The 53,883-nt window shown below is 60.2% G+C and carries 48 protein-coding genes and 4 pseudogenes; 34 read left to right on the top strand and 18 right to left on the bottom strand.

Going from position 1 to position 53,883, the window contains the following annotated elements; all coding sequences use genetic code 11:
- Window positions 1–207: 207 nt before the first annotated feature.
- Together AO277_RS13040 and aptA are read right to left on the bottom strand one after the other, a co-directional pair.
- Window positions 208–1,701, bottom strand: a complete 1,494-nt coding sequence (locus AO277_RS13040) for a CoA-acylating methylmalonate-semialdehyde dehydrogenase (protein WP_044317531.1) — start codon at window positions 1,699–1,701, stop codon at window positions 208–210.
- Window positions 1,702–1,805: 104 nt separating this feature from the next.
- Window positions 1,806–3,152, bottom strand: coding sequence for an omega-aminotransferase AptA (gene aptA / locus AO277_RS13035; RefSeq protein ID WP_044317532.1), 1,347 nt, complete (start codon window positions 3,150–3,152; stop codon window positions 1,806–1,808).
- Window positions 3,153–3,263: 111 nt separating this feature from the next.
- On the opposite strand from aptA, the gene AO277_RS13030 reads away from it, so the two are divergent.
- The 9 genes and pseudogenes from AO277_RS13030 to AO277_RS12990 all read left to right on the top strand — a co-directional run bounded on the left by AO277_RS13030 (window position 3,264) and on the right by AO277_RS12990 (window position 13,675).
- On the top strand, window positions 3,264–4,184 hold the full coding sequence (locus AO277_RS13030) for a LysR family transcriptional regulator (RefSeq protein ID WP_044317533.1): 921 nt from the start codon (window positions 3,264–3,266) through the stop codon (window positions 4,182–4,184).
- A gap of 185 nt (window positions 4,185–4,369) precedes the next feature.
- Window positions 4,370–5,767 (top strand): uracil-xanthine permease family protein, encoded by a 1,398-nt coding sequence (locus AO277_RS13025; protein WP_044317534.1) that lies wholly within the window; start codon window positions 4,370–4,372, stop codon window positions 5,765–5,767.
- Between the two features lie 95 nt (window positions 5,768–5,862).
- A complete protein-coding gene (locus AO277_RS13020; RefSeq protein ID WP_002555510.1) occupies window positions 5,863–6,525 on the top strand; it encodes a TetR/AcrR family transcriptional regulator in 663 nt (220 codons plus the stop codon).
- A 10-nt stretch (window positions 6,526–6,535) separates the two neighbouring features.
- The gene (locus AO277_RS13015; protein WP_257214225.1) at window positions 6,536–7,150 is read left to right on the top strand and encodes an IMPACT family protein; all 615 of its coding nucleotides are present in this window, start codon (window positions 6,536–6,538) and stop codon (window positions 7,148–7,150) included.
- A 522-nt stretch (window positions 7,151–7,672) separates the two neighbouring features.
- On the top strand, window positions 7,673–9,226 hold the full coding sequence (locus AO277_RS13010; protein WP_044317536.1) for an ABC transporter ATP-binding protein: 1,554 nt from the start codon (window positions 7,673–7,675) through the stop codon (window positions 9,224–9,226).
- An 11-nt stretch (window positions 9,227–9,237) separates the two neighbouring features.
- Window positions 9,238–10,338, top strand: a complete 1,101-nt coding sequence (locus tag AO277_RS13005; protein WP_044317537.1) for an ABC transporter permease — start codon at window positions 9,238–9,240, stop codon at window positions 10,336–10,338.
- On the top strand, window positions 10,338–11,264 hold the full coding sequence (locus tag AO277_RS13000) for an ABC transporter permease (protein ID WP_044317538.1): 927 nt from the start codon (window positions 10,338–10,340) through the stop codon (window positions 11,262–11,264). The genes AO277_RS13005 and AO277_RS13000 overlap by 1 nt, the downstream gene beginning before the upstream one ends.
- 243 nt (window positions 11,265–11,507) lie before the next feature.
- Complete coding sequence (locus AO277_RS12995; RefSeq protein WP_044317539.1) at window positions 11,508–12,197, top strand: SDR family oxidoreductase; 690 nt, start codon at window positions 11,508–11,510, stop codon at window positions 12,195–12,197.
- Between the two features lie 123 nt (window positions 12,198–12,320).
- Window positions 12,321–13,675, top strand: a pseudogene (locus tag AO277_RS12990) (8-oxoguanine deaminase).
- A 111-nt stretch (window positions 13,676–13,786) separates the two neighbouring features.
- On the opposite strand, the gene AO277_RS12985 reads toward AO277_RS12990, so the two are convergent.
- A complete protein-coding gene (locus tag AO277_RS12985) occupies window positions 13,787–14,884 on the bottom strand; it encodes a calcium:cation antiporter (protein ID WP_044317540.1) in 1,098 nt (365 codons plus the stop codon).
- Window positions 14,885–15,129: 245 nt separating this feature from the next.
- On the opposite strand from AO277_RS12985, the gene AO277_RS12980 reads away from it, so the two are divergent.
- From AO277_RS12980 to AO277_RS12950, 7 genes and pseudogenes are all read left to right on the top strand, one after another.
- Window positions 15,130–16,050, top strand: coding sequence for a Fe(3+) dicitrate ABC transporter substrate-binding protein FecB (locus AO277_RS12980; RefSeq protein ID WP_044317561.1), 921 nt, complete (start codon window positions 15,130–15,132; stop codon window positions 16,048–16,050).
- Complete coding sequence (gene fecC, locus AO277_RS12975) at window positions 16,051–17,040, top strand: iron-dicitrate ABC transporter permease FecC (RefSeq protein ID WP_002555519.1); 990 nt, start codon at window positions 16,051–16,053, stop codon at window positions 17,038–17,040. It abuts the gene before it with no gap.
- Entirely contained in the window at window positions 17,037–18,005 is a 969-nt protein-coding gene (locus tag AO277_RS12970) for a FecCD family ABC transporter permease (RefSeq protein WP_044317541.1), read from the top strand. Before fecC ends, AO277_RS12970 begins: the two co-directional genes overlap by 4 nt.
- A gap of 4 nt (window positions 18,006–18,009) precedes the next feature.
- Entirely contained in the window at window positions 18,010–18,801 is a 792-nt protein-coding gene (gene fecE, locus AO277_RS12965) for a Fe(3+) dicitrate ABC transporter ATP-binding protein FecE (RefSeq protein WP_002555521.1), read from the top strand.
- A 283-nt stretch (window positions 18,802–19,084) separates the two neighbouring features.
- Complete coding sequence (locus AO277_RS12960) at window positions 19,085–20,179, top strand: BMP family ABC transporter substrate-binding protein (RefSeq protein ID WP_002555522.1); 1,095 nt, start codon at window positions 19,085–19,087, stop codon at window positions 20,177–20,179.
- 75 nt (window positions 20,180–20,254) lie between these two features.
- A pseudogene (locus AO277_RS12955) lies at window positions 20,255–21,219 on the top strand (2-oxoglutarate and iron-dependent oxygenase domain-containing protein).
- 78 nt (window positions 21,220–21,297) lie between these two features.
- Window positions 21,298–22,251 (top strand): adenosine deaminase, encoded by a 954-nt coding sequence (locus AO277_RS12950; RefSeq protein WP_002555524.1) that lies wholly within the window; start codon window positions 21,298–21,300, stop codon window positions 22,249–22,251.
- Between the two features lie 250 nt (window positions 22,252–22,501).
- Here AO277_RS12950 and AO277_RS12945 read toward each other — a convergent pair whose 3' ends face one another.
- Window positions 22,502–23,194, bottom strand: coding sequence for an ArsR/SmtB family transcription factor (locus AO277_RS12945; RefSeq protein WP_002555525.1), 693 nt, complete (start codon window positions 23,192–23,194; stop codon window positions 22,502–22,504).
- Between the two features lie 436 nt (window positions 23,195–23,630).
- Window positions 23,631–24,554 (bottom strand): transcription regulator VimR, encoded by a 924-nt coding sequence (gene vimR / locus AO277_RS12940; protein ID WP_044317542.1) that lies wholly within the window; start codon window positions 24,552–24,554, stop codon window positions 23,631–23,633.
- Window positions 24,555–24,666: 112 nt separating this feature from the next.
- Here vimR and AO277_RS12935 point away from each other — a divergent pair, with 112 nt between their 5' ends.
- Window positions 24,667–25,680 (top strand): zinc-binding alcohol dehydrogenase family protein, encoded by a 1,014-nt coding sequence (locus AO277_RS12935; protein WP_044317543.1) that lies wholly within the window; start codon window positions 24,667–24,669, stop codon window positions 25,678–25,680.
- Window positions 25,681–25,734: 54 nt separating this feature from the next.
- Here the strand turns inward: AO277_RS12935 and AO277_RS12930 are convergent.
- Together AO277_RS12930 and AO277_RS12925 are read right to left on the bottom strand one after the other, a co-directional pair.
- Window positions 25,735–26,938: pseudogene (locus tag AO277_RS12930) on the bottom strand (multidrug effflux MFS transporter).
- A 137-nt stretch (window positions 26,939–27,075) separates the two neighbouring features.
- The gene (locus AO277_RS12925; RefSeq protein WP_002555529.1) at window positions 27,076–27,273 is read right to left on the bottom strand and encodes a heavy-metal-associated domain-containing protein; all 198 of its coding nucleotides are present in this window, start codon (window positions 27,271–27,273) and stop codon (window positions 27,076–27,078) included.
- A 146-nt stretch (window positions 27,274–27,419) separates the two neighbouring features.
- Here AO277_RS12925 and AO277_RS12920 point away from each other — a divergent pair, with 146 nt between their 5' ends.
- The 3 genes from AO277_RS12920 to cueR all read left to right on the top strand — a co-directional run bounded on the left by AO277_RS12920 (window position 27,420) and on the right by cueR (window position 30,478).
- On the top strand, window positions 27,420–27,800 hold the full coding sequence (locus AO277_RS12920; protein ID WP_044317544.1) for a hypothetical protein: 381 nt from the start codon (window positions 27,420–27,422) through the stop codon (window positions 27,798–27,800).
- A 69-nt stretch (window positions 27,801–27,869) separates the two neighbouring features.
- A complete protein-coding gene (locus AO277_RS12915; RefSeq protein WP_044317545.1) occupies window positions 27,870–30,068 on the top strand; it encodes a heavy metal translocating P-type ATPase in 2,199 nt (732 codons plus the stop codon).
- The gene (gene cueR, locus AO277_RS12910) at window positions 30,065–30,478 is read left to right on the top strand and encodes a Cu(I)-responsive transcriptional regulator (protein ID WP_044317546.1); all 414 of its coding nucleotides are present in this window, start codon (window positions 30,065–30,067) and stop codon (window positions 30,476–30,478) included. The genes AO277_RS12915 and cueR overlap by 4 nt, the downstream gene beginning before the upstream one ends.
- 115 nt (window positions 30,479–30,593) lie before the next feature.
- On the opposite strand, the gene AO277_RS12905 is transcribed toward cueR, so the two are convergent.
- Complete coding sequence (locus AO277_RS12905) at window positions 30,594–31,490, bottom strand: PA4780 family RIO1-like protein kinase (protein WP_044317547.1); 897 nt, start codon at window positions 31,488–31,490, stop codon at window positions 30,594–30,596.
- Between the two features lie 244 nt (window positions 31,491–31,734).
- Complete coding sequence (locus AO277_RS12900; protein ID WP_002555534.1) at window positions 31,735–32,538, bottom strand: AraC family transcriptional regulator; 804 nt, start codon at window positions 32,536–32,538, stop codon at window positions 31,735–31,737.
- Window positions 32,539–32,623: 85 nt separating this feature from the next.
- Between AO277_RS12900 and AO277_RS12895 the strand changes: the two genes are divergently transcribed.
- Complete coding sequence (locus AO277_RS12895; protein ID WP_002555535.1) at window positions 32,624–33,652, top strand: bile acid:sodium symporter family protein; 1,029 nt, start codon at window positions 32,624–32,626, stop codon at window positions 33,650–33,652.
- A 6-nt stretch (window positions 33,653–33,658) separates the two neighbouring features.
- Here AO277_RS12895 and AO277_RS12890 read toward each other — a convergent pair whose 3' ends face one another.
- The 3 genes from AO277_RS12890 to AO277_RS12880 all read right to left on the bottom strand — a co-directional run bounded on the left by AO277_RS12890 (window position 33,659) and on the right by AO277_RS12880 (window position 36,881).
- A complete protein-coding gene (locus AO277_RS12890) occupies window positions 33,659–35,056 on the bottom strand; it encodes a DUF726 domain-containing protein (RefSeq protein ID WP_044317548.1) in 1,398 nt (465 codons plus the stop codon).
- Between the two features lie 32 nt (window positions 35,057–35,088).
- Complete coding sequence (locus tag AO277_RS12885) at window positions 35,089–35,367, bottom strand: hypothetical protein (protein WP_004643020.1); 279 nt, start codon at window positions 35,365–35,367, stop codon at window positions 35,089–35,091.
- A gap of 236 nt (window positions 35,368–35,603) precedes the next feature.
- On the bottom strand, window positions 35,604–36,881 hold the full coding sequence (locus AO277_RS12880; RefSeq protein WP_044317549.1) for an acetyl-CoA C-acetyltransferase: 1,278 nt from the start codon (window positions 36,879–36,881) through the stop codon (window positions 35,604–35,606).
- Between the two features lie 108 nt (window positions 36,882–36,989).
- Here AO277_RS12880 and AO277_RS12875 point away from each other — a divergent pair, with 108 nt between their 5' ends.
- From AO277_RS12875 to AO277_RS12850, 6 genes are all read left to right on the top strand, one after another.
- Window positions 36,990–38,345: a 3-oxoacyl-ACP reductase gene (locus AO277_RS12875; RefSeq protein ID WP_002555539.1), complete on the top strand. Its 1,356-nt coding sequence runs from the start codon at window positions 36,990–36,992 to the stop codon at window positions 38,343–38,345.
- A gap of 30 nt (window positions 38,346–38,375) precedes the next feature.
- On the top strand, window positions 38,376–39,233 hold the full coding sequence (locus AO277_RS12870; protein WP_044317550.1) for a MaoC family dehydratase: 858 nt from the start codon (window positions 38,376–38,378) through the stop codon (window positions 39,231–39,233).
- A 120-nt stretch (window positions 39,234–39,353) separates the two neighbouring features.
- Window positions 39,354–39,659 (top strand): MazG-like family protein, encoded by a 306-nt coding sequence (locus AO277_RS12865; protein WP_002555541.1) that lies wholly within the window; start codon window positions 39,354–39,356, stop codon window positions 39,657–39,659.
- Window positions 39,656–40,405 (top strand): methyltransferase domain-containing protein, encoded by a 750-nt coding sequence (locus tag AO277_RS12860; protein ID WP_005731171.1) that lies wholly within the window; start codon window positions 39,656–39,658, stop codon window positions 40,403–40,405. The genes AO277_RS12865 and AO277_RS12860 overlap by 4 nt, the downstream gene beginning before the upstream one ends.
- A gap of 19 nt (window positions 40,406–40,424) precedes the next feature.
- Window positions 40,425–41,063 carry a DUF4136 domain-containing protein gene (locus AO277_RS12855; protein ID WP_044317551.1) on the top strand — a complete coding sequence of 213 codons (639 nt, stop codon included), beginning with the start codon at window positions 40,425–40,427 and terminating at the stop codon, window positions 41,061–41,063.
- A gap of 18 nt (window positions 41,064–41,081) precedes the next feature.
- Complete coding sequence (locus AO277_RS12850; RefSeq protein ID WP_044317552.1) at window positions 41,082–41,648, top strand: DUF4136 domain-containing protein; 567 nt, start codon at window positions 41,082–41,084, stop codon at window positions 41,646–41,648.
- Between the two features lie 41 nt (window positions 41,649–41,689).
- Here the strand turns inward: AO277_RS12850 and AO277_RS12845 are convergent, their stop codons facing one another.
- Genes AO277_RS12845 through AO277_RS12835 form a run of 3 tightly spaced genes read right to left on the bottom strand, consistent with a single transcriptional unit; the run spans window position 41,690 to window position 43,369 of the window.
- Entirely contained in the window at window positions 41,690–42,280 is a 591-nt protein-coding gene (locus AO277_RS12845; protein ID WP_004666370.1) for an LON peptidase substrate-binding domain-containing protein, read from the bottom strand.
- A 13-nt stretch (window positions 42,281–42,293) separates the two neighbouring features.
- On the bottom strand, window positions 42,294–43,010 hold the full coding sequence (locus AO277_RS12840) for an LrgB family protein (RefSeq protein WP_044317553.1): 717 nt from the start codon (window positions 43,008–43,010) through the stop codon (window positions 42,294–42,296).
- A complete protein-coding gene (locus AO277_RS12835) occupies window positions 43,007–43,369 on the bottom strand; it encodes a CidA/LrgA family protein (protein ID WP_002555547.1) in 363 nt (120 codons plus the stop codon). The genes AO277_RS12840 and AO277_RS12835 overlap by 4 nt, the downstream gene beginning before the upstream one ends.
- A gap of 205 nt (window positions 43,370–43,574) precedes the next feature.
- Between AO277_RS12835 and AO277_RS12830 the strand changes: the two genes are divergently transcribed.
- The 3 genes from AO277_RS12830 (at window position 43,575) to AO277_RS12820 (ending at window position 46,568) form a co-directional block, all read left to right on the top strand.
- Window positions 43,575–44,030, top strand: a complete 456-nt coding sequence (locus AO277_RS12830; RefSeq protein ID WP_002555548.1) for a MaoC family dehydratase — start codon at window positions 43,575–43,577, stop codon at window positions 44,028–44,030.
- Window positions 44,031–44,170: 140 nt separating this feature from the next.
- Window positions 44,171–45,898, top strand: coding sequence for a C13 family peptidase (locus AO277_RS12825; protein ID WP_044317554.1), 1,728 nt, complete (start codon window positions 44,171–44,173; stop codon window positions 45,896–45,898).
- Between the two features lie 28 nt (window positions 45,899–45,926).
- A complete protein-coding gene (locus tag AO277_RS12820; RefSeq protein ID WP_031595959.1) occupies window positions 45,927–46,568 on the top strand; it encodes an oxidoreductase in 642 nt (213 codons plus the stop codon).
- 143 nt (window positions 46,569–46,711) lie between these two features.
- Here AO277_RS12820 and AO277_RS12815 read toward each other — a convergent pair whose 3' ends face one another.
- The 3 genes from AO277_RS12815 to mpl are packed head-to-tail and all read right to left on the bottom strand — an operon-like array spanning window position 46,712 to window position 48,964.
- Entirely contained in the window at window positions 46,712–46,996 is a 285-nt protein-coding gene (locus AO277_RS12815; RefSeq protein WP_002555551.1) for a YceK/YidQ family lipoprotein, read from the bottom strand.
- On the bottom strand, window positions 46,989–47,618 hold the full coding sequence (ubiX, locus tag AO277_RS12810) for a flavin prenyltransferase UbiX (RefSeq protein ID WP_044317555.1): 630 nt from the start codon (window positions 47,616–47,618) through the stop codon (window positions 46,989–46,991). Before ubiX ends, AO277_RS12815 begins: the two co-directional genes overlap by 8 nt.
- On the bottom strand, window positions 47,615–48,964 hold the full coding sequence (gene mpl / locus AO277_RS12805; protein WP_044317556.1) for a UDP-N-acetylmuramate:L-alanyl-gamma-D-glutamyl-meso-diaminopimelate ligase: 1,350 nt from the start codon (window positions 48,962–48,964) through the stop codon (window positions 47,615–47,617). Before mpl ends, ubiX begins: the two co-directional genes overlap by 4 nt.
- A gap of 225 nt (window positions 48,965–49,189) precedes the next feature.
- Between mpl and exaC the strand changes: the two genes are divergently transcribed.
- The 4 genes and pseudogenes from exaC (at window position 49,190) to AO277_RS12780 (ending at window position 53,820) form a co-directional block, all read left to right on the top strand.
- The gene (exaC, locus tag AO277_RS12795) at window positions 49,190–50,716 is read left to right on the top strand and encodes an acetaldehyde dehydrogenase ExaC (RefSeq protein ID WP_044317557.1); all 1,527 of its coding nucleotides are present in this window, start codon (window positions 49,190–49,192) and stop codon (window positions 50,714–50,716) included.
- 331 nt (window positions 50,717–51,047) lie between these two features.
- The gene (locus tag AO277_RS12790; RefSeq protein WP_044317558.1) at window positions 51,048–52,442 is read left to right on the top strand and encodes an ethanolamine ammonia-lyase subunit EutB; all 1,395 of its coding nucleotides are present in this window, start codon (window positions 51,048–51,050) and stop codon (window positions 52,440–52,442) included.
- A pseudogene (gene eutC, locus AO277_RS12785) lies at window positions 52,439–53,302 on the top strand (ethanolamine ammonia-lyase subunit EutC). Before AO277_RS12790 ends, eutC begins: the two are co-directional and overlap by 4 nt.
- 83 nt (window positions 53,303–53,385) lie before the next feature.
- Complete coding sequence (locus AO277_RS12780; RefSeq protein WP_044317559.1) at window positions 53,386–53,820, top strand: GNAT family N-acetyltransferase; 435 nt, start codon at window positions 53,386–53,388, stop codon at window positions 53,818–53,820.
- Window positions 53,821–53,883 lie beyond the last annotated feature (63 nt).

Genomic DNA, 53,883 nt, shown 5'->3' with positions numbered 1-53,883 from the left:
CCTCCTTCCTCGCTGACTCTTCACTTCAAACCCTTGTAAACCATTGATCTACAAGGCTTTTTCGTTTCCGTCTGCGCCGGAAGTGGCGCGAGTTATAGACAGATCACAGAGGCCGTCAACCGTTAATTTCAAAAATCTGCAATTCAACTGCTGAGCCCCAACAAACACGGGATATCCTCTTTAAAGACGATCTCCCGCTACGGGAATTTACAAGCTGGGGAATGCGAATTGCGACGCTTCATGGCTCGCACGTTGCGGCCAGCGCTGCGTAATCGCCTTGCGACGCGTATAGAAGCGCACACCATCGGGACCGTACGCATGCAAGTCGCCGAACAGGGAACGCTTCCAGCCACCAAAGCTGTGATAGGCAACCGGTACTGGCAGCGGAACGTTGACCCCGACCATTCCCACTTCAATCTCATCGCAGAACAACCGCGCAGCTTCGCCATCACGGGTAAAGATGCAGGTACCGTTGCCGTATTCATGGTCGTTGATCAGTTGCATGGCCTGTTCAAGGCTGTCCACGCGCACGATGCACAGCACCGGCCCGAAGATCTCTTCTTTATAGATGCGCATTTCTGGCGTTACGCGATCGAACAGACAGCCGCCCATGAAGAAGCCATGTTCGTGCCCGGCAACCTGGAGATTGCGACCGTCTACCACCAGAGTAGCGCCCGACTGCACACCATCTGCTATATAGCCGCCGACCTTGTCGCGATGCTGACCGGTAACCAGTGGCCCCATATCCAGGCCGCAAGTCGTACCTGCACCGATTTTCAGGCTCTGAATTTGCGGAACCAGTTTGGCCACCAACGCATCGGCGATCTGATCCCCGACGCATACCGCAACCGAAATAGCCATGCAGCGCTCACCGCAGGATCCATAGGCAGCGCCCATCAAGGCACTCACTGCGTTGTCCAGGTCGGCATCCGGCATCAGTACCGCATGGTTCTTGGCGCCACCGAGAGCCTGAACCCGCTTGCCACGCGCTGCGCCCTCTTTGTAGATGTACTCGGCAATCGGGGTCGAACCGACAAAGCTCAGCGCCTTGACCTCAGGCGCTTCGATCAGTGCATCGACGGCAACCTTGTCACCATGAACCACATTCAGCACACCCTTCGGCAGCCCGGCCTCGTGCAGCAGCTCGGCTATCAGCAGCGTGGAACTGGGATCGCGTTCGGAGGGTTTGAGGATGAAGCAATTGCCACACGCGATGGCCAGCGGGTACATCCACAGCGGCACTATGGCCGGGAAGTTGAACGGAGTGATACCGGCAACGATACCCAGCGGCTGGAAATCAGACCACGCATCGATGTTCGGCCCGACATTACGACTGTATTCACCCTTGAGCACTTCAGGCGCAGCGCAGGCGTACTCCACGTTTTCAATACCGCGCTTCAGCTCGCCCGCCGCATCTTCCAGGGTCTTGCCGTGCTCTTCACTGATCAACTGAGCAATGCGCGCTTCGTTCTGCTCCAGCAATTGCTTGAAGCGGAACATCACCTGAGCGCGCTTGGCTGGCGGTGTATTACGCCAGGCCGGAAACGCAGCCTTGGCCGAATCGATCGCCTTCTGGACCCTGTCCCGAGTGGCAAGCGCTACTGTGTGGATAACCTGGCCGGTCGACGGATTGAACACATCTGCGGTGCGGCCATCTTCAGAAATGAACTCGCCGTGGATCAGGTGTTGAATGCTGCTCATGGAAAACTCCGGATAATTGCATCGGGCGCGAATGGCTTCGCGGCCCATGCGACAAAAGCACCTATATAAAAGTACCTATATAAGAAGAGAGCCTGTCAGCGTGGTCAGTCGATCAGGTTCAGCGTTTCGCCGACGGCATCGAACAACCGGTCCAGGTCCTGCGCCTGACTGTTGAAGGTCGGGCCAAACTGCAAGGTGTCACCGCCAAAACGCACGTAGAACCCGGCTTTCCACAGTTTCATGCCTGCCTCGAAAGGCCGCACGATTGCATCGCCGTCACGAGGTGCGATCTGGATGGCGCCTGCAAGGCCGTAGTTGCGGATATCCACCACGTTTTTCGCGCCCTTGATACCGTGCAGCACGCTTTCAAAATGCGGAGCGATTTCTGCTGCCTGCTGTACCAGGTTTTCACGCTGCAACAACTCCAGCGCCGCGAGCCCGGCCGCGCAGGCCACCGGATGTGCCGAATAGGTATAGCCGTGGGGGAATTCGACGGCGTATTCCGGCGTTGGCTGATTCATGAAGGTCTGATAGATCTCGCTGCTGGCGATCACTGCGCCCATGGGGATCGCGCCATTGGTGATCTGCTTGGCGATACACATCAGGTCAGGCGTGACACCGAAACTGTCCGCACCAAACATCGAGCCTGTACGGCCGAAGCCGGTAATGACTTCGTCGAATATCAGCAGGATATTGTGCTGATCACAAATCTCGCGCAGACGCTTGAGATAGCCTTGCGGCGGAACGATCACGCCGGCAGAGCCCGCCATGGGTTCGACGATTACCGCCGCGATGTTCGACGCATCGTGCAGCTCGATCAGCTTGAGCATCTCGTCGGCCAGCGCAATACCGCCCGCTTCGGGCATCCCCTTCGAATAGGCGTTGCTGGCCAGCAGCGTGTGCGGCAGATGGTCGACATCCATCAACTGGCCGAACATCTTGCGGTTACCATTCACTCCGCCCAGGCTGGTGCCCGCCACGTTCACGCCGTGATAGCCACGCGCGCGCCCGATCATCTTGGTCTTGGTCGCCTGCCCCTTCAGCCGCCAGTAGGCACGCACCATCTTCACTGCCGTGTCCGCGCATTCGGAACCGGAGTTGGTATAAAAGACGTGATTGAGATTGCCCGGCGTCAGTTCGGTAATCTTTTCCGCCAACTGGAACGACAGCGGATGCCCGAACTGAAAGCCCGGCGAGTAATCCAGAATGCCCAGTTGCCGGGAAACAACTTCCTGAATTTCCTTGCGGGTGTGCCCGGCCCCGCATGTCCATAGCCCGGAAAGCCCATCGTAGATCTTGCGGCCCTTGTCGTCTGTCAGATAGCTACCGTGCGCAGCCACGACCATGCGCGGGTCACGCTGGAAATTTCGATTCGCCGTGTAAGGCATCCAGTGGGCATCAAGCTTCAACTGACTGGCTACAGGCACATCAGACGCTTCGAACATATTCATGGGGGCAAGCCTCGCAGGCGCTAAACGAACGGTCATTGCAGCCAAGGTGTCACGCGGCTAAAGTTCATAAAACCCGATTTTCATGATCTTTGGTTTTGTAAGGACTAAACAATGAGTGTCCGTCGCCCCGATCCACTGTCGCAGGTGAGCGATTTTGATATCCGCTTGCTGCGCATTTTCAAAAGTGTTGTTGAGGCAGGCGGTTTTTCCGCGGCCGAAAGCGTGCTCGGCATTGGCCGGTCGGCGATCAGTCAGCAAATGAGCGATCTGGAACAGCGTCTCGGCTTGCGGCTTTGCCAGCGAGGGCGGGCCGGTTTTTCACTGACCGACGAAGGACGTGAGGTTTATCAATCGTCGTTGCAACTGCTCAGCGCTCTGGAAAGTTTCAGAACTGAGGTCAACGGCCTGCATCAGAACCTGCGCGGCGAGTTGAACATCGGCCTGACCGACAACCTGGTCACCCTTCCCCACATGCGCATCACCCATGCACTGGCCCGCCTGAAAGAGCGTGGCCCGGGCGTGCACATCAATATCCGCATGATTGCTCCCGCCGAAGTCGAGCGAGGCGTATTGGACGGCGGCCTGCATGTCGGTGTCGTGCCACAGGCCAGCGCCCTACCCGGCCTTGAATATCACCCGTTATACAGTGAGCGTTCGCTGCTTTATTGCGCGGTGGGCCACCCGCTCTTCTACGCGGACAACTCAACGCTGGATGATGAACGCCTCGCACAGCAGGAAGCCATTGCTCCGACCTTTCGCCTGCCCAACGATATTCAGGAGCATTATCAGGCACTGACTTGCACCGCCAGTGCTTCGGACCGCGAGGGCATCGCGTTCCTGATTCTGACTGGACGCTACATTGGCTACCTGCCAGATCATTACGCCAACCCCTGGGTGCAGGAAGGTCGATTGCGCGCGCTGAAACCGGACTCAAAGTTCTACGACCTCAACCTGGTGACCGTTACCCGAAAAGGCAGACGCCCTCATTTGGTGCTGGAGAGCTTTCTGGAAACACTGGCCGCTACCCGATGACACACTCCTGCAGGACACCCTTCCAGTCAGCCAACGTTGCAGAGCGGCTCGAAAACGCTATCAGGCTGATATTTATTGAAATAGTTGGACTCAAATAAAAATAACCTGAGCAACTGGACAGTTTTTTGCAGTAATCCCGATAACGACACGCCAGTACATGGCAGTTCCCCGTCCGAGACCTCGCCATGCAGCCTGAAACACTCGACAACGATGACCTGATTTACGGCCTGAATGATCGCCCAAGACCTTTAACGGCCATATTGGCAGCGTTCCAGCATGTGCTCGCCAGCTTCGTCGGGATCATCACCCCGCCGTTGATCATCGGATCGACGCTCGGCCTGACTCAATACCTGCCGTATCTGATCAGCATGGCCCTGATGGTGTCGGGCACAGGTACTTTCATTCAGGCGCGCCGCCCGTTTGGTATCGGCGCAGGCATGATCTGCCTGCAAGGCACCAGCTTCGCTTTCCTGGGCGCGGTGTTGTCCGCGGGTTTTCTGGTCAAGCAACGCGGCGGCAGCCCAGAGGACATCATGGCGATGATCTTCGGCGTGTGCTTTTTCGGCGCGCTTGTGCAAATCGTGCTCAGTCGCTGTATTGGCCAGTTGCGACGTGTCATCACGCCGCTGGTGACCGGCATTGTCATCACGCTGATTGGTGTAAGCTTGATCAAGGTAGGTGTGACGGACCTGGGCGGCGGCTTCAACGCACCTGACTTCGGCGCGCCGTTGAACCTGGCGCTGGGCGCCTTCGTTCTGGCAGTGATCATCGTACTTAATCGTTCGAATACGCCTTGGGTGCGCTTGTCGGCGATCATCATCGGCCTGGCGGTCGGCAGTCTCGCCGCCTGGTTCAGCGGCAAGCTGATTCCACAGCCGATCCACGACCTGCCCTTGATCAGCGTGCCGGTGCCGTTCCGTTTTGGTTTCAGCTTTGACTGGACCGCTTTCCTGCCGGTCGCGCTGATTTATCTGATCAGCAGTATCGAAACGGTCGGCGACCTGACGGCCAATTGCATGCTCGCCCGCCAGCCGATCAGTGGCCCGAGCTACGTGGCGCGCCTCAAGGGTGGCGTGCTGGGTGACGGCGTGAGCTGCATGATTGCAGCAACGTTCAGTGCATTCCCCAACACCACCTTTGCGCAGAACAATGGTGTAATTCAGCTGACCGGCGTTGCCAGTCGCTATGCCGGACTGTACATCGGCGCGGTGCTGTTCGTGCTCGGGCTGTTCCCGCACATCGGTGCCATCGTCCAGCAGATTCCCAAACCGGTACTCGGCGGCGCAACGCTGGTGATGTTCGGCAGCGTCGCGGCAGCCGGTGTGCGCATTCTGGCCCAGTCTCCGCTGGACCGACGCAGCATGCTGATCATCGCCACGTCACTGGGTGTCGGTCTGGGTATCGCCGCGCAGCCTGCGCTGCTGCATCAGATGCCCAAACTGGTACAGAACCTGTTCGATTCGGCCATCACCAGCGGCGGCATCACAGCGATCGTCATGTGCCTGCTGATTCCGGAAGGAAAGGTCGCTGTGACCCGGAATGATTCACCGACGGAACCCAATCCCCTTGAACAACCACGATAGGCTTCCATAGCCGCACTTGCGCCGGTGCTTGCGAGATAATCGCCGGTGCGCTATCTGTTCATTAGTTGCGCCCTACGACCTGTCCGGAATTGCTCATGACCCTTGAAGTCCCCGCACACAGCGCTCACGTCACCAAGCCCGCAAGCCGTATTCGTCAGAAGAACGAACAAGCAATCATCCAGGCAGCCGAAGATGAATTTGCCCGCCACGGCTTCAAGGGCACCAGCATGAACACCATTGCGCTGAAAGCCGGGCTGCCCAAAGCCAACCTGCATTACTACTTCACCAACAAGCTGGGCCTGTATGTCGCGGTACTGAGCAACATCATTGATTTGTGGGACAGCACGTTCAACCACCTGAGCGTCGAAGATGATCCAGCTGAGGCACTGGCCCGCTACATTCGCGCCAAGATGGAGTTTTCGCGCCGCCAGCCTCAGGCTTCACGGATCTTCGCCATGGAGATCATCAGCGGTGGCGAATGCATGAGCGAGTATTTCAGCCAGGACTACCGCCTGTGGTTCCAGGGCCGGGCAGCGGTTTTTCAAGCCTGGATCGATGCAGGCAAGATGGACCCGGTCGACCCTGTACACCTGATCTTCCTGCTGTGGGGAAGCACCCAGCACTACGCTGATTTCGCCTCGCAGATCTGCCGAGTCACCGGTCGCTCCCGCCTGACCCGGCAAGACATGGATCAGGCCAGCAATAATCTGATCCGGATCATCCTCAAAGGTTGTGGGCTCACGCCGCCAGCCTTGTAGAATCGACGCCTTGACGTCAGCTGGATACACGCATGCCTTTACCCTGGTCGGCCCTTGCGAGTTTCGTGAAGAAATCCGCAAGAGCCGCTTCATGACCCTCGCCGCCCCCATCGCCAGCCCGGCCGACGCCCAGGCGTTCATCGAGCAGCACAGCGACCTCAACGCCACCCACAATTGCTGGGCCTGGAAGCTGGGTGGTCAGTATCGCAGCAACGATGACGGGGAACCGGGCGGTACTGCAGGCAGGCCAATCCTGGCAGCCATCGAGGCGCAGGAATTCGATCAAGTCGTGGTGCTGGTGATCCGCTGGTACGGCGGCATTCAACTGGGGACTGGCGGCCTGGCCCGCGCCTATGGCGGTGGTGCCAACAAATGTTTGCAGCAGGCCGAGCGTCTGCCGCTGATTCAGCGTTCGTCATTCCAGCTTGAATGCAGCTTCAGTGAACTGGCGCTGGTCAAGTTGCGTCTCGCGGAAGTCAACGGCCTGCTGGAAAGTGAAAACTTCACTGCCACTGGCGTGCAGATGGCAATCGCGATAGGCCCCGAGCATGCCGACACGCTGCAACGACAACTGGCTGATCTGAGTCGCGGCAGAATTGTTTTGCACAAGGCCACAACAGAGTAGGCAACGCGTCAGCAATTGCCCACATCTACTGTGCATCCGGCTGTGGATAAGCTGAGCACACTCCACTGCGGGCCTTGCCGGGCTTGCGTTTCAGGCGAATGATCGTTTTTTGAGCAATCGCCTGGCATGGATCCGTAAACGGTGCAAAAACAGTCTGTTAGCGCTCGTTAGTCCCTTTGGATGCTAACCACCGGCGTATTATTCTCCGCTGACGCGCTTGCGCACAGTATCTGTGGAAGAACCTGTGGATAACAGGTGCAAGGGTCGCGCATCCGTATAACGCACCTCGCTTGACGCCTGCTGTACATTTTTCACTCAAATCAAAGAGCCACCTTTGCCCCTCGCTCCGCCAGCGCGCCCCGAACTGGTGCCGAAATGATCGCGTCAGGTTGTCACTGCACGGCCATGAATGTCGAAAACACCTTACTCAACCTTGATTGAACGCACAGGACAGGAATCCTGACTCCTTGGCCAGGATTTTGCTTTATCCACAAGCGACCCACTTCTGCCTTCGAGCCTTTCATGTCAAACCACGCGATACCTGCGCGTCTACAACTGCGCCACATCACTAAACGGTATCCCGGCTGCCTGGCCAACGACGCTGTCGACCTGACGATTCAGCCCGGCGAGATTCATGCCCTGCTGGGAGAGAACGGTGCCGGCAAAAGCACGCTGATGAAGATCATCTATGGCGTGACGCAGCCCGACGCCGGGTCGATCATCTGGCAAGGCCAGGTGCAGACCATGCGCAGTCCGGCACAGGCAAGAAGCCTGGGGATCGGCATGGTGTTCCAGCATTTCTCGCTGTTCGAAACCCTCAGCGTCGCGCAAAACATCGCCCTGGCAATGGGCGCTGCGGCAGGCACGCCCAAACAACTGGAACCGCGCATTCGCGAGGTTTCGCAACGCTACGGCATGGCAGTGGAGCCCCAGCGCCTGGTCCATAGCCTGTCGATTGGCGAGCGGCAGAAAGTCGAAATCATTCGCTGCCTGATGCAGGACATTCGTCTGTTGATCCTCGACGAGCCCACCTCTGTGCTCACACCCCAGGAAGCGGAAGAGCTGTTCGTGACCCTCAGGCATCTGGCCGCAGAAGGCTGCAGCATTCTGTTTATCAGTCACAAGCTGGGCGAGGTTCGTGCCTTGTGTCACAGCGCAACCGTCCTGCGCAACGGTAAGGTATCCGGGCACTGTATCCCGGCTGAATGCTCTGATCTGGAGCTGGCGCGCTTGATGGTCGGTGATGCCGAAGGGTTGACCGCGCACTACGACAAAGTCAGCGGCAGCGAAGCCTTTCTGCGCGTCGACAAGCTGTCCTGGCACAACCCGGACCCGTTCGGTTGCTCACTGAAAGACCTGAGCCTGGAAGTACGCAGCGGCGAAATCGTCGGCATCGCGGGCGTTGCCGGCAATGGTCAGGATGAATTGCTGGCGCTGCTGAGTGGCGAACAGACCCTGCCTCATGCCCAGGCGACAACCCTGCGTTTCCAAGACACCCCGGTCGGCGACCTGCGCCCCGACGCCCGCCGCAAACACGGGCTGGCGTTCGTTCCGGCAGAGCGTCTGGGGCATGGCGCAGTACCGGAACTGAGCCTGGCCGACAACGCTCTGCTAACCGCTTTCCAGCAAGGACTGGTGAGCCACGGCTTGATCCAGCGCGGCAAGGTTCGCGCACTGGCCGACGAAATCATCCGTCGCTTTGCAGTCAAGACGCCGGACGCACAGGCCGCGGCGCGCAGCCTGTCGGGCGGCAACCTGCAGAAATTCATTCTCGGCCGGGAAATACTGCAAAACCCCAAACTGCTGATTGCCGCGCACCCGACCTGGGGCGTGGATGTCGGTGCTGCCGCAGCGATTCACCGGGCATTGATTGCCTTGCGTGACGCGGGGGCGGCCATTCTGGTGATTTCCGAAGACCTGGACGAGTTGTTCCAGATCAGCGACCGACTCGCCGCCCTGAGCGGCGGCCAGCTTTCCGACCTGATCCCCACTGAACAGACCAGCACCGTGCAAATCGGCGGCTGGATGGCGGGACAGTTCGATCATTCTCACACCCAGGCCCATACGGCGGGTTAACGGAGCAAAAGATGCTGCTTTCTCTGGAACCGCGCGGCCAGCAATCGCGCGCCATGTTGTGGTGTTCCCCTTTACTGGCTGCCGTCCTGACACTGGTCTGCGGCTCGCTGCTGTTCATCGGCCTGGGGCTCAACCCTTGGGTGACGCTGCACACCTTGCTGATCGCACCGGTCAGCGACTGGTATGGCGTGTCGGAATTGATGGTCAAAACCTTGCCGATTCTGCTCTGCGCGCTGGGCCTGGCGGTCGCCTATCAAGCGCGCATCTGGAACATCGGCGCAGAAGGCCAGCTGCTGCTCGGCGCGCTGGCAGGCAGTGCCGTAGCGGTAAATATCATTGAGATGGAAAGTCGCTGGGCCTTGGTCATGGTGCTGCTGGCCGGCACCCTGGTAGGCGCGGCCTGGGCGGGCGTGACCGCCTGGCTGCGCACGCGCTTCAATGCCAATGAGATCCTTACCAGCATCATGCTCAACTATATCGCCCTCAACTTGCTGCTGTACTTCGTGCACGGGCCGCTCAAAGACCCGGCGGGCATGAATTTCCCGGAGTCAGCGACTTTTGGCGACGCCAGCCGCCTGCCGCTGCTAATGGAAGATGGCCGCGCGCACATCGGCGTGTACTTCGCCCTGTTTGCGCTGGTCGCGGTGTGGGTGCTGCTGCAACGCAGTTTCGTCGGTTTTCAGATCAAGGTGCTGGGCCTGGACAAGCGTGCTGCCGGGTTTGTCGGCTTTCGAGAAAAACGCCTGGTCTGGCTCGCACTGTTGATCAGTGGCGAGCTGGCCGGGCTGGCCGGCGTATCGGAAGTGACCGGGCCGATCGGTCAACTGGTGCCGCAGGTCTCGCCAGGTTACGGCTATGCCGCGATCACCGTGGCCTTTCTCGGCCGCCTCAACCCCATCGGCATTCTGTTCTCCAGCCTGTTGATCGCCCTGCTGTATCTGGGCGGAGAAAGCGCGCAAATGACCTTGAACCTGCCCTTGGCAATCACGCAGTTGTTTCAGGGGATGATGCTGTTCTTCCTGCTGGCCTGTGATGTGCTGATTCTCTATCGCCCACGTTTGAAACTGCACTGGGCCAAGCGCCAGATGACAGCCGTCACAGGAGCCGCATGATGGATATCGACCTGCTGAGCAACATTTTCTATGCCATGGTCCGCTGCGGAACCCCCTTGCTGCTGGTGGCGCTGGGCGAACTGATCTGCGAAAAAAGCGGCGTCATCAACCTGGGTCAGGAAGGCATGATGCTGTTTGGCGCGGTGATCGGTTTCATCATCGCCCTGAGTACCGGCAATCTATGGCTGGGTGTGCTGCTGGCGATGCTTGCAGGCATGCTGCTGTCGGCACTGTTTGCCCTGGTGGCACTGGTGTTCAACGCCAATCAGGTCGCGACCGGGCTGGCGCTGACCATCTTCGGCGTTGGCCTTTCCAGCTTTGTCGGGGCCGCCTGGGTCGGCAAACCGTTGAGCGGTTTCGAACCGGTGGCCATCCCGCTGCTCAGTGACATTCCGCTGATCGGCCGCATGCTGTTTGCCCAGGACTTGCTGGTCTACCTGTCCTTTGCCTTGTTCGCTTTGGTCGCCTGGGCGCTGCTGAAAAGCCGCGTCGGGCTGATTATCCAGGCGGTCGGCGAAAATCCCGATGCGGCCAGCGCCATGGGCTTGCCAGTGTTGCGTGTACGCACGTTGGCCGTGCTGTTCGGCGGCGCAATGGCTGGGCTGGCCGGGGCCTACCTGTCGCTGGCCTACACACCGATGTGGGCGGAAAACATGAGCGCCGGACGCGGCTGGATAGCCTTGGCGCTGGTGGTGTTCGCCAGCTGGCGCGTGTGGCGTCTACTGCTCGGTGCGTACCTGTTCGGCCTCGCCAGCATCCTGCACCTGGTCGCGCAAGGCATCGGCCTGGCCATCCCGTCCAACCTGCTGGCGATGCTGCCTTATGTGGCCACCATCATCGTGCTTGTCCTGCTCTCCCGCGACGCCTTGCGCACCCGGCTGTATGCGCCGGTATCGCTGGGCCAGCCTTGGCGGGCGGGGCATTGAGGGAACTCGCGGCGCAGATGGTTGACGCAGAGCCTCATGAACGGCATTCCCACGCTGGAGCGTGCGGAACGATAATCCCGACTATCGTGCCAATGCTCAGTGTCAGACATCTACCTTGAACGTTTCCGGCTCACGGAGATTCCAACACTGCATAGGCAGTAGTACGCTGCGGGGTCGAAACTTTCGAGAGGTCCTGCTTGCGCTGCCATGGAGTCTGTCTCTCAATTTGCCAAGGAATCATTCATGACCACTACCAAGAAAACCGCCCTAATTATCGGTGCTTCGCGTGGCCTCGGGCTCGGGCTGGTGCAGCGCTTGACCGAACAGGGCTGGCACGTCACCGCCACCGTACGTGATCCGCAAAACGCTGAAAACCTGAAAGCGGTCGAGGGCGTGCGCATCGAAGCGGTGGATCTGGACGAACCTGCTTCGCTGGAAGTGCTGGTCCAGAAGCTGCGTGGCGAGGTGTTCGACGTGCTGTTCGTCAATGCCGGGATTACCGGTGCGCAACACCAGAGCGCGGCAAAGTCGACCGCCGCCGAGCTTGGGCAGTTGTTCCTGACCAACGCTGTAGCGCCGATTCGTCTGGCCGAGCGCTTCGTTGAGCAAATCCGTCCCGGCACGGGCGTCCTGGCGTTCATGAGTTCGTGGCTGGGCAGCGTCACTTGCCCGGACGGCGCAAACCTTGCGCTGTACAAGGCCAGCAAGGCTGCACTCAATTCGATGACCAATACCTTTGTCACCGAGCTGGGCGAGAACCGTCCTACCGTGCTGTCGATGCATCCGGGTTGGGTGAAGACCGACATGGGCGGCGAAAATGCCGCCATCGACGTCATGACCAGCACCACCGGGCTTGTCGAACAGCTCAATGCCTACGCAGGCAAGGGCGGCCATCACTTCATCGATTACCAGGGCAAGACGATTGCCTGGTAATCGGCTGCTCGACTAGAATCGCCGTCCTTCGCCGGGGCGCACCTGACCCCGGCGACCCTGGATCAGCAGCCAGGGCAACACTGAGCTGGCTAACCTGAACCTGTCTTTCAGAGGAGCCGGCCCATGCCTGCGATCCGTATCTGGTTGAAAAATCCCCTTGCCGTGTTTACTGCCAATGACCTGGACGCCCGTGGCGGTCTGGTGATCGAAGGCGGCGTCATCACTGAAGTGCTGGCCGCCGGGCAGCTCCCGTCAAAGCCCTGCACACAGACATTCGATGCCCGCGAGCATGTGCTGCTGCCGGGGCTGATCAACACGCACCATCACTTCTATCAAACCCTCACCCGCGCCTGGGCACCGGTGGTCAACCAGCCATTATTCCCGTGGCTGAAAACCCTGTACCCGGTGTGGGCGCGCCTGACGCCAGAGAAGCTCGCGGTCGCCAGCAAGGTGGCGCTGGCCGAGCTGTTACTGTCCGGGTGCACAACCGCTGCCGACCACCACTATCTGTTTCCCGACGGGCTTGAACACGCCATCGATGTTCAGGTGCAAAGCGTCCGCGAGTTGGGTATGCGCGCAATGTTGACGCGTGGTTCGATGAGCCTTGGCGAAGCGGATGGAGGCTTGCCGCCGCAGCAAACCTGCAGCAGGGTGAGGTGATTCTGGCCGACAGTCAGCGCCTGATCGAGACCTATCACGAGCGCGGCGATGGTGCGCAGATCCAGATCGCGCTGGCACCCTGCTCGCCGTTTTCGGTCACGCCGCAGATCATGTCCGAGAGTGCCGCCATGGCCGAAAAGCTCGACGTGCGCCTGCACACCCACCTGGCTGAAACCCTCGACGAAGAGGACTTCTGCCTGCAACGCTTCGGCCTGCGCACCGTGGATTATCTGGACAGTGTCGGCTGGTTGGGACCGCGTACCTGGCTGGCCCATGGCATCCACTTCAACCCCGACGAAATCGCCCGTCTCGGCGCAGCAGGCACCGGCGTCTGTCACTGCCCAAGCTCGAACATGCGCCTGGCTTCTGGCATCTGCCCGACGCTGGAGCTGATCGCTGCCGGCGCGCCGCTGGGGCTCGGGGTCGATGGTTCGGCGTCCAACGATGCATCGAACATGATCCTCGAAACCCGCCAGGCGCTTTACCTGCAACGCCTGCGCTACGGCGCCGAAAAAATCACTCCGCAGCTCGTGCTGGGCTGGGCCACCAAGGGGTCGGCGCAATTGCTGGGACGCACTGACCTCGGTGAACTGGCGGTGGGCAAACAGGCTGATCTGGCGTTGTTCAAGCTGGACGAACTGCGCTTTTCCGGCAGCCATGATCCGCTGTCAGCGCTGCTGCTGTGCGGCGCGGACCGTGCCGATCGGGTGATGATCGCAGGACAATGGCGAGTGATCGACGGCCAGGTCGAAGGCCTGGACATCAAGCAGTTGATTGCCGATCACAGCCAGGCCGCGCGGGAGTTGATTCGGGGCTGAACGTGCGGGGCGATAATCTCAACTATCGTGCGACGCTCCGCGTCGGCATGCCGTTCAGGACGCTCTGCGTCCTCTTGCGACGCAGAGCGTGGGAGCGATAGGCAATAGGCCCTAAAGCCCCAGACACGAGAGCATGATGAACGTCGCGAACAGCACGAAGTGGGTCATGCCTTCGATGGCGTTGGTTTCGCCGTCGTTGAGGTTGATGGCGGACACCAGCAGGGTGATGAAGATCATCACGGTCTGCACCGGCGTCATGGCCATCTGGAACGGCTGGCCGCTGTAAAGCGCCATCGCTTCCATGACCGGAACCGTCAGAATCACGGTGGACAACGATGCACCCAAAGCAATGTTGACCACTGACTGCATGCGGTTGGCGAGTGCCGCGCGCAGGGCGGTCAGAATCTCCGGTGCAGCGGAAATGGCGGCCACCAGAATGGCGGTCATCACTGGCGGTGCCCCCGTCCCTTCCAGGCCCAGGTCGACCGTCTTGGACATCACTTCAGCCAGCGCGCCAATCACCACCACACCGGTGACCAATGTGACAATTGAGCGGGTCAGGTTGACCGGCTCTGCATGCTGTTCAGCCTGATCCGAGCCCTGGCGCTTTTTCTTTTCCGGGTAGCTGTAGCTGAAAAAGTAGCTGTGCGGGCCGACCTGCATGCGCAGGAACAGCGTGTAGAGCAGAATCATCGCGCCAATGGTGAACGCCGAATAGATCTTCCAGTCGCCTTTGGGGATGGACTCGGGCACCACCATCGACACGCCCATGGCGGTGAGGATCATCACGCTATAGGTGCGCGCCGAGTCATCGTTATAGGACTGCTCGCCGTGCTTGATACCGCCCATCAGCGCGGCCAGGCCAAGGATGCCGTTGATGTCGAGCATGACCGCCGAGTAAATCGTGTCTCGCACCAGCGTCGGCGATGGTTCGTTGCTCATCATGATCGCCAGAATCACCACTTCGACCAGCACCGCCGAGAGCGTGAGGATCATCGTCCCGTAGGGATCACCGACCTTTTCCGCGAGCATTTCGGCGTGGTGCGCGACGCGCATCGAGGCGCAGACGATGAAGCCGACCAGCGCCAACCCGGAAACCAGTGCGACGACCTGTCCGTTGCCCAGCAGCACATGCTCCAGCGGATAGGCGACAAACATGGCAATGATTGCCAGCAGTAGAAACTTTTCTTGCTTGAGCAAAGCGCCCATTACTTTCTCCAAACCCTTGCGACAGATCGCCGCGGATAGTCATGAACGTGTCTGTCATTGAAGCCGTTCAGAGTGCGGTGTGTGACAAAAGGTTTCAACAAATGACCCGAATGAGAACTGCACCCACACGTAAATGACTTTTGATCCCGTCGTCACGATGTGAAATAGTGCCCGCCGTTTTCCAGGCGCCTTTTCTGGCGCGTCTGTTTTTCACGATTCAGCTTCTGTTAGAAAGGACATTCGCCGTGCGTGCTTTTCGACTTCCGCATCTGCTGGCTTGCGGCCTGCTGACCCTGATGGCCAGCGCCGCCCAGGCCGCGCCTATCGACATCGATGACGGCCAACACAAAGTCCACCTGCCTGACACTCCCAAGCGCGTGGTGGTGCTGGAGTTCTCGTTTCTCGACGGCCTGGCGTCGGTCGGCGTAACACCCGTCGGTGCCGCGGACGATGGCGATGCCAACCGGGTACTGCCCAAAGTGCGTAAGGCGGTAGGCGAATGGCAGTCCGTGGGGCTGCGCTCGCAACCCAATATAGAAGTGATCGCGCGGCTCAAGCCGGACCTGATCATTGCCGACCTCGGCCGCCATCAGGCGCTTTACAACGATCTGGCCAGCCTGGCACCCGCACTGATGCTGCCGTCGCGCGGCGAGGATTATCAGGGCAGTCTGAAATCTGCCGAGCTGATCGGCGTGGCGCTCGGCAAAGGCCCAGAGATGCAGGCGCGGATCGCGGAGAACCGCCAGCACCTGAAGACTGTTGCCGATCAGATTCCGGCCAACACCAACGTGCTGTTCGGCGTCGCCCGCGAAGACAGCTTCTCGATACATGGCCCGCACTCTTATGCGGGCAGCGTGTTGCAGGCGATCGGTCTGAAGGTCCCGGAAGTACGCAAAGACGCCGCGCCCACCGAATTCGTCAGCCTGGAGCAGTTGCTGGCATTGGACCCGAACTGGTTGCTGGTCAGTCATTATCGTCGCCCGAGCATCGTCGACAGCTGGAGCAAGCAGCCGCTGTGGCAGGTGCTTGGCGCAGTACGTAACAAGCAGGTAGCTGAAGTGGATGGCGACAGCTGGGCGCGCAATCGCGGGATCATGGCGTCCGAGCAGATCGCCGACGATGCGCTTGCCGTACTCAAGGGCGGCAAGGCCGTGCTGAACCCGTAAATGCGCCGCTGGCTGATGGCGGGCGTGATCACCGCGACCTGCCTGGGACTGTTCTGGGTGTCGCTGTTCGCCCTGTCTTCGTTCAGCATTCGTCAGGTAGATGCCTGGAACGGACTGTTCACGCAGGGTCGCGAGGGCGGCAACATCGCTTATATCGTTGCGCAATTGCGCGTGCCACGCGCCTTGTGCGCGGCGCTGGTCGGTGCCTGCCTCGGCGTGGCCGGGGCCTTGATGCAGGGCATCACGCGCAACCGTCTGGCCTCCCCCTCATTGTTTGGCGTTACGGCGGGCGCGGCGCTGGGGCTGGCGCTGTTTTCCACCGGGCTGGTCGCCCTGCCCTTCCCCGGCGGCGCGCTGCTGATGACCTGCCTCGGTGGTGCGTTGGCATGGATCACCGTGTTCAGTCTTGGCGGCGCATGGTCGCCTGCCACCGCTCAGGGGCGACTGGTGCTGGCGGGTGTCGCCGTCGCCGCGCTGTGCGCAGCCTTGACCCGCCTCACTGTGATTCTTGTCGAAGCACAGGCGCAAAGTGTCCTCAACTGGCTGGCCGGTTCACTGGCCAACGTCGGCGCGGCGCAGTTGCAACTGCTCTGGCCGTGCACGCTGATCGGTCTGGTGCTGGCGATTGCCTGTGCGCCGCGCCTGAACCTGATCAACCTCGGCGAAGACGCTGCCCGCTCACTGGGCGTACGCATCGGTGCCTTGCGCCTGCTGGTGTTCGTGGTCAGCCTGCTGCTGGTTGGCGCCAGCGTCTGTGCGGTGGGGCCGATAGCATTTGTCGGCCTGATCGCGCCGAACATCGCTCGCCAGTGGCTGGGCAATGACTACCGCTGGCTGATCCCGATCAGCGCCGGCCTGGGCGCGGCCATCGTGCTGGCCTCGGACCTGATCAGCCGCGCCGTGGCATTCCCCGTGGAAACGCCGGCCGGCGTGGTCACGGCGTTGATTGGCGCGCCGTTCTTTCTGTTTCTGGCGAGGCGCGCGCTATGAACCAGTCCCGCTCACGGCTGTTGTTGCTGATTGTGTTACTGGTACTGGCCCTGCTGTTGAGCCTCAGCGCGGGCACCGTCTGGCTGACGCCCGGCGCGGTGCTTGATCATCTGATCGCCCACGACAGCAAGGACTTCGAAGTCTGGAATCACCGCCTGTCACGCGGACTGATCGCAATCATGACCGGCTGCGCGTTCGGCCTGGCGGGTGCCATCGTGCAAGGTGTGATTCGCAACCCGCTGGCCTCGCCGGAAATTCTTGGCGTGACCCAGGGCGCAGGGCTGGCGCTGACCATCGCGATTATCGGCCTGCCGCAATTGCCGGTGGCCACGCTGCCGTTTGTGGCGTGTCTGGGCGGTGCAGCGGGGGCATTGCTGATGGCGTTGTACAACACCGGCGTGCAGTTTTCCGGCGTGCGTTTCGCGCTCTCCGGGGTAGCGATTGCCGTGACGCTGTCGAGCATCACCGAATTTCTGATTCTGTCCAACCCGCTGGATATCAATACCGCCCTGCTGGCCCTGACCGGCAGTTTGTGGAGCCGTAACTGGCACCATGTGTTGCTGGCCTCGCCGCTTCTGCTGCTGATCCCGCTCAGCTTGGTGCTGGCCAAACCGCTGAACCTGATCGGCCTGGGCGATGAAGCAGCGCAGAGCCTGGGTACCGGGCTCAAACGTACGCGCTGGCTGGCGATGAGCAGTGCCGTGCTGTTGACCAGCCTGGGCGTGGGCATCATCGGACCGGTGAGTTTTGTCGGGCTGGTCGCGCCACACATGGCACGCCGTCTGGTCGGCGGTCATCATCAATACCTGCTGCCCGCCTCCATGGTATTGGGCGCGTTATTGCTGGTGCTGGCCGATACGCTGGGGCGCACATTGATCGCACCCAGCGAGATCCCCGCCGGTATTCTCACGGCGGTGATTGGCGCTCCGTATTTCCTCTGGCTGCTGGCCCGATTCAAAGGTTGATCCCATGAGTATTCTGAAGGCGCAGCAACTCGACATCGGCTATGGCGCAACGCGGATCGTGCAAGACCTGTCATTCAGCCCGCCGCCTGCGCAGGTCACCGCGCTGATCGGCCCCAACGGTTGCGGCAAATCCACACTGCTCAAAGCGTTTGCACGGATTCTCACCCCGCAATCGGGCAGCCTCAGCCTGGACGGCAAAGCCTATAGCCAGCTCTCCGCCAAAGAGCTGGCCCGCAAGGTGGCTTTTCTGCCGCAAGTGCTGCCCATTCCAGAAGGCGTCAGTGTGCGTCAACTGGTGGCTTACGGTCGCAGCCCGCACAACAGTCTGTGGGGACGCTTGAGCGGGGCCGATCAGCACAGTGTCGAACAGGCGCTGCAACGCATGGAGCTGGAAACCCTGGCCGACCGGCCGCTGTCCGACCTTTCCGGCGGGCAGCGCCAACGAGCGTGGCTGGCGATGATCCTTGCGCAGGACGCGGCCATCGTCCTGCTCGACGAGCCGACCACCTATCTGGACATCAGCCATCAGGTCGAACTGCTGGACCTGATGCGCGAACTCAGCGCCGAAGGCAAAACCGTGATTACCGTGCTGCACGACATCAATCAGGCCTGTCGCTATGCCGACCATCTGGCGGTCATGCAGGGTGGACGTCTGGTGACCTGCGGCGCGCCGGGCGAGGTGCTGACAGCCGAGCTGGTCTGCCAGGTGTTCGATGTGCAGGTGCAGATCATGCGCGAACCCGTGGCCGGTACGCCAATGTGCATTGTCGAGCGCAGCACGCGCTGCACCAGTTAGCGGCGCAGCCCACCGCACCTGCACCTTCTCGCTGCACTACGCGTTACACACAGGTCTGTTTTAGATTCTGGCCGAAGGCCGTGGGAGCGAACTTGTTCGCGAAAGGGTCGGCATATTCTCCGAAAATGCATCGTCTGAACGACCTCCTTCGCGGACAAGTCCGCTCCTACACACGCACTATTGCTACAGGGTGAAGCACGCCAGCATCGTAAGTTGTCCTGTTGGTCAGTTATTTGCATTGCTCGGGCATGCACTCCAACAAGACCGCAAGGAGCTAGACCCGATGCACCTGACCAACCCACGTCGTCCTCTGAAAAAACTGCTGTGTGCCATGGCCGCCGTTGTCGGCATCGGCTCCAGCCTGCTCGCCTCGGCAGCCGATCCGCTGAAAGTCGGATTCGTCTACATCGGCCCCATCGGCGACCACGGCTGGACCTATCAGCATGAACAGGGCCGTCAGGCGATGGTCAAGGCGCTGGGTGACAAGGTGACCAGCAGCTACGTGGAAAACGTGCCGGAGGGCGCGGACGCCGAGCGGGTTATCCGCAACATGGCCAAGGGCGGTTACGACCTGATTTTCAGTACCTCGTTCGGCTACATGAACCCCACGCTGAAAGTCGCCAAGCAATTCCCCAAGGTGAAATTCGAGCACGCGACCGGCTACAAGCAGGACAAGAACATGGGCACGTATCTGGCCCGCACCTATGAGGGTCGTTACGTGAGCGGTTACATCGCCGCGAAAATGACCAAGACCAAGAAAATCGGTTATGTCGCTTCATTCCCGATCCCTGAAGTGCTGCGTGACATCGACGCCATCCAGCTGGCGCTGAACAAATACAACCCGGGCACCGAGATAAAAGTGGTGTGGGTCAACTCCTGGTTCGATCCGGGCAAGGAAGCCGATGCTGCCAACGCACTCATCGATCAGGGCGTTGATGTGGTCTTCCAGCACACCGACAGCCCTGCGCCGATCCAGACCGCCGAGCGTCGTGGCGTCTATGCAGTCGGCTACGCTTCGGACATGGCGCACTTCGGGCCGAAAGCGGTACTGGCTTCCATCGTCAACAACTGGGGCCCGCATTACATTCAGGCCGCCGAGGGTGCCATCGCAGGCACCTGGAAACCACAGGATTACTGGGGCGGCCTGAAAGAGGGTACGGTCGAGTTGCCAATCAGCGACGTGGTACCTGCTGATGTGAAGGCTGAGGCGCAGAAGATCATCGCCAGCATCGAAAGCGGCGAATTCCATCCGTTCACCGGGCCGATCAAGGACCAGAACGGTACCGTGAAAATTGCTGACGGCGTGGTTGCAACCAACGCTGAGCTGGCGTCGATGAACTATTACGTCGAAGGGATCAAGGCCGAACTGCCTAAATAACCGCCTGGCGTCTCGTGCCTGCTTCGGCGGGCACGCTCATCGACAGCGAACACCACATGATTTCCAGGACCGTTAATGGACCAGCTTCCCGTCATCGACATAGCCCCGCTCTACGGCACCGACCTTGAGGCCTGGCAGAATGTCGCCCGGCAGATCGACAGTGCCTGTCGGCAATGGGGTTTCTTTTATATCAAGGGCCACCCGATCAGCGCGCAACGCATCGAGCAGGTGCAATCGGCAGCCAAAGACTTTTTCGCTCGTCCGGCAGCCGAAAGCTCATCATCGACATCACGCAAAGCACCCATCATCGCGGCTACGGTGCCATCGCTACAGAGCAACTGGACCCCAGCCTGCCGAGCGACCTGAAGGAAACCTTCGACATGGGCCTGCATCTGGAGGCAGGCCATCCCGACGTGCTGGCTGGCAAACCATTGCGCGGGCCCAATCGGCACCCGGACATTCCCGGCTGGGAAAGCCTGATGGAACAGCATTACCTGGACATGCAGGCATTGGCGCAAACCCTGCTGCGCGCCATGACCCTCGCGCTGGGCACCGAACGCGATTTCTTCGATCAGCGCTTCAAGGACCCGGTCAGCGTGCTGCGCATGATTCATTACCCACCGCGTGATACGGCGACCTCGGCCGAGCAACAAGGCGCAGGCGCGCATACCGATTATGGCTGCATCACCCTGTTGTATCAGGACACGGCGGGCGGCTTGCAGGTACGCGACGTGCGGGGCGAATGGATCGACGCACTGCCGATTGACGGTACGTTCGTGGTCAATCTCGGCGACATGATGGCGCGCTGGAGCAACGACCGTTATCTGTCCACGCCGCACCGGGTTATCAGCCCGCTTGGCGTCGACCGCTATTCGATGCCGTTTTTCGCCGAACCGCATCCCGACACGCGTATTGAATGCCTGCCCGGTTGCCAGAGCGAAAGCCAGCCAGCGCGCTATCCTGTTACCACCTGCGCCGAGTTTCTGCTGTCGCGCTTTGCTGATACCTATGCTTACCGCCGCGATCAGGAGGCAAGTTGAACGTTCGGTCAGGTTTTACCCTGCGCAGCGACGTGCATCTGTAGAATGCCCGCGATCTGCACCTGATGAGAAAAGAATATGTACGACTGGTTGAACGCCCTGCCCAAGGCAGAACTGCACTTGCACCTCGAAGGTTCACTGGAACCCGAGTTGCTGTTCGCCCTGGCAGAGCGCAACAAAATTGCCCTGCCGTGGAATGACGTCGAAACCCTGCGCAAGGCCTATGCCTTCAACAACCTGCAGGAATTCCTTGATCTGTATTACCGCGGTGCGGACGTTTTGCGCACAGAGCAGGACTTCTACGACCTGACCTGGGCTTACCTGCTGCGCTGCAAGGAACAGAACGTTATCCACACCGAACCGTTCTTCGATCCGCAAACCCACACCGACCGTGGTATCCCGTTTGAAGTGGTGCTGGCCGGGATTACCGGTGCGCTGAAAGACGGCAAGTCGAAGCTGGGCGTCGACAGCGGTCTGATCCTGAGCTTCCTGCGTCACCTGTCCCAGGAAGAAGCCGAAAAAACCCTCGATCAGGCGCTGCCGTTCCGTGATGCGTTCGTCGCCGTGGGCCTCGATAGCTCCGAGATGGGCCACCCGCCAAGCAAGTTCCAGCGCGTATTTGATCGCGCCCGCAGCGAGGGCTTCCTGACCGTCGCCCACGCCGGAGAAGAAGGCCCGCCGGAATACATCTGGGAAGCACTGGACCTGCTGAAGATCGAGCGCATCGACCACGGTGTACGCGCCATTGAAGACGAGCGACTGATGCAGCGCATCATCGACGAACAAATCCCGCTGACCGTCTGCCCGCTGTCCAACACCAAGCTCTGCGTGTTCGACGACATGGCCCAGCACAACATCCTCGACATGCTCGAGCGCGGCGTGAAAGTCACCGTCAACTCGGATGACCCGGCCTATTTCGGTGGCTACGTGACCGAAAACTTCCATGCGCTGTACACCCACCTGGGCATGACTGAAGATCAGGCAAAACGCTTGGCACAAAACAGCCTGGATGCACGCCTGGTCAAGCCCTAAAGAGGGATTGAGCGAGTTACATCCATCGCTGCTCATGCTCTGCGTCGCAGAGGACGCAAAGCGTCCGGAACTGCATACCAACGCGGAGCGTTGGCACGATAGTGGTGGGGCGGGCATGCACATCCATCGTTCCTAACGCTTCGCGTGGAAATGCCTTTCGCGACACTCTGCGTCGCAAGAGGACGCGAAGCGTCTGGAACTGCATGCAAAAGCACGATAGTGGTGGGGTGGGCCACACCTGCGGTTCCCGTCAGGCCGCCGCCGCGATCTTGCTTATTTCCCGCTGCCCACTGGAGGAGACCTGCAAGGTGCTGGGCTCCTCGGTGGTGCGCAGCCAGCCCATTTGAAAGAATAACTGCAGTAGCCCTGCCCCCAGCGCGCCGCCCAGGTGCGGGTTGCGATCATTCCATTTCGGGCAGGCACATACCGTTTCACGCTTGCGCTGTGCCAGCGCCGGTATGTAAATACCGCGCTCGGCAAAACTGGCCACACCCTTGCTCGTGACCTCGACACGCTTCTCTTGCTGTTCTATCCAGCCCGCTTCCAGAAGGCGCTGATAAAGCTCGGCGGCCATTTCGCCGCCCAGATGATCGGAGCAGATTCTTGCACGGCGTAGCGGCAACGGCGGCATAGGCTGAGCAAACCTGCGGCTGATCTGTTCGGCACTGGCCAGCGAGGCACAGGCCAGAGCTTCTACAGCGGCCCCCACTTCCGGCGCGGCGAGGCGAAAGAAGCGCTTGCGACCCCGCGCCTCCTGTTTCAACAAACCGCCGCTGGTCAGACGCGCCAGGTGCGCGCCTGCAGAAGAAGTCGAGAGTCCCGCCAAAATCGCCAACTCATCGGCAGGACGAGCAGTACCATCCATCAGTGCCCAGATCATTGCGCTGCGCTTGGGGTCGGCCAGCAATGTTGCGATCTGGCTGATGCAAGGTCCGTATTCCATGTGTTCACTCCCTGTTGAAACATTCATCTATCGTGATGACTGGGTGAAAGCAATCACGCCTCGGTAGAGTTGAACGTGGTTCTTATATGAAATGACAAGTATAAACTCTATGCCCTTCGGCCCCAGTGGGCGAAAAACGATTCGTACAAACTGTTGTTGTACAACAGCTCGAAAAAAACCACGTTTCTCTCTCGCCCGATCGGCAGGAAGATCTTCCTGCCTTAACGGCGACCCCCCTCTAGCAAAGGGGTTTCGACCATTACTTCAAAAAGAGATTGAAAAAACAAGCGTAATACCCATGACAAAAACGCCAAAACCACTCAACAACAGTCAGTTTTAACTTCGCCTGAGAGTTGAAACTTTGCACCGTTGAAACACTTTCAAATATTATATTTTCCGACACTTCCGAAGGTTATTTCCTACCCGGACGTGGCTATTAAAACAAACCAACGGGCGACGGACCTACAGCCTGTTGCTTACAACGTGACCTGAGCATTTCCAGCAACAGAATGACCGGCTTGCTGAGCTGCGCCCGGTGCGCGCATAACAGGTCCAGCGGCGCTCGCTCGCCGATCAAATCTGGCATCAATACTTTCAGGTGCCCGGCCCGTACATCTGCGGCGACGTCCAGCCAGGATTTGTACGCCACACCTTCGCCCGCTACTGCCCAGCGGCGCACTACATCTGCGTCGTCACTGAACCGGTTGCCGCTGACCGTCAGGCTGATTTCGCGCTTGCCATCATTCAGCGTCCAGCGGTCATGCACACGGTCCCCGAGCATGAACAACAGGCAGTTATGCTGCGCCAGTTGCTCAACCTGCTGCGGTTCGTCATGACGCTGCAGGTAACTCGGCGCGGCACACAACACCCGCCGGTTGTCAGGCAACACCGGCAATGCGACCAGGCTTGAATCCTCCGGCTCGCCGTAACGCAGCGCCACATCGACCGGCTGGCGGAACAGGTCGGCAATACGATCACCCAGCAACAGGCGCACGGTCAGTTGCGGATGTTGCTGTTGAAATTCGTCGAGCCAGGGCAAGAGTACGTTACGTCCCAGATCCGACGGTGCCGAGAGTTGCAACACGCCTTCACAACGGTCCTGACTGCTGGCCAGCAGGCGCCGCCCCTCTTCCAGACTGCCCAGTGCGGCGCGGGCATACTCCAGAAACCCCTCGCCTTCGGCAGTCAGACGAAGGCTGCGGGTCGAACGTGCCAGCAAGCGCGCACCCAATTGCCGTTCAATACGTTTGAGCGCCGCGCTGGCAACCGCCGCAGACATGTCCATCACCCGCGCTGCGGCAGAAAGGCTGCCCAGGTCCGCTGCACGAACGAACAACTGCAAGTCGTCAAAACGCAACATCAATGCCTCGTATTATCAAAATAAAATTGAAAGAGCCTGCCGTTTTAGCGGGTTTTATCTTTACTGGAAATAGCCAATGATCTCTCCATCATTTTTCCCGAAGAGGCCCGTCATGAAAGCAATCGCGTATTACCACTCGCTGCCGATCAGCGACGCACTGTCATTGCAGGACATCGAACTGCCTGAACCGGTGGCTGGCGCTCGTGATCTGCTGGTCGAGGTCAAGGCCATCTCCGTCAACCCGGTGGACACCAAAATCCGCCAGAACGTCCAGCCCGAGGACGGCGCTCCGAAGGTACTGGGCTGGGATGTGACAGGTGTCGTGAAAGCGGTGGGTAGCCAGGTCACGCTGTTCAAGCCGGGTGACAAGGTGTTCTATGCCGGCTCCCTGACCCGGCCGGGTGGCAACAGCGAACTGCATGTGGTCGACGAGCGTATTGTCGGGCATATGCCGAAAACCCTGAGCTTTGCCCATGCGGCCGCGTTGCCGTTGACGGCGATCACTGCCTGGGAGCTGTTGTTCGAGCGCCTGCAGATCGCTCAGCAAAAAGGCGAAGGCTCGCACAGCCTGCTGATCGTCGGTGCAGCGGGCGGTGTAGGTTCGATCCTTACCCAGTTGGCACGTCAGCTGACCACCCTGAAGGTCATCGGCACCGCTTCCCGGCCTGAGACCGAAAGCTGGGTCCGCGAACTGGGCGCACACGAAGTGCTGAACCACAGCAAGCCGTTGAGCGAAGAACTGAAGCGCGTCGGCCTGAACCAGGTGACCCATGTGGCTAGCCTGACCCAGACCGAACAGCATCTGGACCAGTTGGTCGAGGCGCTCAAGCCACAGGGCAAGCTGGCGCTGATCGACGATCCCAAGTCACTGGATGTATCGAAGCTCAAGCGCAAGAGCCTGTCGCTGCACTGGGAGTTCATGTACACGCGGTCGATGTTCGAAACCGAGGACATGATAGAACAGCACAACCTGCTCAACCGGGTGGCCGATCTGATCGACGCGGGAACGCTGAAAACCACCTTTGGTGAGCACTTCGGCAGCATCAACGCAGAGAATCTGCGCCGCGCTCATGCCCTGCTGGAAAGTGGCAAGGCCAAGGGCAAGGTTGTACTGGAAGGGTTCTGAACGCGATATGGTTGTGTCAGCGCATCGCGTGACTGACACAACCGTTGCGCCGAATCAGACAGGCTTCGCCTGTGCATCCCGCGTGCCTTGCGCACGGCGTGTCAGTACCGAAAGGCCGACCGTCAGCACACCGCACAGGCTGATAACCAACGCCATGGGTGTGGCCGTGCCGTCATGCAACAAGCCCACCAGGCTGGCGGCGATGGCGGCAACACTGAATTGCAGACAACCCAGCAGCGCCGAGGCACTGCCCGCACGCGCCCACTGGCCGCTCATGGCGCAGGCTGACGCATTGGGGATGATGCACCCAAGGCTTGCCACGCAAATGAACAATGGCACCAGCAGCGGCCAAAGCGCTTCGGTGCGCAGCAAGCTGATCGCCAGCAACACCAGCGCCGCGGTCAGATAGATCCAGACCGTTCGTGACAACAAAAATGCCGGCCCCGTCTTGCGCAGCAGACGCGCATTGATCTGCGCGACCAGAATGAAACCCGCCGCGTTCATCCCGAACAGCCAGCAGCCAGCCGTAATGCTCGGCAGGTACCCCGTACAGCTTGATGAACACGAACGGCGACCCGGCGACGTAAGCGAACATTCCGGCCATGGCAATGCCGCCCGTCAGGGCATGGCCGATGAAGACGCGGTCCTGCAGCAGGTTGACGTACTGGCGAAATGCGCCACTCAACGGCTGACGAGGCGTGCTGGCGGGCATGCTTTCCGGCAGCCCCAGTGCAACCGCCGCCAGGCAGGCACCACTGAAAAGCGCCAGGCTGACAAAGATCGATTGCCAGCCAAAGGTGCTGACCAGTACTCCGCCAAGCATGGGTGCCAGAATCGGAGCCAGGCCCATGACCAGCATCAGTTGCGAAAAGACCTTGGCCGACTCGACGGCATTGCACTTGTCACTGACGATTGCCCGCGACAACACTATCCCGGCACAGCCGCCCAACGCCTGAACGAAGCGCGCACCAATCAGCCATTCAAGGCTTGGCGCAAAGGCGCAGGCTATCGAGGCGAGCATGAACATGGTAACGCCGAACAACAGCGGAATGCGCCGACCGAACCGGTCAGCCACCGGACCATAGGCCAGTTGTCCCAGGGAAAGCCCAAGAAAGTAAGCCGCGAGGGTCAACTGAATATGTTTATCGTCGGTCCCGAAATACGAGGCCATGGCAGGAAACCCAGGAAGATAGAAGTCGATGGCCAGAGGGCCGAAGGCACTCAATGAGCCAAGGATAAGGATTGTGCGTAGATTCATCGGGTGTCCATTAACGGGTCCAGGGCAACGGGTTAGTCTAACCGGCTTACCTTGCAGAGAACGAAGGACAGGGTAATTAATTCAAAACTTTTCAAAGTTTACAGACAGGGAGACCGCTCCGGTCTCCCTGACCCGCGTCATGCCGGCTGCGCCTGATAACCCTCTTCGCTGATCAACCTGACGATCTGCTCGGGTGACAGACTGCTTTGCACCTTCACCTGCTTGCTGGCCAGTTCAATCTGAACATCAGCGCCTGGGTCATCGTTCTTGATCGCTTGAGTCACCGCGCGAACACAGTGCCCGCAGGTCATGCCTTGAACATTGAATAACTGCATGGTGTCACTCCCTCATTGATGGATAGCGAGCATCTTCAACCTTGTCATCGTGGCAAGGTCAAGTTTCTGTTATCGCTGCCGGGCTGGTATTCGAGCTGATCGTGAGCCAAGCTGACTCATCAACGTTTACATCAGGAGTATCAGCGATGCGCTGGTCAGCAGTGAGCCTCATCAGCATTCTCGGTTTCTTGGCTATCGCACCCGCCACTCAGGCCGATCAGGATTACGGCATCCTGATCATTTCCCGAGAGCGCCTGGAAGTCGCGACCTCCTGTGAGATCGGCATCTATGTGCAGGACCGTCTGGCCGGAAGGCTTTTTCAGGAGGACTCGGTGTCTTTCAACCTGCCTCCCGGTGAAGTGTCGATAAGACTGAGCACCCTGCGGGGCACCGTGGTGGGCTGCGAACCGGGAATGGAAGCGCCGCGCAGCACCAAGATCCAGCTCCGCTCGGGCGATATCCTCAAATACCGTATCGCAGCGGACCTGAACGGCATGTACCTCAAGAAAGCCGACCTCAACTATTGATTCGCGCTTGACCTTGCCCATGTGGCAAGGTTGATCCTTGCAGGTATCCAGCCTCAGGGAGTGATTCACATGCAACAAACCACCACCTTCGACCTGCCGATCAGCGGCATGACCTGCGCCAGTTGTGCGGGTCGGGTCGAGCTTGCTCTGGCCAAAGTGCCGGGGGTCAACAGCGTGACGGTCAACCTCGCCAATGAGCGCGCCCATGTAGACACCGCAGCACAGACCGATCCGCAAACGCTGATCGATGCTGTCAGCCGTGCCGGTTACAGCGCGACGCTGGTTGAGGATCGCCACGCCGAAGCTGACCAGAAAGCACGCCACCTGCACAACGAACGATGGGCCCTGCTGTTGGCCATCGCGCTGGCACTGCCGTTGATCGCGCCAATGTTACTGACGCCGCTGGGCGTTCACTGGATGCTGCCCGCCTGGGCGCAATTCGCACTGGCGACACCGGTGCAATTCGTTCTGGGCGCGCGTTTTTATGTGGCTGCCTGGAAGGCCGTACGCGCGGGCGCAGGCAATATGGACCTGCTGGTCGCCATCGGCACCAGCGCGGGCTACGGCTTGAGCGTCTATCAATGGCTGAGTGCTGCACCCGGCACCACGCCGCATCTGTATTTCGAAGCATCGGCGGTGGTTATCGCGCTGGTGCTGTTGGGCAAATACCTGGAAAGCCGCGCCAAGCGTCAGACGGCCAGCGCCATTCGTGCCCTCGAGGCACTACGCCCGGAACGCGCGCTGCGCGTGGTCGACGGCCTCGAGCAGGACGTCGCGATCAGCTCACTGCAGCTTGGCGATCAAGTGCTGGTCAAACCTGGCGAACGGTTTCCTGTGGACGGCGAAGTGGTCGAAGGCAGCAGCCATGCCGACGAAGCGCTGATTACCGGTGAAAGCCTGCCGGTGGCCAAGCAGGCGGGTGACAAGATCACGGGCGGGGCCATCAACGGCGAGGGCCAGTTGCTGGTGAGAACCACTGCGCTGGGCGCGGAAACCGTTCTGGCGCGCATCATTCGGCTGGTCGAAGACGCTCAGGCGGGCAAGGCCCCGATCCAGAAACTGGTGGATAAAGTCAGCCAGGTGTTTGTACCCACTGTACTGGGGATTGCCTTTTTCACGCTGGCAGGCTGGCTGCTGGCTGGAGCCACGCTTGAAGTGGCGCTGATCAATGCGGTCGCTGTATTGGTGATTGCCTGCCCCTGCTCTCTGGGCCTTGCGACACCTACAGCGATTATGGCCGGAACCGGCGTGGCGGCGCGCTACGGTATTCTGATCAAGGATGCAGAGGCACTGGAGCGTGCCCACGCTGTGGATGCCGTGGTATTCGACAAGACCGGCACGCTGACCGCGGGCGCGCCGCGCATCACCAACATGAGTGCGGTGTCGGGCAATGAAGAACACCTGTTGCAACTGGCGGGCGCACTGCAACGCGGCAGTGAACACCCATTGGCCAGGGCGGTGCTCGATGTGTGTCATGAATGGCAACTCAAGCTCGATGCAGCCGAAAACAGTCATGCCCTCAGCGGCCGGGGCATAGCGGGCACCGTTCAGGGCCGGGAGCTGGCGCTGGGCAATCGACGCCTACTGGATGAAAGCGGCCTGCCCATCGGCGAACTGGCCGAATCTGCGCGTATCTGGGAAGCCGAAGGGCGAACGCTGTCCTGGCTGATCGAGCAGGCCCCGGAGCCGAAGGTCATCGGCATGTTTGCCTTTGGTGACACACTCAAGCCCGGAACGGATCAGGCGATCAGGGCGCTGAACGCACGCGGCATTACCAGCCATCTGCTGACCGGCGATAACCGTGGCAGCGCTCAAGTAGTCGCCAAGGCCTTGGGGATACACGATGTACATGCCGAAGTGCTGCCTGCCGACAAGACGGCCACCGTCACCCAGCTGAAAAACCATCATGTGGTTGCCATGGTCGGTGACGGCATCAACGATGCACCGGCGCTGGCGGCTGCGGATGTGGGTATTGCGATGGGCGGCGGAACGGACGTCGCGATGCATGCAGCAGGCATCACCCTGATGCGCGGCGACCCGCGACTGGTTCCAGCGGCGCTGGACATCAGCCGACGGACCTACGCAAAGATCCGTCAGAACCTGTTCTGGGCATTCGTCTACAACCTGATTGGTATTCCCCTCGCGGCGCTGGGCTACCTCAACCCGGTACTGGCTGGCGCGGCCATGGCGCTGTCCAGTGTCAGCGTGGTGAGCAATGCGCTGCTGCTGAAAACCTGGAAACCACATTATCTGGAGGACACGCCATGAACATCGGTCAGGCGGCGAAAAGCAGTGGCTTGAGCGCGAAGATGATCCGCTACTACGAATCCATCGGTCTGCTGCAAGCGGCACATCGCAGCGACAGTGGCTATCGCCTGTACAGCGCCGACGATTTACACACGCTGGCGTTCATCAAACGTTCGAGAGACCTGGGGTTCTCGCTGGAGGAAGTCCGCAAACTGCTGACCCTCTGGCAAGACCGCCAACGCGCCAGCGCCGACGTCAAGGCGCTGGCCCGTCAGCACATCGTGCAACTGAATCAGAAGATCGACGAACTGGCCAGCCTGCGCGATACGCTTCAGGAACTGGTAGAACACTGCCACGGCGACGACCGCCCGGACTGCCCGATCCTCAAGGACCTGGCGTCGGGAGGGGTTGCTAGCCACCACCTAAGTTAGAGCTAGTCCAACACGCCCGTGGGAGCGAGCTTGCTCGCGAAAGGGCCGGTGCAAACTCCGAAAACAGCGAGCCTGATCCATCGTCTTCGCGAGCAAGCTCGCTCCCACAAAAGCTTTACTGCATCCACGGCGGCGGTGGTTCTTCGGTGGATTTGCTCGGTGGCGCATCGTCTGCCGCACGAGCTGCCTGACGGCGAGCCTCGTCGAGACGGGCGGCTTCGATTTCGCGCAGTACGCCGCCCACATCGGCTTCGTCCTCCGGCTCGTCGAATTCACCGGTCAGCACCGTGGCGGGCGACAAAGTGCCTGCCTCGTAGTACGACCACATTTCCTTGGCGTATTTGGTCTTTCTGAGTTCCGGCGCGAAGCGGCCGAAGTACAGCGCCATGTTGCCAACGTCACGCTCCAGCATGCTGAACGCGTGGTTGTTGCCCGCTGCGTCGACTGCTTGCGGCAAGTCGATGATGACCGGGCCGGACGGTGCCAGCAGCACGTTGAACTCGGAAAGGTCACCGTGCACCAGACCGGAACACAGCATCAGCACGATCTGCTCGATCAGGAACGCGTGATACTCGCGTGCCTGATCCGGCTCCAGCACCACATCGTTCAGACGCGGCGCAGCGTCGCCATACTCGTCGGCCACCAGTTCCATGAGCAGTACGCCTTCCAGGAAGTCGTACGGCTTGGGCACCCGAACACCCGCGCTGACCAGACGAAACAGTGCAGCCACTTCGGCGTTCTGCCAGGCGTCTTCGGTTTCCTTGCGCCCGAACTTCGAGCCCTTGGCCATGGCCCGGGCCTGGCGACTGTTGCGTACCTTGCGGCCTTCCTGATACTCGGCCGCCTGACGGAAACTGCGTTTGTTAGCCTCCTTGTAAACCTTGGCACACCGCAGCTCATTGCCACAGCGCACCACATAAACAGCTGCCTCTTTACCACTCATGAGCGGGCGAAGCACCTCGTCGACCAGACCGTCTTCGATCAGGGGTTCAATGCGTTTAGGAGTTTTCATCAGCTTTTATTGTGGGTCCTTTGTTGCCAGATACGCGATTGTTGCCGTTATACGGCAATCCTCCGCCAGCGAGTAGGGGTAGTGGCCTTGGGATTGAAAGGTTTTTTAAGCAAAAACCACGCAATCCCCTGGTTTAAAGCACCTTTCGTGCCGTTCAGGCGATAAAAGATATTCCGGGACAAAACGTGTAAAGCCCGAAAATTCTTCGTTAAATGCACTCGTTAGTGCGCAATACAACCTGGCGTTACTTGAACAAATCACCGGGCGTATAGCCGAACAAGCCCTTGAACGCAGCGATGAAAGCCGACGTCGAGTCATAACCACAGGCCAGCGCGGTATGGGTCACACTGGCGCCCTCTTCCAGTGCAGAAAGTGAAGACAGCAATCGTGCCCGCTGACGCCAGCCACGAAAGCTCAACCCGGTTTCCCGCTGAAACAGGCGCATCAGGGTTTTCTCGGATGTGCCGAGACGTGCCGCCCAGTCGTGCAGGGTAATCAACTGGCCCGGTTCTTCGATCAACTCGTTGCACAGGCTCAGCAAACGCGGGTGACGCGGCAACGGCAGCGAAAAACCGACTTCCGGCAGGTGCGCCAACTGGTCCAGCAATACCTGCACCAGCCGCGCCTCATGGCTGTCCTGCTCGGGATAGTCCACGGGCAACAGACAGAAGCTCTTGATCAGTTCGCGGGCCAGCGGCGTGACTTCCAGCACCCGGCAACGCTGTGGTGCCCAGCCGGAATCAGCCGTGCGAATGTACAGGCTGCGCATTTCGGCACGCATGGAGGTCACGACCTCGTGTTCAAGCCCGGCCGGCACCCAGACGCCCCACTGTGGCGGTGCAAAAAAACTGCCCTCGGCGGTGTGCACACCCAATACCCCGCTGATCGCGTAGGAAAACTGCACCCAGTCGTGACGATGGGGCGGCGTCCACGAACCGGCACTGAGGCTTTCAGCGCGGGCATACAGCGGCCGCGGCAGACCGGACAGTGCCGGTATCTGCCGCTCGCCAGTGGGATGTCGCTGATCGATCTGTCCGTTAGTCGGCATCTTATGGCCTTATGTCGCAAGACGGCTGTTATGCAACAGAGTAGCCTGCGCACATCCTTGTTTACAAAAGTTGTCCGGGTCCGTCATGCAATCACTCAAACATTTCAAGCGCGTCGCCACCGACTGGTTCCTCTGGGGCATGGTTTTGGCGACGGTGCTCGCCTACTTTTTCCCGCGTTTCGGTGCTACTGGCGGCAGCATGCACGCTGAATACGTCATCAACATCGGCGTGTTCGTGGTGTTCTTTCTGCACGGCGTGAACCTGTCCAGCGAGCAGATCAAACGAGGGCTGACCAACTGGCGGCTGCACGTGATGATTCAGGTCTTCACGTTTGTGGTGTTTCCGCTGATCTGGCTGGTGTGCGACAAACTGCTCGGCTCGCATGTACCTGCGCTGCTGATGCTGGGCTTTTTCTACCTGTGTGCCCTGCCCTCGACCATTTCGTCCTCGGTGGCGCTGACCGGCAGCGCAGGCGGCAATGTTCCGGCAGCGATTCTCAACGCCAGCATGTCCAGCGTCATCGGAATTTTCATCACGCCGTGGCTGGTGAGCCTGCTGGTCGGCACCGGTGCCGGGGGGATTGATCTGGGCGACACGCTGCTCAACCTGTGCGCGATGCTTCTACTGCCGCTGATACTGGGCCAGTTACTGCGGCCGCTGCTGGGCAAGTTCTTCGCGCGGCACAAGAAGTACACCAACCTGATCGACAAGCTGGTGATCCTCCTGCTGGTGTACGCGGCGTTCTGCAACTCGATGATCTCCGGCATGTGGCAAAGCCAGGGCAACAGCGTGATCCTGACGGCGTTCGTCGGCACCGCGCTGCTGCTGGCGGTGATCCTATTGATGACCACGCGCACCGCACGGGCGCTCAAGTTCGATCATGCCGATAAGGTCGCGGCGGTGTTCTGCGCCACCAAGAAATCGCTTGCAGCAGGGGCGCCGATGGCAGCGCTGATCTTCGGCAGTAATCCGGGGCTGGGCCTGATCCTGTTGCCGATCATGATCTACCACCCGATGCAGTTGATCGTCTGTTCGATCATCGCCGAGAGCTACGCCAGTCGTCATCGCCAGCAGCTTTCGCAGGCCGCGCTGGAAGAAGCCCAGGCCGCCTGACCACTGTTACATCAGCGCGTCATCGCCCAGCGTGACGCGCGCGTAAAAGACGATTGCCACTGTCGGGATCAACGCTGAATAACCCGGCCTGAGCGCCGTGCCAAAGTGCGTCAGCAGGCGCTGCACCGGCGCCTGGCGAATTGCACCCAGCAACCCTTTGATCGTGCCGGGAGCTTTCTCGGCCTGCGCGGGCTTGAAGAATGCAGCTACGGTCAAACGCTCGGCCAGTGCATCGACATGTGCGGCATACACCTCCCAGCTCATCGCGCTGACACTGGCGCGAGGCATTTGTACCAGCGGGTGATCGTTGCTGAACGCCTGCCGGAAAAACGTCCGCAGCAGCAGTTCCTCCACTTCAACCACCGTCGCACAGTTGTGCAGCGAATCGCTCAGGCCGTATTGCCGCGCCAGCATGCCCAGCACTCGCGTGTAGGGCACGCCTCGACGCCGGGCGGCATCGATCAGAAAGTGTCCGGCGACCAGCTGGAATTCGCGCACAAATGCGTAGGTGCGATCCGCTTCGGTGGCCTTGAGGCGTGTCCATCGACTGCTGCACAAATGCTTGATGGCCGCCTCCAGCACGTAGTCTGGGGAGCGGGCCAGAACGCTGTGCAGCCAGATGTCCTGCAAGACCGGGTCGCGGGTGACTGTCGGTAAAACGGCAACGCCGGTTTCCAGCCCTTCACAGCCGCTGAAGCGAGTTGCGATCAGCACTTCCTGCAAGCGTCTCCAGTAATGGTGATGGCGATAACCCGGCATCCGCACATTCTCGAAATGCTCGACCGGTGTGCGTCCCAGGCTCTTCTCGCCCAGATTCAACAACAGCACGTGGTCTTCGCTGGAGTAAGCGTTGATCAGTCGTCCGCTGATTTTCTGCTTCAACACTTCGGCCTCGGCCGCGTCAATGCGCACCGCAGCAGCCATCAGCAACACATCGCCCACCACCAGCCCGTGTTCGGGCGTCTGTTGCAGGTTCTTGAGCGCGCTGACCAGTAGTCGTCCGCCCAGTGAGTGGCCAATCAGGTTGACCTGTTTTACGTCCGGATGATGTTCGAACAGGTAACGGTCCAGTTGTGCCAGCAACACTTTGCCCATATCGCGAGCCCGGTTGCGGATACGCGCAAAATGAACGACGCGGTCTCCCGCCAGCGCGGCTGCGCCCGCCAGCGGATGCACTCGGGCGGCGGCCATCAACAGGCCACGGGAACGGTTGTCCATCTGGGTAAAATGGCTGGATGGCCAGAACGCCAGAATATTCACGCTTTGGCGCAAGGCACCAGGAATACTGTTGGCCAGCATGCGCCGGTCGTCCAGATCATGCCCTGACGAATAGCCGTGAATGAAGACGTTGGCGACCTCGCCCGATGTCCTGGGCAAGGTCAGAAATTTGAAGTGATTTTCCACGTTGTCCTGTCACACATGGGCGGGTTGCACGCTCAATTTCTGACGATGAAGCGCCTGGCGATCAGTATGATCAGCCGCAGGCAAAACATGATACCGGTCACAGCGATCACCCATTTGGCAACCAGCAGGAAATAACTTTCGATTTCATCGGAAACCAGCCCCACCAGCAAGCCCATCCCGCCGATCAGCAACCCAATCAGCGCCAGGCCGATATAGGGCCTCAGCCAGCGGGTCCGCGCGCCTTTGTCGAACAGATAGAACACCGTGCCGATCAGAATCAGAAGTACCGATACCCCAATGATGAACCCCATGCCTTACCTCAACGTTACAGGCCAATAATGCTGACTGTTCATCCCGCGCACGGGTGTGACGCGGAGCGTCACGAAATGCATTCCCACTCTGGAGCGTGAGGAACGAGAGGTGTCCAGAAGAACCTTATCGTGCCAATGCTCCGCGTCGGCATGCCGTTCATGACGCTCCGCGTCATATCTCTTCAGACGTACCGTCCTTTTCCGCTGTGGATTATGCCCATGCCCCCAGTATTTGCCTAACGCTCCAGAATCGCCGTAACACCCTGCCCGCCAGCTGCGCAGATCGAAATCAATCCACGCCCGCTGCCTGCTGCATCGAGCAGTTTGGCCAGGTTGGCGACGATGCGGCCTCCGGTTGCGGCAAACGGATGCCCGGCTGCCAGCGAGCTGCCCTTGACGTTCAGTTTGCTGCGGTCAATAGCCCCCAATGGCGCGTCCAGTCCCAGACGGATCTTGCAGTAATCAGCGTCCTCCCAGGCTTTGAGGGTGCACAGCACCTGTGCAGCGAAGGCTTCGTGAATTTCGTAGTAATCAAAATCCTGAAGGGTCAGGCCATTGCGCGCCAGCAGGCGCGGAACGGCGTAGGCCGGGGCCATCAGCAGCCCTTCTGCGCCGTTGACGAAATCCACCGCCGCGGCCTCGCCATCCCGCCAATAGGCCAGCACCGGCAGGCCGCGCTCGTGCGCCCACTCTTCACTGGCCAGCAACACCACCGACGCGCCGTCGGTCAGCGGCGTCGAGTTGCCGGCCGACAGCGTGCCCTTGGCACTTCGCTCGAATGCGGGCTTGAGGCAAGCCAGCTTTTCGAGGGTCAGGTCCGGGCGCAGGTTGTTGTCACGGATCAGCCCAAGGTACGGCGTTATCAAGTCATCCTGCCAGCCCTCAGCGTAGGCTGCGGCCATTTTCAGATGGCTCTCGAGCGCCAGTTGATCCTGCGCCCCGCGTTCTATGCCCCAGTTCTGCGCCATCAGCTCACAATGCTGGCCCATGGACAACCGCGTACGTGGCTCGCCGTTACGGGGCAGCTCCGGTTTGAGGTGATGCGGACGCAACTGCATCAGGGCCTTGATCTTGTCGCCCGGCGTCTTGCTGCGGTTAACCTGTAACAGAATCTTGCGCAGCCCTTCATTGACACCTATCGGCGCATCCGACGTGGTGTCCACGCCCCCGGCAATGCCGCACTCGATCTGCCCCAGCGCGATTTTGTTGGCCACCAGCAACGCGGCTTCCAGCCCCGTGCCGCAGGCTTGCTGAATGTCATACGCCGGGGTCTGCGCCGACAGTCGCGAGCCGAGCACGCATTCGCGGGTCAGGTTGAAGTCTCTGGAGTGCTTGAGCACCGCGCCTGTCACTACCTCGCCCATGCGCAACCCGTGCAGATTGAAGCGCTCGATCAGCCCCTCCAGAGCGGCAGTGAGCATGTGCTGATTGCTGGCAGTGGCGTAAGGACCATTGGAGCGGGCGAACGGAATGCGGTTACCGCCAACGATGGCGACCCGACTAGGATGCGTCATGGAAAACTCCCTTTCTTCAAGCGAATGGATGAGCCGTGTCGATCGCAAGAACAAACGTCATGCCACCGTGGTCCATTCCTTTGAACCCCGACTTCAGGAGAGTGTTCCATGCCGTCAGATCGCTATATTGATTTCGCCAATTCCGACATGGGTCGGCGCCTGGTGAATGCCGTCGGTCTGCCCGCCCCCACGCACCTGGAGCGCTGGCAGGCCGGCCGGCTTCGTCCTGTAGAAGGCACACTGCTGATCAGTGCCGGGCCGCTGGGGGATCAGGTCCGGCAGTTCGCCAGCCGTCTGACCGACTCGCTTTACAGTTTTGGCAGTGACATGCCTGGCGCCACCACTTGGGTGTCCAACCAGGGGCCTCGCCTGAAAGCGGTGGTGTTCGACGCCAGCCAGATTCTGCGCACTGAGCAGCTCAGGCAGCTGCGGGACTTCTTTCAGCCACTGCTGCGCAATCTTGACCACTGCGCACATGTGGTCATCCTCGGCAAATCCCCCGAAACACTCGCTGATCCGCTGGCGGCCAGCACTCAACAGGCCATCGTAGGTTTCAGCCGCTCGCTGGCCAAGGAAGTGCGCAACGGCGCAACGGTCAAGCTGCTGCAAGTGGATGACGACGCGCAGGATCAACTGGAGGGCGCCTTGCGCTTCTTCCTGACGCCCAAGGCTGCGTTCATCTCCGGTCAGTTTGTCCACCTGAGCGCCTGTCCGGGCAAAGTGCAGGACTGGACTCGCCCGCTGGCCGGACGCAAGGCTGTGGTGACGGGCGCGGCGCGCGGCATCGGTGCGTCGATTGCCGAGACCCTGACCCGTGATGGCGCGCAGGTCATCCTGCTGGACGTGCCACAGACCAAAAACGAACTGGAAGCACTGGCCTCACGGCTCGGCGGCCAGGCGCTGGCGCTGGATATCTGCGCGGCGGATGCTCCGGCCCAGTTGCTTGAACACCTGCCGGACGGCGTCGACATACTGGTGCATAACGCTGGCATCACGCGTGACAAGACGCTGGTCAACATGCCGGAGGACTTCTGGGATTCGGTACTGGCGGTCAACCTCAACGCTCCGCAAGTGCTGACTCAGGTGCTTCTCGACGCCGGTGCGCTGAGGGATAACGCGCGGATTGTGCTCATGGCGTCGATCAGCGGCATTGCCGGTAATCGCGGGCAAACCAACTACACCACCAGTAAGGCCGGTCTGATCGGTTTTGCCAAGGCGATGGCTCCCGGGCTCAAGTCGCGCGGCATCAGCATCAATGCCGTCGCGCCAGGCTTCATCGAAACGAAAATGACCGCGCACATGCCGTTCACCCTGCGTGAGGCAGGACGGCGCATGAGTTCGCTCGGTCAGGGCGGTTCGCCACAGGATGTTGCTGAAGCTGTGGCGTGGTTCAGCCAGCCGGGCAGCGGCGCGGTGAGCGGTCAGGTTCTACGTGTATGTGGTCAAAACGTGATCGGGGCATAAGCCCCAGCATCGAATTCAAGGAGATGGATGATGACGGCTCACTGGCGCTACCTCAATTCTCTGCAGCCCCTGTCCAACCTGTTCATCCAGGCAGCGCTCAGGCGCAAGGTCACAGGGTCGCAGTTACCCGATCTGGGATTGCGAAGCTGGATCGCGGTCGATACCGACAAGCTTGATGCCTACCGCAAGGTCTGTGGATTCGAAGAAAGCAGCCTGCTGCCGCCGACGTATCCGCATGTGCTGGCCTTTCCGTTACAAATGCAGCTGATGACCTCTCAGGAATTCCCGTTTCCGTTGCTGGGGCTTATTCACCTTGCCAATCGCATTCGCACTCATCGCCCGCTCGGCGGCGTAAGCCAGCTGTATATCAGCGTTCAGGCCACCGACCTGCGCCCGCACGCCAAAGGCGCCACCTTCACCCTGGTGACTCAGGCCGAGGACGGCATGGGCCTGCTTTGGGAAGAAGAAAGCACCATGCTGTGCACCGCCGTGCATCTGGAAGACGCGCCTGTAGAGCATCCCGAGCTTGCGCCGCTGCCTTTGATCGAGCTGGACAACTGGCGTGCGTCGGCACAAATCGGGCGTGAGTACGCCAAAGTATCGGGCGACTACAACCCTATTCACCTCAGCGCACCCAGCGCCAAGCTGTTCGGCTTACCGCGCGCCATCGCCCACGGCATGTGGCTCAAGGCACGTACGCTCGCGGCCCTTGGCGAGCACTTGCCAGCCTCGAATGTCGAGATCAGCGTGCAGTTCCAGAAGCCGGTACGCCTGCCCGCCGACGTCACACTCTCGGCCAGCGCCGCTGGCTCTCATGGTCAGTTCCGTGTCGAAGGCCAGGAGGGCATCGTGCATATGATCGGTAGCTGGCAGCCTGCAACCGAGTGATGCATCCCTGATAAAACCCTCTGACGGGAGCACCGCTCCCTTCAATGGCTGAACAAACCGCAACGCCCACTTGCCTGGCGACCCGTTCCCCCTGAAGCTATGCACCTTCAGGAGAGCACGATGAACCTCGACGAGTTGACCCAACGCCTGCACCGCATCCGCGACCAGAATGACTGGAAGCAATTTCACAGCCCGAAAAATCTGGCCATGGCTGCCAGCGTGGAAATGGCCGAGCTGGTGGAGATATTCCAGTGGCTGCGTGAAGACCAGTCCCGCGAGCTGCCTGCCGACCAACTGGAACATGCCGGTCAGGAAGTCGGCGATATCGTTCTTTATCTGTTGTTGCTGTGCAGCGAGCTGGGGCTGGACATGGAAACCGTGGTGCGCAACAAGCTGGCAGACAGCGAGCGGAGATTTGCCAAGTGAGTGATCGGCATTTCGACCAGCTGGCGACCCGCTTTGCAGAAAAGATCTACGGCGGTGCCAAGGGAGCCATTCGTCTGGCGGTGCTGCAGGCCGATTTGACCGAGACGCTGCCCGCACGACCGCTTCGCGTGCTGGATATCGGCGCGGGGCTGGGCCACATGTCCCTGTGGCTGGCCGAACAAGGACATGAAGTGACCCTGGCCGAGCCCGCCGAACCCATGCTCGAAGGCGCACGTCAGCGCTTTGTCGAGGCCGGACAGACGGCGTCCTTCATTCAGGCTCCTTGGCAGGCGCTGCCCGGTTTACTGAGCGACACTTACGATCTGGTGCTGTGCCACGCCGTGCTGGAATGGCTGGCCGAGCCGCACGCCATCCTTCCGGTACTGCGCCGCTTGACCCGCGACGATGGCTGGCTGTCACTGGCTTTTTACAACCGTGATGCGCTGATCTATCGCAACTTGTTGAAAGGTCATTTCCGCAAGATGCGCAAAAATGACATGGCCGGGGAAAAGCAGAGCCTGACGCCACAACAACCGCTCGATCCTCGGGAACTGGCGACGCAACTTGAAGGCCTGTGGCAAGTCGAAACCCGTAGCGGGGTGCGGGTATTTCACGATTACATGCCGGTTGAATTCCAGGCTCGGGCCGAGCTGACGGATCTGCTGGAAATGGAACTGGCGCATCGGCGTCATCCAGCCTTTGCCGGGCTGGGTCGATATCTTCACTGGATGTGCCGTCCGGTCTGACATCACTGCGGAGCCCACCATGAAACACCGTTCTGCCTTGTTTGCCGTGCTGCTGGGGACCAGTCTGTTCGGGATCAGCGCCTGCCAGAGCGACAACCCGTATGTCGCCAGCTCTCTGCCCATGCCGCCCGCTCCTGCGCAGGCGGCAAGGACGCTGGACATGAGCGCCTACCCTGCGCCGCCGCGCGACTATGGCCGGTATCGGTCGTGGGGCTGGCTCAACGGCCAGTTGCCGCCCGGTACGGCTTGGGTGGATTCGGCGCAGGTGGTCGAAGCAGTCAGCAATGGTCTGGACCAACGCGGCTTGCGGCCGGCTCGCGGTAATCAAGCTGCGGACCTCTACGTCAGCGCCACAACCCGGCAGGAAACCCGGCTGCGTCAGGTGCGCGAAGATTACGATCCGTATTACGCAGGCGGCATGGGCTATGGCCGCTACGATGGTTACCGGCCCGGTTACGGCGGATACGCCAGCGTGCCGGTGGTGCGCACTTATAAGGAAAACGTGATGGTGGTGCAGATCAATCTGATCGACGCACGCACCGGTCAACCGGTATGGAGCGCCAGCGCAGATGCACGCGCCAGCAATAACCTGGCAGACCGCAGCAGCGCATTACGTCAGGCCGTGCAACAGGCGCTGACGGCCTACCCTCCTTCGTAACCCATTCGGAGCACTGCCATGTTTCGCCGTATCGTCCTGCTGTCCTGTGCCTTGCTGCTGGCTGCCTGTCAGAGCAATTCGATCAATCGCGATTTCGATGCCCAGCGTGATTTCGGCGGCTATCGCAACTGGAGCTGGAAAGAGCCTGCCGTTCAGTATCAGCCGGATGATGACCCACGGCTCAAAAGTGACCTGACCGAGCAACGCATTCGCCAATCGATCAGCGAGCAACTGGACCAGCGCGGCCTGCGTATGGCCGCTGCCGGTGCCCGGCCGGATTTGAAAGTGCAGGCCTGGCTGATTGTCGAAAACCGTCAGCAGACGGTCAGCACCAACTATGGCGGGGGCTGGAATCCCTGGGGTGGTTATGGCTACTGGAACGGGCCGATGAACACCGAAACCCGCAGCGTCGACTACAAGGTCGGCACCTTGCAGATTGATATGTTCGACGGTAAGGACGGCAAACTGGTCTGGCGCGGCAGCACCGAGCGCATCCTTAACGACAACGCTGGCAACCCGGCTGAACGGGAGCAGGCCATCCGCACCACGGTGGCAAAAATTCTGGAGCAATATCCGCCGCGCTAACCTCGCCTGACGTGTTGCGCAATGAGCAGCGCGATCGAGGCTCAGGCCTGCAGGTCGCCCTGCATTTCATCGAGTAGTTCCTGAATCGCGTCGAGGCGTTCTTCGGGGTCGTCGATTTCCAGAAGCTCCACCTTGTCCTTTTCGGTGAACGGCAGCAGATAGGCAAGCTGGTTGGACAATGAATACTGCCCACCGGCCGACACGCCCATGTTCAAGGACGCCACCATCGGGTGCTCGGCCAGCGCTTCCAGCAGTGCAACGAGGTCGGCGTCTTCTTCCTGCAACGGACGCTCCACTGGCTCTTGCAGCCATTCAACCTCGGCCACCAGCAGTTGATCGCGCTGAACTTCAGCGGCGACCACCCGGAAGCGCCGCCCACCGACGACACGGATGCCCAGCAAGCCGTTGTCCTGCTGCTGGAAATCCGTGACCAGTGCTTCGCAGCCAATCGGCGAGTAGCCGCCCGGCACGGTGCCCACCTCACTTCCTTCGGTGATGCACACCACACCAAACCCTTCACCCTGCTTCATGCAGCGGCCGATCATGTCCAGATAGCGCGCTTCAAACAACTGCAGATCAAGCACGCAACCTGGAAACAGCACAGCGTTCAACGGAAACAATGGCAACGTCATGGAAAAGCCTCCTTTAAATGGCCCGCGACATTGCCAGCGGCAGGAACAGTGCCGTCGCAACGCCCATCAGACTCATTGCCAACGCAGCAAAAGCCCCCGATTCCTCTCCCTCCTGCAATGCCACGGAAGTCCCCACCGCATGAGCGGTAAGACCCAGTGCCATGCCGCGAGCCGCAGGGTTATCAACCCCGGCCAGCGACAGCAGACCGGGGCCGAAAATGGCACCGAATACGCCAGTAATCAACACAAAAACCGCCGCCAGGGCTGCGACGCCGCCGATCTGCTCGGCAACCAGCATGGCGATGGGCGAGGTGACCGACTTGGGGGCCATGGTCATCAGAATCATATGGTCGGCACCGAACAGCACCCCGAACCCGACACACAACCCGGTGGCAAAAACCCCGCCGACTACCAGCGTAGTCAAGACAGGCCAGAACAGCTGTCGGATTCGGCGCATATTCAGGTAAAGCGGCACCGCCAGCGCCACGGTCGCAGGCCCCAGCAGCGTGCTGAGAATTTCAGTGCTCTTGCGGTACTCGGTGTATTCAAGATCGCAGAACAGCACAACACTGATTACCACCACCATCGAGACCAGCACCGGCTGCAGAAACAGCCAACGGGTTCGCTCGTACACAGCCATCGCCAGTTGATAGGCACCCAGGGTGATCGCGATGCCAAAAAGCGGATGGTGAATCACCGATAGCCATGCACCGTGCCAGTCCATATTCATGACCCCTCCTGGCGTCGGGCCTGGCGCCTGATGAGTGTCTGCATCAGCCAGCCGACAAAGGTCACGGAAATCATCAACGACAGGGTCAGCGTACCGAAGATCGCCCAGAAGTCCTTGGCGATGGCCGACGCATACACCATAACGCCAACGGCAGGCGGTACCAGCAGCAGCGGCAGATAACGCAGCAGACTGCTGGCGGCCATGCTGATCGGCTCGCTCACTTCACCGCGCAGCACCAGATAGGCCATCAACAGCACAAGACCGATGATCGGCCCCGGCAATATCGATAGAAACAGATGGTTCAGCGCGGTTCCCAACAATTGGAACAGCACCAGCCATGTCAAACCCCGTAACAACATGAGGACCCCGGCAAATAAACGAATCCAGCGAATTATCGGCGTCATTATAAACACGCCGCGTTGCAGGTCATGAGCGGGTATTCGTATTGAGGCAGTTGCTTGACCAACCGGCAACACTCTGCTGATCTTGTGATTCGCCCGCAGGCGTTAGCTGATGCGGGCGGTGGCACCTCGACACAACACCACATCAGACAAGGAGAGCGGCATGCCTTCTGTACCCGTCACAGAGCTCAAGCATTACATTGGCAAGGACGCAGAATGTTCAGACTGGCTGACCATCGACCAGGAGCGCATCAACCTGTTCGCCGAAGCCACAGGGGATTTCCAGTTCATTCATGTCGACCCGGTCAAAGCGGCGCAGACTCCGTTCGGCGCGACTATTGCGCATGGTTTCCTGTCGTTGTCACTGATCCCCAAGCTGATGGAGGGCATCATGGTGCTGCCCGAAGGCTTGAAGATGGCGGTCAACTACGGGATGGACAGCGTGCGCTTCGTTCAGCCAGTGCTGGTCAACTCTCGCGTGCGTCTCAAGGTCCAGTTGACTGAAGTGACCGAGAAAAAACCCGGCCAATGGCTGCTCAAGGCAATCGCCACACTGGAGATCGAAGGTCAGGAAAAACCCGCTTTTGTGGCCGAACCTTTAACCCTGTGTTTCGTGTAACACGTTTAAAACATGAAACAGTCGTAACAGACTGTTTCATCCCGCTTACTCGCTGCGGCATACTCCCCTGCGGTCGTGCCCCATAACATCTGCTCAAGCAGAGCCGGGCCCGCCCCTGAATCATTCTTCCGGGATCTCACATGCGCGCGCTCGCTCCATTGGCTTTGACACTCTTGATCGCAGGCTGCGGTGATGGCGAATCAATTTTGCCGCCCGACGGCCGCCTCTCCGACGGCGGGCGCTATCGCGGCGATCTGGTCAACGGCGTATTGCAGGGCCAGGGCCGTATCGACTACCCCAACGGCAGCTGGTACGCAGGCCAGTTCGAAAACGGCCTGCGCCAAGGCCAGGGTGAATGGCACGCCAGCAACGGCGACGTCTACAAGGGTGGTTTCGAGCAAGGCCTGTTCAAAGGTCAGGGCAGACTAACGACCCGCAATGGCGCGAGTTATGTCGGTAACTTCAAGCTCGGGCTGCGCGACGGCGAAGGCACTCAGAAAGACAAGGGCGTGCTTTATCGCGGTCAGTTCAAGGCAGGCCTGTACGACGGCCCCGGACGTCTGGAGCTTGAAGACGGCAGCCAGCACCAGGGCATGTTCGCCAATGGCAAGGCCAACGGCGAAGGTTCGCGCAGTGACGCCAGCGGCAATCAATACAGCGGTAATTTTGTCGACGGTCAATTGCAGGGCACCGGCAGCTTCACCAGCGCTGATGGCGATCAATACGTCGGCAACTTTCGCAACAGCCAGCTCGACGGCAAAGGTCGCTATGAAAATAGCGACGGCGACGTCTGGAGCGGTGATTTCAAGGAAGGCGCGCTGACCGGCAAAGGCGAATTGATCGGTGCTGACGGCAGCCGTTATCAAGGCGACTTCGACAACTGGCGCTTTATGGGGCAAGGCCAGCTGCAACTGGCCGACGGCAGCCGCTATGTCGGCCAGTTCGCCGATGACACCTATCAGGGCGATGGCGTGCTGATCTCCCCGGACGGCAAGGAGCAGCGCGGTATCTGGGCCAATGGCCAACGGGTGCGCGACGCCAAAGGCAAACTGCTGCCCGACGCACTTGAAGCAGGGCTGCTGGTACAAGGCACCCTGCTGGAAAAAGCGCTGGCCGCAGTCCCTGCGTCAACGCCCGCCACCGAGCTTTACACTCTGGTCGTGGGCGGCGACGGCAAGCAGAGTGTGTTCATGCGCGAGGCAGACTATGTCAGCAACCTGCTGAAGTCGCGTTTTGGAGCCGTCGGGCAGGTCAGTCTGGTCAATCATCGCGACCACATGGATGACCGGCCAATGGCAACCCGCGAGACCATCTCCCGCGCAGCCCAGACACTCGCGCAACGTACCGGCCCGGAAGACCTGATCTTCATTTACCTGACCAGCCACGGCACCCAGGACCATGAGCTGGTGCTGGACCAGCCGCGTCTGTCGCTGGCCGACCTGCCCGCCGATGCCCTCGCCGCGGCCCTTGCGCCACTAAAGAATCGTGACAAGATCGTGGTGATTTCGGCCTGTTATTCCGGTGGTTTCATTCCAGACCTGAAAGATGAACGCACGTTGATCATGACCGCCTCACGCGCCGACCGGGTGTCGTTCGGCTGCTCGGAAGAGGCTGATTTCACTTACTTTGGCGATGCACTATTCGCCAGGGCACTGGTCGAAACCGATGACCTGCAACACGCTTTCAACGAAGCAAAAGCCTATGTTGCCCAACGAGAGAGCGAAGACAATTTCGACGCCTCCGAACCGCAGATATGGGCACCGAAAGGAGTTCTGGCGCGCTGGCAGCAGTTGCGCAAAAGCCAGGCCGAACGCGCTTTGAATATGGCGTTGAACCGCACGGAAGCGAAGACCTCGACTAGCCACTAGGCTATCAGTGTATGAAGGGAGAACGGTTATGTATCTGACGCCGCAACACATCCTGCTTGCAGGGGCCACCGGCCTGACGGGCGAGCACTTGCTTGACCGCCTGCTCAACGAACCGACAGTCAGCCGCGTGCTGGCACCAACGCGCAGGCCCTTGGCAGAACACCCGCACCTTGAAAACCCGGTCGGCGAGCTGACCACTCTGCTGCCAACACTGGCTGGCCGTGTGGATATCGCGTTCTGCTGCCTGGGCACCACGATCAAGCAAGCGGGCTCACAGGATGCGTTCAAGGCGGTTGATCTGGACCTGGTCACAGCGTTCGCCAAACGAGCGCGTGAGCTGGGCGCGCGCCACTTGCTGGTAATCAGTGCGATTGGTGCAGACCCCAAGTCCAGCACCTTCTACAACCGTATCAAAGGCGAGACGGAACAGGCATTGCGCGCGCAGGACTGGCCGCAACTGACCATCGCCCGCCCTTCATTGCTGGTAGGCAGCCGCACCGAAACCCGCTGGGTCGAGCAACTGGCAGCCCCCATCGCCAAACTGATCCCCGGTAAGTATGGCGCTATCGAAGCCTGCCAGCTGGCCCGCGCCATGTGGCGCCTGGCGCTGGAAGAGCAGAATGGCGAGCGTATCGTCGAGTCGGATGAACTGCGCAAGCTGGGCAAGTAGATGACGGTCGCTGCGGCCGGACGATGATCGTTTTCCAGCCCATCGCATGATCGTTCCCATGCTCCGCGTGGGAATGCAATTCGTGACGCTCTGCGTCACCCAAGGGAGCATTACCTGATAGCGCCGGTGTTGCACCGGTAACCCTAAAGCCCGCCCGTAGCCTGAACCCCTAGTCCCGCTGCCGTCAGCAATGACAGCGGCAGCAACAAGGTGTCGAGCAGCGCACTGCCCGGCAGGTCCAGGCCCGGATAGCTCGGTGCTTCGGCACCGAAACGGTCAGCCGCACAGCAACCACCCTGCAGCGCATACATATTCAACCGCGTGCCTGCATACACCACCGGCGCGCCGGGTTTGGCCGCATCGAGCGTGCGCGCGGTGGCGCAGCCGGTCAGTGCCAGCGCAAGTGATATCAATATCAGCTTATTCATCGCCGCCAATGTGGTGCTCGCCCCAACGCGGCAGCATGTCCTGAGGAATATTCAGCAGATTGAGAATCCGCGCGACGACAAAGTCCACCAGGTCGTCGATGGTCTGCGGCTGATGATAAAAGCCCGGAGATGCGGGCAGAATCACCGCCCCCATGTTCGACAGCTTGAGCATGTTCTCCAGATGAATACTGGAAAACGGAGCCTCGCGGGGCACCAGAATCAACTGGCGACGCTCCTTGAGCGTGACGTCGGCAGCGCGTTCGATCAAATTGTTGCAGGCCCCGGTAGCAATTGCCGACAGCGAACCGGTGGAGCATGGCACCATCACCATTGCGCTGGGCGAACCAGAACCTGACGCCACTGGCGACATCCAGTCGTCACGACCATAAACGCGAATCTGCCCGGCAGACGCGCCGGTGTATTCCGTCAGAAACGCCTGCATCATCATCGGTTTGGGTGGCAGGCGTACGTCGGTCTCGGTGGCCATTACCAACTGCGCGGCCTTGGAAATCAGGAAGTGCACCTCCCGGTCCTCACGTACCAGACAATCCAGCAAGCGCAGGCCATATTGCGCGCCAGAAGCGCCGGTCATCGCAACCGTAACGCGCTCCGGGCCGCTCATTCCAGCGCCTCGGCCAGTTTGCCGTGCAGGCCGCCAAAGCCGCCGTTGCTCATGATGACGATATGCGTGCCGGGCTGCGCCTGGCTATGGACTCGCGCGATGATTGCTTCAAGCGAATCACATACCGTCGAGGGTACGCTGCCTCCTGCGACCGTAGCTGCCAGGTCCCAGCCAAGATTGGGCGGGGCATACCAGACCACCTGATCTGCCTGACTCACGCTTTCCGGCAGACCATCGCGGTGCGCGCCAAGCTTCATGGAATTGGAACGCGGTTCGATGACGGCAATGATCGGCGCATCACCGATTTTCTTGCGCAGGCCATCCAGCGTGGTGGCAATGGCCGTCGGGTGGTGAGCGAAGTCATCATAAATAGTGATGCCGCGCACGTCGGCGACCTTTTCCATACGCCGTTTGACGCTCTTGAATGCACTGAGCGCCTGCACACCCAGCAGCGGCACCACGCCAACATGGCGAGCGGCTGCCAGCGTCGCCAGGGCGTTTGCTACGTTGTGCTGACCGGTCATGTCCCAGTCGACGGTGCCTTGAAGCTCGCCTTCGAACAGCACTTCAAAGCGCGAGCCGTCTTCGCTCAACAGTCGAGCCTGCCACTGACCGCCTTCGCCAGTGGTTTGCACCGGCGTCCAGCATCCCATTTCGATGACCCGCGACAACGCAGGCTCGGTGGTCGGATGGATCACCAGGCCTTCACTCGGAATGGTACGCACCAGATGGTGAAACTGGCGTTCGATAGCGGGCAAATCCGGGAAGATGTCGGCATGATCGAACTCAAGGTTATTGAGGATCGCAGTGCGCGGGCGGTAATGAACGAACTTGGAGCGCTTGTCGAAAAACGCACTGTCGTATTCATCGGCCTCGACTACGAAGAACGGGGTGTCACCCAGACGCGCCGACACGGCGAAGTTCTGCGGGATGCCGCCGATCAGGAAACCGGGGCTCATGCCGGCATGTTCCAGCACCCAGGCCAGCATACTGCTGGTGGTGGTCTTGCCGTGCGTACCGGCCACCGCCAATACCCAGCGGTCTTGCAGCACATGGTCGGCCAGCCATTGCGGGCCGGACACATACGGCAAACCTTTATTCAGGACGTATTCAACCGCCGGGTTGCCACGCGACAGCGCATTGCCGATCACAACCAGATCAGGTGCGGGGTCCAGTTGCGCAGAATCGTAACCCTGGGTCAGCTCGATGCCCTGGGCTTGCAGTTGGGTGCTCATCGGCGGATAGACGTTGGCGTCGGAGCCGGTGACCCGGTGCCCCGACTCTTTGGCGAGCACCGCCAGAGAACCCATGAACGTGCCGCAGATACCAAGGATATGAATATGCATGACCAACCTCTCAGAACATCTGCGCAGGTTAACGTAGGGACGGTGAAATGGCACCCTGAGTTTGTCCGCTGCATTGCCTGCACAGGCCATTTCAATGACCGGCAGATAAGCCTAAAGTCCTAACCACGGCCGGATGCAATTGGCCTATTCTTGAACGCTTATTGCCATATGCCCGAAAGCAGAATCGACACAGACTCCCTCACAACAAGAACCAGGAGACATATCATGCGTTACGCTCATCCCGGTACCGAAGGCGCTATCGTCAATTTCAAGGAACGCTACGGTAACTATATCGGCGGCGAGTTCGTCGCACCGGTGAAAGGCCAGTATTTCACCAACACCTCGCCGGTCACCGGCAAGGCCATTGCAGAGTTTCCGCGCTCCACCGCCGAAGACATCGACAAGGCACTCGACGCTGCGCACGCTGCCGCTGCGGCCTGGGGCTCGACCTCGGTGCAGGCACGCTCGCTGGTCCTGCTGAAGATTGCCGATCGCATCGAAGCCAATCTGGAAGTCCTGGCCATCACCGAAACCTGGGATAACGGCAAGGCAATCCGCGAAACCCTCAACGCCGATATTCCGCTGGCCGCCGACCATTTCCGCTACTTCGCCGGCGTGCTGCGTGCGCAGGAAGGCAGCGCCGCCGAAATCGACGGCAATACCGTGGCCTATCACATTCATGAGCCGCTGGGCGTGGTCGGGCAGATCATCCCGTGGAACTTCCCGCTCCTGATGGCAGCCTGGAAGCTCGCTCCTGCGCTGGCTGCCGGTAACTGCATCGTGCTCAAACCAGCCGAACAGACCCCGCTGGGGATCAGCGTGCTGATCGAACTGATCGGCGACCTGCTGCCTCCCGGCGTGCTGAACATCGTGCAGGGTTATGGCCGCGAAGCGGGTGAAGCGCTGGCCAGCAGCAAACGCATCGCCAAAATCGCCTTTACCGGCTCGACACCGGTCGGCTCGCACATCATGAAACTGGCGGCGGACAACATCATCCCGTCCACCGTCGAGCTGGGCGGCAAGTCGCCGAACATCTTCTTCGAAGACATCATGAGCGCCGAACCAGAGTTCATCGACAAGGCCGCCGAAGGCCTGGTGCTGGCGTTCTTCAATCAGGGCGAAGTCTGCACCTGCCCGTCTCGCGCGCTGGTGCAGGAGTCGATCTATCCACAGTTCATGGAAGCGGTGATGCGCAAGGTCGAGAAGATCAAGCGCGGCGACCCTCTGGACACTGACACCATGGTCGGCGCTCAGGCATCCGAGCAACAATTCGACAAGATTCTTTCGTATCTGGACATCGCCAAGGGCGAAGGCGCCGAGCTGCTGACCGGCGGCAAGGTCGAGAAGCTTGAGGGCAGCCTGTCCACTGGCTACTACATCCAGCCGACGCTGCTCAAAGGCAACAACAAGATGCGTGTGTTCCAGGAAGAAATCTTCGGCCCGGTGGTCAGCGTCACCACCTTCAAGGACGAAGCAGAAGCTGTGGCCATCGCCATCGCCAACGACACCGAGTTCGGTCTGGGCGCAGGCTTGTGGACCCGCGACATCAACCGCGCCTACCGTGTGGGCCGGGCGATCAAGGCCGGGCGAGTCTGGACCAACTGCTACCACCTGTACCCGGCCCACGCCGCATTCGGTGGCTACAAGAAGTCCGGCGTCGGCCGCGAAACCCACAAAATCGCGCTTGAGCACTATCAACAGACCAAAAACCTGCTGGTGAGCTATGACACCAACCCGTTGGGTTTTTTCTAGGCCAGCTGATTGTCCGAATATCGTTACCACGCTCCAGCGTGGTAACGCGGTTCTGGACGCTCTGCGTCCGATCTCAAATGCGCGGTGTCAGCACAATAGTCATCTCAAAAAGCATCGCGCACCAACCCTGTGCATGGCGCCTTGGCATACTGCCTTGGCGTGATGCATCTTTGCTCTGAATCCTCTGTTCATGGTTGCAAACTCGCACTCCCGGCCGGGATGGAGTATTAATTGCTTGCATCGCTTCCCACAGTCGTTTGAACCGGGACGTCACCGGTTCACCCGAAAGACTACGTCCGACGCAAGCAGCGCGGCGTCATGGAGAATCTGTATGGCGAGCTTTTCCCATTCTGTCGGTGCGCAGACGTACCGCTTCGACAGCCTCAAAGAAGTCATGGCCAAGGCCAGCCCCGCGCGCTCCGGTGATTATCTGGCCGAGGTTGCGGCGCAAAGCGACGGCGAGCGCGTTGCAGCGCAAATGACGCTGGCGAATATTCCGCTCAAGCACTTTCTTGAAGAAGCCCTGATCCCGTACGAACAGGACGAAGTCACCCGGCTGATCATCGATACCCACGACAAACTGGCGTTTGCCCCGGTCAGCCATCTGACGGTCGGCGGCTTTCGTGACTGGCTGCTCAGCGAGCAGGCCGATGAAACCAGCCTGCGCGCCTTGGCTCCCGGCCTGACACCGGAAATGGCCGCTGCCGTGTCGAAAATCATGCGCGTGCAGGACCTGGTTCTGGTGGCACAGAAGATCCGGGTGGTGACGCGCTTTCGCAACACCATGGGCCTGCGCGGGCGGCTGTCGACACGCCTGCAACCCAATCATCCCACCGACGACCCGTCCGGCATTGCCGCCAGCGTGCTCGACGGCCTGCTGTACGGCAATGGCGATGCCATGATCGGTATCAACCCGGCAACCGACAGCACCTCGTCCATCGTCGCCTTGCTGGAAATGCTCGACGCCATCGTCCAGCGCTATGAAATCCCGACCCAATCCTGCGTGCTGACCCATGTCACTACGTCCATCGAAGTGATAAACCGTGGCGTACCGGTGGACCTGGTGTTCCAGTCGATCACCGGCACCGAGGCCGCCAACGCAAGCTTCGGCATCAGCCTCAAGCTGTTACAGGAAGGCTACGAAGCGGGCCTGAGCCTGAACCGCGGCACCCTCGGAAAAAACCTGATGTATTTCGAGACCGGGCAATGCAGCGCGCTGTCGGCCAACGCACATCACGGCGTCGACCAGCAGACCTGCGAAACCCGAGCCTATGCCGTCGCCCGGCATTTCAATCCGTTTCTGGTCAACACCGTGGTCGGTTTCATCGGCCCCGAGTACCTCTACAACGGCAAGCAGATCATCCGTGCCGGTCTGGAGGATCACTTCTGCGGCAAGCTGCTGGGTGTGCCGATGGGCTGTGACATCTGCTACACCAACCACGCAGAAGCCGATCAGGACGACATGGATACCCTGCTGACGCTGCTGGGAGTTGCCGGGATCAACTTCATCATGGGCATCCCCGGCTCGGACGACATCATGCTCAATTATCAAACCACCTCGTTCCACGACGCGCTGTATGCCCGGCAAAGCCTGGGCCTGCGTCCCGCACCGGAATACGAGGCCTGGCTGGAGAAAATGGGCATCTTTACCCAGACCGACGGCCGCGTCCGCTTCGGTGACAGCCTGCCGCCTGCGTTCCGCCAGGCACTGGCGCACCTCGCATGAGTGATCAGCCAATGAACGAAATACAAGACAACGCCGCACCAGCCAATCCCTGGCTGGAGCTACGCCGCCTGACCTCCGCACGCATCGCGCTGGGGCGAACCGGCACCAGCCTGCCCACCTCCGCGCAGCTCGACTTTCAAGCGGCGCATGCCCAGGCGCGCGATGCCGTGCATCTGGCCTTCGATCATGCCGCGATCAGCGCGCAACTGACCGAGAAAGGTCGTGAAACCATTTTGCTGCACAGCGCTGCTGCCGACCGCGACAGCTACCTGCAACGCCCGGACCTGGGCCGACGCCTGAATGAGTAGTCTGCGCAGTCACTGCGCGAGTACGCGGCGGCTCATCCGGGCGGCCTCGATCTGGCGGTAGTGGTCGCCGACGGTCTGTCAGCACTGGCCGTGCATCGACATGCCGTGCCTTTTCTCATTCGCCTTGAAGAGCAGGCAAACGCCGAAGGCTGGTCCCTGTCGCCAGTGATAATGGTCGAGCAGGGCCGCGTCGCCGTGGCTGACGAGGTGGGTGAACTGCTCGGCGCGAAAATGGTGGTTATCCTTATCGGCGAGCGCCCGGGCCTAAGCTCACCGGACAGTCTGGGGCTGTATTTCACCTACGCGCCGAAGGTCGGGCTGAATGATGCGCACCGCAACTGTATTTCCAACGTGCGCCTGGAGGGCTTGAGCTACGGCATGGCAGCCCATCGGCTGCTGTACCTGATGCGCGAGGCCTGCAGGCGGCAGATCTCGGGGGTCAATCTTAAAGACGAAGCGCAACTGCAGACCCTTGATTCAGAAGGCTCTGCCGAGCATTCAGGCAAGCCGATCGGCAATTTCCTGCTCGACGGCCCGGCCGCACCACATTAGATTGTGCTTTCTAAAGTCGCCGGGCAGGATCGCGTAATCATCCAGGCGCACTGCATCAGCCCATAGGGAAGTTGAGGCCAACCATGCGGATCATCAAAGCGACTCTAGAACACCTGGACCTGCTCTGCCCATTGTTCATCAAATACCGCGAGTTCTACGGTGAGTCACCGTTCCCGGACTCCTCACGGGACTTTCTCGAAAAACGTCTGCGTCGTGACGAGTCAGTGATCTATCTGGCGCTGGCCAAGGATGACGACAGCAGACTGCTGGGCTTCTGCCAGCTGTATCCCAGCTACTCATCGCTGTCGCTCAAGCGGGTATGGATTCTCAACGACATCTATGTTGCCGAGGACGCGCGCCGCCAACTGGTCGCCGATCACTTGATGAAACAGGCGAAGAAGATGGCCAAGGAAACACATGCGGTGCGACTGCGCGTGTCGACCAGCAGCAATAACGAGGTGGCGCAAAAAGTCTATGAGTCCATCGGTTTCAAGGAAGACACGCAGTTCAAAAACTGAGACTGTCAGAAATTTTGTGTTCGGGCATAACATGTAGCTAGAGGTGCATGTATGCCGACCAAA

The sequence above is a fragment of the Pseudomonas amygdali genome (assembly GCF_002699855.1).
Classification (GTDB): domain Bacteria; phylum Pseudomonadota; class Gammaproteobacteria; order Pseudomonadales; family Pseudomonadaceae; genus Aquipseudomonas; species Aquipseudomonas amygdali.
The sequence above is the reverse complement of the archived record's forward strand: the minus strand, read 5'-3'. Positions and strand labels throughout refer to the sequence as shown.

What these genes read in the sequence shown, in the direction of transcription:
- ubiX (WP_044317555.1), bottom strand. Translation starts at nt 47,618, where the DNA reads ATGAGCGGCCCGGAGCGCGTTACGGTTGCGATGACCGGCGCTTCTGGC.
- AO277_RS12950 (WP_002555524.1), top strand. Translation starts at nt 21,298, where the DNA reads ATGTACGACTGGTTGAACGCCCTGCCCAAGGCAGAACTGCACTTGCAC.
- AO277_RS13005 (WP_044317537.1), top strand. Translation starts at nt 9,238, where the DNA reads ATGCTGCTTTCTCTGGAACCGCGCGGCCAGCAATCGCGCGCCATGTTG.
- AO277_RS12885 (WP_004643020.1), bottom strand. Translation starts at nt 35,367, where the DNA reads ATGGGGTTCATCATTGGGGTATCGGTACTTCTGATTCTGATCGGCACG.
- AO277_RS12840 (WP_044317553.1), bottom strand. Translation starts at nt 43,010, where the DNA reads ATGAATATGGACTGGCACGGTGCATGGCTATCGGTGATTCACCATCCG.
- AO277_RS13030 (WP_044317533.1), top strand. Translation starts at nt 3,264, where the DNA reads ATGAGTGTCCGTCGCCCCGATCCACTGTCGCAGGTGAGCGATTTTGAT.
- AO277_RS12900 (WP_002555534.1), bottom strand. Translation starts at nt 32,538, where the DNA reads ATGCCGACTAACGGACAGATCGATCAGCGACATCCCACTGGCGAGCGG.
- AO277_RS12820 (WP_031595959.1), top strand. Translation starts at nt 45,927, where the DNA reads ATGTATCTGACGCCGCAACACATCCTGCTTGCAGGGGCCACCGGCCTG.
- AO277_RS12905 (WP_044317547.1), bottom strand. Translation starts at nt 31,490, where the DNA reads ATGAAAACTCCTAAACGCATTGAACCCCTGATCGAAGACGGTCTGGTC.
- AO277_RS12855 (WP_044317551.1), top strand. Translation starts at nt 40,425, where the DNA reads ATGAAACACCGTTCTGCCTTGTTTGCCGTGCTGCTGGGGACCAGTCTG.
- AO277_RS12865 (WP_002555541.1), top strand. Translation starts at nt 39,354, where the DNA reads ATGAACCTCGACGAGTTGACCCAACGCCTGCACCGCATCCGCGACCAG.
- AO277_RS12970 (WP_044317541.1), top strand. Translation starts at nt 17,037, where the DNA reads ATGAACCAGTCCCGCTCACGGCTGTTGTTGCTGATTGTGTTACTGGTA.
- AO277_RS12895 (WP_002555535.1), top strand. Translation starts at nt 32,624, where the DNA reads ATGCAATCACTCAAACATTTCAAGCGCGTCGCCACCGACTGGTTCCTC.
- AO277_RS12935 (WP_044317543.1), top strand. Translation starts at nt 24,667, where the DNA reads ATGAAAGCAATCGCGTATTACCACTCGCTGCCGATCAGCGACGCACTG.
- AO277_RS13000 (WP_044317538.1), top strand. Translation starts at nt 10,338, where the DNA reads ATGGATATCGACCTGCTGAGCAACATTTTCTATGCCATGGTCCGCTGC.
- aptA (WP_044317532.1), bottom strand. Translation starts at nt 3,152, where the DNA reads ATGAATATGTTCGAAGCGTCTGATGTGCCTGTAGCCAGTCAGTTGAAG.
- AO277_RS12835 (WP_002555547.1), bottom strand. Translation starts at nt 43,369, where the DNA reads ATGTTGTTACGGGGTTTGACATGGCTGGTGCTGTTCCAATTGTTGGGA.
- AO277_RS12790 (WP_044317558.1), top strand. Translation starts at nt 51,048, where the DNA reads ATGGCGAGCTTTTCCCATTCTGTCGGTGCGCAGACGTACCGCTTCGAC.
- AO277_RS13040 (WP_044317531.1), bottom strand. Translation starts at nt 1,701, where the DNA reads ATGAGCAGCATTCAACACCTGATCCACGGCGAGTTCATTTCTGAAGAT.
- cueR (WP_044317546.1), top strand. Translation starts at nt 30,065, where the DNA reads ATGAACATCGGTCAGGCGGCGAAAAGCAGTGGCTTGAGCGCGAAGATG.
- AO277_RS12880 (WP_044317549.1), bottom strand. Translation starts at nt 36,881, where the DNA reads ATGACGCATCCTAGTCGGGTCGCCATCGTTGGCGGTAACCGCATTCCG.
- AO277_RS12960 (WP_002555522.1), top strand. Translation starts at nt 19,085, where the DNA reads ATGCACCTGACCAACCCACGTCGTCCTCTGAAAAAACTGCTGTGTGCC.
- AO277_RS12815 (WP_002555551.1), bottom strand. Translation starts at nt 46,996, where the DNA reads ATGAATAAGCTGATATTGATATCACTTGCGCTGGCACTGACCGGCTGC.
- AO277_RS12875 (WP_002555539.1), top strand. Translation starts at nt 36,990, where the DNA reads ATGCCGTCAGATCGCTATATTGATTTCGCCAATTCCGACATGGGTCGG.
- AO277_RS12925 (WP_002555529.1), bottom strand. Translation starts at nt 27,273, where the DNA reads ATGCAGTTATTCAATGTTCAAGGCATGACCTGCGGGCACTGTGTTCGC.
- vimR (WP_044317542.1), bottom strand. Translation starts at nt 24,554, where the DNA reads ATGTTGCGTTTTGACGACTTGCAGTTGTTCGTTCGTGCAGCGGACCTG.
- AO277_RS12850 (WP_044317552.1), top strand. Translation starts at nt 41,082, where the DNA reads ATGTTTCGCCGTATCGTCCTGCTGTCCTGTGCCTTGCTGCTGGCTGCC.
- AO277_RS12985 (WP_044317540.1), bottom strand. Translation starts at nt 14,884, where the DNA reads ATGGGCGCTTTGCTCAAGCAAGAAAAGTTTCTACTGCTGGCAATCATT.
- AO277_RS12780 (WP_044317559.1), top strand. Translation starts at nt 53,386, where the DNA reads ATGCGGATCATCAAAGCGACTCTAGAACACCTGGACCTGCTCTGCCCA.
- exaC (WP_044317557.1), top strand. Translation starts at nt 49,190, where the DNA reads ATGCGTTACGCTCATCCCGGTACCGAAGGCGCTATCGTCAATTTCAAG.
- AO277_RS12830 (WP_002555548.1), top strand. Translation starts at nt 43,575, where the DNA reads ATGCCTTCTGTACCCGTCACAGAGCTCAAGCATTACATTGGCAAGGAC.
- mpl (WP_044317556.1), bottom strand. Translation starts at nt 48,964, where the DNA reads ATGCATATTCATATCCTTGGTATCTGCGGCACGTTCATGGGTTCTCTG.
- fecC (WP_002555519.1), top strand. Translation starts at nt 16,051, where the DNA reads ATGCGCCGCTGGCTGATGGCGGGCGTGATCACCGCGACCTGCCTGGGA.
- AO277_RS13010 (WP_044317536.1), top strand. Translation starts at nt 7,673, where the DNA reads ATGTCAAACCACGCGATACCTGCGCGTCTACAACTGCGCCACATCACT.
- AO277_RS12920 (WP_044317544.1), top strand. Translation starts at nt 27,420, where the DNA reads ATGCGCTGGTCAGCAGTGAGCCTCATCAGCATTCTCGGTTTCTTGGCT.
- AO277_RS12945 (WP_002555525.1), bottom strand. Translation starts at nt 23,194, where the DNA reads ATGGAATACGGACCTTGCATCAGCCAGATCGCAACATTGCTGGCCGAC.
- fecE (WP_002555521.1), top strand. Translation starts at nt 18,010, where the DNA reads ATGAGTATTCTGAAGGCGCAGCAACTCGACATCGGCTATGGCGCAACG.
- AO277_RS12995 (WP_044317539.1), top strand. Translation starts at nt 11,508, where the DNA reads ATGACCACTACCAAGAAAACCGCCCTAATTATCGGTGCTTCGCGTGGC.
- AO277_RS13025 (WP_044317534.1), top strand. Translation starts at nt 4,370, where the DNA reads ATGCAGCCTGAAACACTCGACAACGATGACCTGATTTACGGCCTGAAT.
- AO277_RS12915 (WP_044317545.1), top strand. Translation starts at nt 27,870, where the DNA reads ATGCAACAAACCACCACCTTCGACCTGCCGATCAGCGGCATGACCTGC.
- AO277_RS12825 (WP_044317554.1), top strand. Translation starts at nt 44,171, where the DNA reads ATGCGCGCGCTCGCTCCATTGGCTTTGACACTCTTGATCGCAGGCTGC.
- AO277_RS12870 (WP_044317550.1), top strand. Translation starts at nt 38,376, where the DNA reads ATGACGGCTCACTGGCGCTACCTCAATTCTCTGCAGCCCCTGTCCAAC.
- AO277_RS12845 (WP_004666370.1), bottom strand. Translation starts at nt 42,280, where the DNA reads ATGACGTTGCCATTGTTTCCGTTGAACGCTGTGCTGTTTCCAGGTTGC.
- AO277_RS13020 (WP_002555510.1), top strand. Translation starts at nt 5,863, where the DNA reads ATGACCCTTGAAGTCCCCGCACACAGCGCTCACGTCACCAAGCCCGCA.